General features: G+C 72.7%; 51 protein-coding genes (2 of these 51 only partly in view). 27 read left to right on the plus strand and 24 right to left on the minus strand.

Translation table 11 applies throughout. The annotated features are described in order from the left end of the window. The 5 genes from mmsA to AC07F3_RS04465 form a co-directional block, all read right to left on the minus strand. Positions 1–101, minus strand: partial view of a multiple monosaccharide ABC transporter ATP-binding protein gene (gene mmsA / locus AC07F3_RS04445; protein WP_479110338.1) — the beginning only. The gene continues 1459 nt to the left of window position 1, outside the view; 101 of the gene's 1560 nt are visible here — the first part of the coding sequence; the start codon lies at positions 99–101; its stop codon lies off the left edge, out of view. Next, positions 98–1207, minus strand: coding sequence for a multiple monosaccharide ABC transporter substrate-binding protein (chvE, locus tag AC07F3_RS04450; protein WP_479110340.1), 1110 nt, complete (start codon positions 1205–1207; stop codon positions 98–100). The genes mmsA and chvE overlap by 4 nt, the downstream gene beginning before the upstream one ends. A 5-nt stretch (positions 1208–1212) precedes the next feature. Beyond that, positions 1213–2196, minus strand: coding sequence for a hypothetical protein (locus AC07F3_RS04455; RefSeq protein WP_479110342.1), 984 nt, complete (start codon positions 2194–2196; stop codon positions 1213–1215). 111 nt (positions 2197–2307) lie between these two features. Next, positions 2308–3321: a zinc-dependent alcohol dehydrogenase gene (locus AC07F3_RS04460; protein ID WP_479110343.1), complete on the minus strand. Its 1014-nt coding sequence runs from the start codon at positions 3319–3321 to the stop codon at positions 2308–2310. Further along, positions 3318–4478 (minus strand): mandelate racemase/muconate lactonizing enzyme family protein, encoded by a 1161-nt coding sequence (locus tag AC07F3_RS04465; RefSeq protein WP_479110344.1) that lies wholly within the window; start codon positions 4476–4478, stop codon positions 3318–3320. The genes AC07F3_RS04460 and AC07F3_RS04465 overlap by 4 nt, the downstream gene beginning before the upstream one ends. A 448-nt stretch (positions 4479–4926) precedes the next feature. Between AC07F3_RS04465 and AC07F3_RS04470 the strand changes: the two genes are divergently transcribed. Then, positions 4927–8109 (plus strand): amidohydrolase family protein, encoded by a 3183-nt coding sequence (locus tag AC07F3_RS04470; RefSeq protein WP_479110346.1) that lies wholly within the window; start codon positions 4927–4929, stop codon positions 8107–8109. Positions 8110–8159: 50 nt separating this feature from the next. On the opposite strand, the gene AC07F3_RS04475 is transcribed toward AC07F3_RS04470, so the two are convergent. Next, positions 8160–8450, minus strand: coding sequence for a hypothetical protein (locus tag AC07F3_RS04475; RefSeq protein ID WP_479110348.1), 291 nt, complete (start codon positions 8448–8450; stop codon positions 8160–8162). A gap of 161 nt (positions 8451–8611) precedes the next feature. Between AC07F3_RS04475 and AC07F3_RS04480 the strand changes: the two genes are divergently transcribed. The 3 genes from AC07F3_RS04480 to AC07F3_RS04490 are packed head-to-tail and all read left to right on the plus strand — an operon-like array spanning position 8612 to position 10898. Then, on the plus strand, positions 8612–9292 hold the full coding sequence (locus AC07F3_RS04480) for an ABC transporter permease (protein WP_479110350.1): 681 nt from the start codon (positions 8612–8614) through the stop codon (positions 9290–9292). Continuing rightward, positions 9289–9963 (plus strand): ABC transporter permease, encoded by a 675-nt coding sequence (locus AC07F3_RS04485; protein ID WP_479110352.1) that lies wholly within the window; start codon positions 9289–9291, stop codon positions 9961–9963. The genes AC07F3_RS04480 and AC07F3_RS04485 overlap by 4 nt, the downstream gene beginning before the upstream one ends. Next, positions 9960–10898 carry an ABC transporter substrate-binding protein gene (locus tag AC07F3_RS04490; protein ID WP_479110354.1) on the plus strand — a complete coding sequence of 313 codons (939 nt, stop codon included), beginning with the start codon at positions 9960–9962 and terminating at the stop codon, positions 10896–10898. Before AC07F3_RS04485 ends, AC07F3_RS04490 begins: the two co-directional genes overlap by 4 nt. 11 nt (positions 10899–10909) lie before the next feature. Here the strand turns inward: AC07F3_RS04490 and AC07F3_RS04495 are convergent, their stop codons facing one another. The 8 genes from AC07F3_RS04495 to AC07F3_RS04530 all read right to left on the minus strand — a co-directional run bounded on the left by AC07F3_RS04495 (position 10910) and on the right by AC07F3_RS04530 (position 19293). Continuing rightward, positions 10910–11596, minus strand: a complete 687-nt coding sequence (locus AC07F3_RS04495) for an esterase/lipase family protein (RefSeq protein WP_479110356.1) — start codon at positions 11594–11596, stop codon at positions 10910–10912. 141 nt (positions 11597–11737) lie between these two features. Beyond that, positions 11738–12898, minus strand: coding sequence for a betaine/proline/choline family ABC transporter ATP-binding protein (locus tag AC07F3_RS04500; protein WP_479110358.1), 1161 nt, complete (start codon positions 12896–12898; stop codon positions 11738–11740). A gap of 70 nt (positions 12899–12968) precedes the next feature. Beyond that, complete coding sequence (locus AC07F3_RS04505; protein ID WP_479110360.1) at positions 12969–14462, minus strand: sensor histidine kinase; 1494 nt, start codon at positions 14460–14462, stop codon at positions 12969–12971. Between the two features lie 12 nt (positions 14463–14474). After that, positions 14475–15209 carry a response regulator transcription factor gene (locus tag AC07F3_RS04510; protein ID WP_479110362.1) on the minus strand — a complete coding sequence of 245 codons (735 nt, stop codon included), beginning with the start codon at positions 15207–15209 and terminating at the stop codon, positions 14475–14477. A gap of 40 nt (positions 15210–15249) precedes the next feature. Then, positions 15250–15843, minus strand: coding sequence for a DUF5666 domain-containing protein (locus AC07F3_RS04515; protein ID WP_479110364.1), 594 nt, complete (start codon positions 15841–15843; stop codon positions 15250–15252). 29 nt (positions 15844–15872) lie between these two features. Then, entirely contained in the window at positions 15873–17090 is a 1218-nt protein-coding gene (locus AC07F3_RS04520) for an ABC transporter permease (protein WP_479110366.1), read from the minus strand. Further along, entirely contained in the window at positions 17087–17938 is an 852-nt protein-coding gene (locus AC07F3_RS04525) for an ABC transporter ATP-binding protein (protein WP_479110368.1), read from the minus strand. Before AC07F3_RS04525 ends, AC07F3_RS04520 begins: the two co-directional genes overlap by 4 nt. Beyond that, positions 17935–19293, minus strand: a complete 1359-nt coding sequence (locus tag AC07F3_RS04530; RefSeq protein WP_479110370.1) for an efflux RND transporter periplasmic adaptor subunit — start codon at positions 19291–19293, stop codon at positions 17935–17937. Before AC07F3_RS04530 ends, AC07F3_RS04525 begins: the two co-directional genes overlap by 4 nt. A 279-nt stretch (positions 19294–19572) precedes the next feature. On the opposite strand from AC07F3_RS04530, the gene AC07F3_RS04535 reads away from it, so the two are divergent. Next, on the plus strand, positions 19573–20172 hold the full coding sequence (locus AC07F3_RS04535; RefSeq protein WP_479110372.1) for a hypothetical protein: 600 nt from the start codon (positions 19573–19575) through the stop codon (positions 20170–20172). A 66-nt stretch (positions 20173–20238) separates the two neighbouring features. On the opposite strand, the gene AC07F3_RS04540 is transcribed toward AC07F3_RS04535, so the two are convergent. After that, positions 20239–21666, minus strand: coding sequence for an alkaline phosphatase family protein (locus tag AC07F3_RS04540; protein WP_479110374.1), 1428 nt, complete (start codon positions 21664–21666; stop codon positions 20239–20241). 248 nt (positions 21667–21914) lie between these two features. On the opposite strand from AC07F3_RS04540, the gene AC07F3_RS04545 reads away from it, so the two are divergent. Continuing rightward, complete coding sequence (locus tag AC07F3_RS04545; RefSeq protein ID WP_479110376.1) at positions 21915–22751, plus strand: enoyl-CoA hydratase/isomerase family protein; 837 nt, start codon at positions 21915–21917, stop codon at positions 22749–22751. Positions 22752–22757: 6 nt separating this feature from the next. Here AC07F3_RS04545 and AC07F3_RS04550 read toward each other — a convergent pair whose 3' ends face one another. Beyond that, positions 22758–23675 (minus strand): SDR family oxidoreductase, encoded by a 918-nt coding sequence (locus AC07F3_RS04550; RefSeq protein ID WP_479110378.1) that lies wholly within the window; start codon positions 23673–23675, stop codon positions 22758–22760. 203 nt (positions 23676–23878) lie between these two features. On the opposite strand from AC07F3_RS04550, the gene AC07F3_RS04555 reads away from it, so the two are divergent. The 10 genes from AC07F3_RS04555 (at position 23879) to AC07F3_RS04600 (ending at position 34017) form a co-directional block, all read left to right on the plus strand. After that, complete coding sequence (locus AC07F3_RS04555; protein ID WP_479110379.1) at positions 23879–24847, plus strand: NADPH:quinone oxidoreductase family protein; 969 nt, start codon at positions 23879–23881, stop codon at positions 24845–24847. Beyond that, entirely contained in the window at positions 24844–26025 is a 1182-nt protein-coding gene (locus tag AC07F3_RS04560; protein ID WP_479110381.1) for an acyl-CoA dehydrogenase family protein, read from the plus strand. Before AC07F3_RS04555 ends, AC07F3_RS04560 begins: the two co-directional genes overlap by 4 nt. After that, entirely contained in the window at positions 26022–27131 is a 1110-nt protein-coding gene (locus AC07F3_RS04565; RefSeq protein WP_479110383.1) for an acyl-CoA dehydrogenase family protein, read from the plus strand. Before AC07F3_RS04560 ends, AC07F3_RS04565 begins: the two co-directional genes overlap by 4 nt. Before the next feature lie 195 nt (positions 27132–27326). Then, positions 27327–28919, plus strand: a complete 1593-nt coding sequence (locus AC07F3_RS04570; RefSeq protein WP_479110385.1) for an ABC transporter substrate-binding protein — start codon at positions 27327–27329, stop codon at positions 28917–28919. Next, positions 28916–29908, plus strand: a complete 993-nt coding sequence (locus tag AC07F3_RS04575) for an ABC transporter permease (RefSeq protein WP_479110626.1) — start codon at positions 28916–28918, stop codon at positions 29906–29908. Before AC07F3_RS04570 ends, AC07F3_RS04575 begins: the two co-directional genes overlap by 4 nt. After that, positions 29901–30749 carry an ABC transporter permease gene (locus AC07F3_RS04580; protein ID WP_479110387.1) on the plus strand — a complete coding sequence of 283 codons (849 nt, stop codon included), beginning with the start codon at positions 29901–29903 and terminating at the stop codon, positions 30747–30749. The genes AC07F3_RS04575 and AC07F3_RS04580 overlap by 8 nt, the downstream gene beginning before the upstream one ends. Then, positions 30746–31702, plus strand: a complete 957-nt coding sequence (locus AC07F3_RS04585; protein WP_479110388.1) for an ABC transporter ATP-binding protein — start codon at positions 30746–30748, stop codon at positions 31700–31702. Before AC07F3_RS04580 ends, AC07F3_RS04585 begins: the two co-directional genes overlap by 4 nt. After that, the gene (locus AC07F3_RS04590; RefSeq protein ID WP_479110390.1) at positions 31695–32354 is read left to right on the plus strand and encodes an ABC transporter ATP-binding protein; all 660 of its coding nucleotides are present in this window, start codon (positions 31695–31697) and stop codon (positions 32352–32354) included. Before AC07F3_RS04585 ends, AC07F3_RS04590 begins: the two co-directional genes overlap by 8 nt. 296 nt (positions 32355–32650) lie before the next feature. Beyond that, positions 32651–32845, plus strand: a complete 195-nt coding sequence (locus AC07F3_RS04595) for a hypothetical protein (RefSeq protein WP_114037699.1) — start codon at positions 32651–32653, stop codon at positions 32843–32845. Further along, positions 32842–34017 carry a winged helix DNA-binding domain-containing protein gene (locus AC07F3_RS04600; protein ID WP_479110392.1) on the plus strand — a complete coding sequence of 392 codons (1176 nt, stop codon included), beginning with the start codon at positions 32842–32844 and terminating at the stop codon, positions 34015–34017. Before AC07F3_RS04595 ends, AC07F3_RS04600 begins: the two co-directional genes overlap by 4 nt. A 19-nt stretch (positions 34018–34036) precedes the next feature. Here the strand turns inward: AC07F3_RS04600 and AC07F3_RS04605 are convergent, their stop codons facing one another. After that, on the minus strand, positions 34037–34420 hold the full coding sequence (locus tag AC07F3_RS04605; protein WP_479110394.1) for a DUF779 domain-containing protein: 384 nt from the start codon (positions 34418–34420) through the stop codon (positions 34037–34039). A gap of 233 nt (positions 34421–34653) precedes the next feature. On the opposite strand from AC07F3_RS04605, the gene AC07F3_RS04610 reads away from it, so the two are divergent. Next, entirely contained in the window at positions 34654–36156 is a 1503-nt protein-coding gene (locus AC07F3_RS04610; protein WP_479110396.1) for a carotenoid oxygenase family protein, read from the plus strand. Between the two features lie 7 nt (positions 36157–36163). On the opposite strand, the gene AC07F3_RS04615 is transcribed toward AC07F3_RS04610, so the two are convergent. Further along, complete coding sequence (locus AC07F3_RS04615) at positions 36164–37615, minus strand: amino acid permease (RefSeq protein WP_479110398.1); 1452 nt, start codon at positions 37613–37615, stop codon at positions 36164–36166. Positions 37616–37767: 152 nt separating this feature from the next. Beyond that, on the minus strand, positions 37768–38724 hold the full coding sequence (locus AC07F3_RS04620) for a hypothetical protein (protein WP_479110400.1): 957 nt from the start codon (positions 38722–38724) through the stop codon (positions 37768–37770). A gap of 469 nt (positions 38725–39193) precedes the next feature. Between AC07F3_RS04620 and AC07F3_RS04625 the strand changes: the two genes are divergently transcribed. From AC07F3_RS04625 to AC07F3_RS04635, 3 genes are all read left to right on the plus strand, one after another. Further along, a complete protein-coding gene (locus AC07F3_RS04625) occupies positions 39194–41395 on the plus strand; it encodes an RICIN domain-containing protein (RefSeq protein WP_479110402.1) in 2202 nt (733 codons plus the stop codon). A gap of 146 nt (positions 41396–41541) precedes the next feature. Next, entirely contained in the window at positions 41542–42987 is a 1446-nt protein-coding gene (locus AC07F3_RS04630) for a glyceraldehyde-3-phosphate dehydrogenase (RefSeq protein WP_479110404.1), read from the plus strand. Positions 42988–43135: 148 nt separating this feature from the next. Then, positions 43136–44371: a PP2C family protein-serine/threonine phosphatase gene (locus AC07F3_RS04635; RefSeq protein ID WP_479110406.1), complete on the plus strand. Its 1236-nt coding sequence runs from the start codon at positions 43136–43138 to the stop codon at positions 44369–44371. A 96-nt stretch (positions 44372–44467) separates the two neighbouring features. Here the strand turns inward: AC07F3_RS04635 and AC07F3_RS04640 are convergent, their stop codons facing one another. Together AC07F3_RS04640 and AC07F3_RS04645 are read right to left on the minus strand one after the other, a co-directional pair. Continuing rightward, positions 44468–44623, minus strand: coding sequence for a DUF6131 family protein (locus AC07F3_RS04640; RefSeq protein ID WP_189389669.1), 156 nt, complete (start codon positions 44621–44623; stop codon positions 44468–44470). A 106-nt stretch (positions 44624–44729) separates the two neighbouring features. Then, positions 44730–45125, minus strand: coding sequence for a hypothetical protein (locus AC07F3_RS04645; protein WP_479110408.1), 396 nt, complete (start codon positions 45123–45125; stop codon positions 44730–44732). Positions 45126–45388: 263 nt separating this feature from the next. On the opposite strand from AC07F3_RS04645, the gene AC07F3_RS04650 reads away from it, so the two are divergent. Beyond that, positions 45389–45625, plus strand: coding sequence for a hypothetical protein (locus AC07F3_RS04650; protein WP_479110410.1), 237 nt, complete (start codon positions 45389–45391; stop codon positions 45623–45625). A gap of 101 nt (positions 45626–45726) precedes the next feature. Then, complete coding sequence (locus tag AC07F3_RS04655; RefSeq protein ID WP_479110412.1) at positions 45727–46395, plus strand: HAD family hydrolase; 669 nt, start codon at positions 45727–45729, stop codon at positions 46393–46395. An 86-nt stretch (positions 46396–46481) separates the two neighbouring features. Here AC07F3_RS04655 and AC07F3_RS04660 read toward each other — a convergent pair whose 3' ends face one another. Together AC07F3_RS04660 and AC07F3_RS04665 are read right to left on the minus strand one after the other, a co-directional pair. Beyond that, complete coding sequence (locus tag AC07F3_RS04660; RefSeq protein ID WP_479110414.1) at positions 46482–46682, minus strand: hypothetical protein; 201 nt, start codon at positions 46680–46682, stop codon at positions 46482–46484. Positions 46683–46720: 38 nt separating this feature from the next. Further along, positions 46721–47674 (minus strand): LLM class F420-dependent oxidoreductase, encoded by a 954-nt coding sequence (locus AC07F3_RS04665; RefSeq protein ID WP_479110416.1) that lies wholly within the window; start codon positions 47672–47674, stop codon positions 46721–46723. Positions 47675–47947: 273 nt separating this feature from the next. Here AC07F3_RS04665 and AC07F3_RS04670 point away from each other — a divergent pair, with 273 nt between their 5' ends. The 4 genes from AC07F3_RS04670 to AC07F3_RS04685 are packed head-to-tail and all read left to right on the plus strand — an operon-like array spanning position 47948 to position 55126. Next, positions 47948–51043, plus strand: coding sequence for an FAD-binding and (Fe-S)-binding domain-containing protein (locus AC07F3_RS04670; RefSeq protein ID WP_479110418.1), 3096 nt, complete (start codon positions 47948–47950; stop codon positions 51041–51043). 58 nt (positions 51044–51101) lie between these two features. Then, the gene (locus tag AC07F3_RS04675) at positions 51102–52922 is read left to right on the plus strand and encodes a thiamine pyrophosphate-requiring protein (protein ID WP_479110420.1); all 1821 of its coding nucleotides are present in this window, start codon (positions 51102–51104) and stop codon (positions 52920–52922) included. Then, complete coding sequence (locus tag AC07F3_RS04680) at positions 52919–54058, plus strand: enolase C-terminal domain-like protein (protein WP_479110422.1); 1140 nt, start codon at positions 52919–52921, stop codon at positions 54056–54058. The genes AC07F3_RS04675 and AC07F3_RS04680 overlap by 4 nt, the downstream gene beginning before the upstream one ends. A 57-nt stretch (positions 54059–54115) precedes the next feature. Then, positions 54116–55126 (plus strand): SDR family oxidoreductase, encoded by a 1011-nt coding sequence (locus tag AC07F3_RS04685; RefSeq protein WP_479110424.1) that lies wholly within the window; start codon positions 54116–54118, stop codon positions 55124–55126. 177 nt (positions 55127–55303) lie between these two features. Here AC07F3_RS04685 and AC07F3_RS04690 read toward each other — a convergent pair whose 3' ends face one another. After that, entirely contained in the window at positions 55304–55882 is a 579-nt protein-coding gene (locus AC07F3_RS04690; RefSeq protein ID WP_479110426.1) for an ATP-binding protein, read from the minus strand. 310 nt (positions 55883–56192) lie between these two features. Here AC07F3_RS04690 and AC07F3_RS04695 point away from each other — a divergent pair, with 310 nt between their 5' ends. Further along, positions 56193–56911, plus strand: partial view of a VOC family protein gene (locus AC07F3_RS04695; protein ID WP_479110428.1) — the 5' portion only. The gene runs 4 nt beyond the window's last position; 719 of the gene's 723 nt are visible here — the first part of the coding sequence; it begins with the start codon at positions 56193–56195; the stop codon falls past the right edge of the window.

Here is a 56911-nt window from a genome sequence, read left to right on the forward strand (position 1 = left end):
ACCGTGAGGGACACGCCGGACAGGGCCCGCACGCCCGGGAAGGTCTTGACGATGGAGCGCATCTCAAGGACGGCGGGCGCCTCCTGGGCGGGCGCGCTCACTTCAGGTCACTCGCCTTGATATAGCCCGAGTCCACCAGGACGGACTGGTAGTTGGACTTGTCGACGCTGACCGGGTCGAGCAGGAAGGACGGCACGACCTTCTTCTCGTTGTCGTACGTCTTGACGTCGTTGACCTGCGGGGTCTTGCCGTTCAGTACGGCGTCGGCCATCTGCACGGCCTGTTTGGCGAGGGCCCGGGTGTCCTTGTACACGGTCTGCGTCTGGTTGCCCGCGATGATCGACTTGACCGACGCCACCTCGGCGTCCTGGCCCGTCACCACGGGGTAGGGCTTGGCGGGCGTCCCGTAGCCGCCGGAGCGCAGCGCGGACAGGATGCCGATGGAGATCCCGTCGTACGGCGAGAGCACGGCGTCGACGCGGGCCGACGAGTAGGCCTTGGTCAGCAGGTCGTCCATGCGTTTCTGGGCGGTCGCACCGTCCCAGCGCAGCGTGGTCACCTGGTTGAGGCTGGTCTGTCCGCTGAGGACCACGAGCTGCTTCTTGTCGAGATAGGGCTTGAGGGTCTTGAGGGCGCCCTGGAAGAAGTAGCGGGTGTTGTTGTCGTCGGGCGATCCGGCGAACAGCTCGATGTTGAACGGCCCCTTCTTGGAGCCGTCCTTGAGCCCCAGCTTGTCGACGATGTACGAGGCCTGGAGCACGCCGACCTTCTCGTTGTCGAAGGAGGCGTAGTAGTCGACGTTGGGCGAGCCGAGGATGAGCCGGTCGTAGGCGATGACTTTGATGTGCTGGTCGGCGGCCTGCTTGAGGACGTCGCTCAGGGCGCGGCCGTCGATGGCGGCGATCACCAGGACGTCCACGCCCTTGGTGATCATGTTCTCGATCTGCGCGACCTGCTGGTCGACGTTGTCCTCGCCGTACTGGAGCTCGGTCTTGTAGCCGAGGTCCTGGAACTGCTTGACCATGTTGTTGCCGTCGTTGATCCACCGCTCGGACGACTTGGTCGGCATGGCGATGCCGATGGTGGAGCCCTTGCCGCCCTTCTTGGTCTCCTTGCTGCCGCCCTCGCCGCTCTGGCCGCAGGCGGCGAGCGCGAGGACGAGGGAGCCGGCGACGAGGGCGAGTGCTGCTCTGCGGTTGCGGCGCATGGTCATCAGTCCTTGGGGGAGAAGCGGTTGAGGGGGCCGGGGAGACGCGAGCCGAGCGGGGACATGCCGCCGTCGGCGCCGTGCCGGGCGAGCAGGTCGAGCGCGAGCCGGCCGCGGCGCACGCGCTCGCGCGCGGTGTCGAGGGCGGCGTCCCGCAGGTGCGCGCCGTACGGGTAGATGCCGGGCGCCCGGGAGAGGCCGAACTTGAGGTACAGCGGGGCGGCGCGCCGGATCAGCTCGGCCGCCTCGTACATCCGCACATAGCCGCCGAGATCGTCCGGCGCCTCGATGTACAGGTCCAGCGGGATGCCCGACACCCGGCGGATCTCGGTGAAGTGCGTGGCCGTCAGGTCCGAGGGCACGTTCACGGAGTCCGCGCCGAGCCGCTCGTACACCGAGACGGAGGCCGGGTTGACCGGGCCGATCAGCGCCGAGACCTTGAGGGTGGTGTCCGAGGGCAGCAGGCCCCGCTCGCGCAGCCGGTGCAGGGTCCACAGCACTCCCTCGTCGGCGACGAGCAGGCAGGGCACCCCCAACTCCGTTGCCCGTAGGGCGTCTTCGACGCACCCGGCCAGCGCGTCGTGGCCCCGGGCGCGCAGTCCCGCGCCGCCCGAGGCGGTACGGGTGGAGCCGCCGGTGTCCCAGGTGCCGCGCGGCCCGGTGAACAGGCAGAGCTCGATGCCGCGCGCCGCGCAGGCCTCGGCCATCTCGGTGATCTCCGCGTCGGAGAGCATCCAGACGCCGCTGCCCTGGCTGACCCGGTGCACGGGCACGTCGAGCCGGGAGGACTCCTTGAGGACGACGGCGAGCGCCTCGGGGCCTTCCACGGAGGGGATCTCGGTGCGCCAGGTGCCGCCGTCGGGGAAGACGTGCGGGGAGGAGTCGGCGGGGTTGTCGGCGGGGGCGGCCAGGCCGAGCGCCGAGAGGGCCCGCTCGCCGGGGCGGCGGGGTCCCGCGGGGGCGCGGAAAAGGGGTGGTGTGTCGGTCACAGGCGGGATTCCTTGCGTGAGCGGGCCTTCGCGACGTTCGGTATGTCGAACGTGGTTCGGCTCATTGGGTACGAAGTCCTGGGGCTGGGGGCCATGGGGAGGGGGGCGTGCCTAGGGGCGCAGCAGGACCTTTCCGGTCTTGGGGTCGCCGCCGCCGACCAGCGCGAGCGCGTCGGCGTACCGCTCCAGCGGGAACTCGTGGGTGATCAGTGCGGCCGGGTCGATCAGGCCGGTGGCGTAGGCCCGGACGGCGAAGGACCACGCGGCCGAGGACGCCCCGAAGACGCTGCGCACGGTGAGCTGGCTCAGCGAGAGGTGCACGGGGTCGATGCCGGTGGCGCCCGGCGCGAACATGCCGGTGAGGACGGCCCGGCCACCGCGCCGGGCGAGCAGGACCGCGTCGGCCGCCGTCGAGGGCGCGCCCGCCGTCTCGATCACGAGGTCGTAGCGACCGCGCACGTCGTCGCGGAAGCTCGGGGTGCGGGCTTCGGTCGCCCCCATGTCGCGGGCCAGTTCGGCCCGTTCGAGCCGGGGGTCGATCACGGCCAGCTCGCCGGGGGAGTGGCGCGCCAGGAACTGGACGGCGAGCAGGCCCAGGGTGCCCGCGCCCACGACCGCGATGCGCTCGCCCGGCTCGGGCGCGCCGGCCCGTACCGCGGCGGCGACCACGGCCGCGGGTTCCAGGAGGGCGGCGGCCCGCAGGTCCGCGTCGTCGGGCAGCAGGTGCAGCAGTCGGGCCGGGACCACCACGTGGTCGGCGAAGCCGCCGGGGTGGGTGAACCCGGTCTCGGCGTAGGCGGCCGTGCACAGCGAGGTCTCGCCGCACCGGCAGCGCTCGCAGGTGCCGCAGGTGCGGAAGCCCTCGGCGACCGTCCTGCGCCCGACGAGCGCGGGGTCGGTGCCCGGCCCGGCGACCTCGACGGTGCCGGCCCACTCGTGGCCCGGGACCAGCGGGTAGCGGACGTAGCCGGGGGCGCGGTGGCCGTCGTACACCTCGCGGTCGCTCAGGCAGACCCCGGCGGCGGCGACCCGCACCACGACCTCCCCCGGCCCCGGCTCCGGGCGCACGCCGTTGACCAGGCGGTGGCCGCCCGGGGCGTCGACGACGATCGCGCGGCTGCTCATCCGCGCGCCCCGGACGGGTCGCGCTTCTCCCAGCCCTCGGCCCACAGGTCGAACCGGGCCTGCTGCTGCGGGAATTCGGCCGCCGCGTCCACGTCGAGCTCGACGCCGAGGCCGGGGGCCTGTGGCAGCTCGAAGTAGCCGTCGACCACCTGCGGGGCGCCCCTGACGACCTTCTTGATGTCCGCGTCCGCGAAGTCGTTGAAGTGCTCCAGGATCTTGAAGTTCGGTGTGCAGCCAGCCACTTGGAGGGAGGCCGCGGTGAGCACCGAACCGCCCACGTTGTGCGGTGCGACCAGGGTGTAGTGGGTCTCCGCGGTCGCGGCCAGCTTGCGGGTCTCCAGGATGCCGCCGATGTGGCCGACGTCCGGCTGGATGATGTCGGCGGCCTGCGACTCGAAGAGCTCGCGGAACTCGATCCGGTCGTGGACGCGCTCGCCGGTCGCGAGCGGGATGTCGACCTTGCCCGCGACCTTCGCCAGCGCCTTGAGGTTCTCCGGCGGCACCGGCTCCTCCAGCCACGCGGGGTCGAACCGCGCGAGCTCGTGGGCCAGGCGCACGGCGGTGGCCGGAGAGAAGCGGCCGTGCATCTCCAGCATCAGCTCGGTGTCCGGCCCGATCGCGTCCCGCACCGCCTCGATCAACGAGACCGCGTACAGCGACCGTTGATGGTCCAGCTCGTAGTGCCCGGTGCCGAACGGGTCGATCTTCAGCGCCCGGTAGCCGCGCTCGACGACCCCTTGGGCCGCCTTGTGGTAGGCCTCCGGGGTGCGTTCGGTGGTGTACCAGCCGTTCGCGTACGCCTTGACCCGGTCGGTCACCCTGCCGCCGAGCAGCTGCCACACCGGCACGCCGAGGGCCTTGCCCTTGATGTCCCAACAGGCCATCTCCACCACGGCGATGCCCGACATCACGATCTCGCCGGCCCGCCCGTAGTCGCCGTACTTCATCCGGCGCACCAGGTCCTCGACGGCGAACGGATCGGATCCCGCGATGTGGTTGGCCTCCGCCTCGCGGAGATAGCCGATCAGGGCGTCGGTGCGGCCGAGCATCCTGGTCTCGCCGACGCCGGTCAGGCCCTCGTCGGTGTGGACCTGGACGTAGGTGAGGTTGCGCCAGGGGGTCCCGACGACGTGCGTGCTGATTCCCGTGATTCGCAAGGCAGTTGCTCCCGGGGCTGCTGTCCATGACGTTCGATATTTCGTCATGCGTTCGAAATTCTGGCGTGACGGTAATGACGTGCGGCGGGGGGTGTCAATGGGTCGGACAGGAACCGCTCCCGGGTGGTGCGGAGGTGTTGACGCGGGGGCGGAGGAGGCGGAATGCTCCCCGTCGTCGACCTGCGGAAAGCCGTCCGAAATCTCGAACGCTCAGCGACCCCCTCACCGACCCGCTCGCCGTGGCCCCGCGCACCGACACCGTCAACGCCGCGGCACCCACCTTCACCGCCCCGTTCGCCCCGTACTCGGTCACGGTCCCGGAGGTGCGCACCGGCTGGGCGGCGGCCCAAGGGCGTTGTTCCGCACGGGGGTTCACGGGAGGTTGTACCCATGTGGCGGGAATGGCGGTGTTGCCCCTGCGGCGCACGGTGCGCGAGCGTGCTGTGCCATGGACCGTGACAACACCGCCACCCCCTTCTCCCTCTCCCGCCGCCAACTCCTCGCCGCCGCGGGCGCGGCCGGAGCCGTCACCGCCGTCGGCCCCGTGCCCGCCCTGGCCGCGCCGCGCACCGGACTCTCGCTCCACTTCACGCAGTCCACCAACGGCGCGGCGACCCTCTCGCCCGCCGGTGACCGGCTGATCGCCGAGGTGCAGGACGTCCTGTGGTCGCTGCCCCGCGCCGGCGGCAGGGCCGAGCCCCTCACCCCGGCCGGACTCGAACCCACCCGCCCCGTGTACGCGCCCGACGGCGGGCTCATCGCGTTCTGCGCCTACAAGAGCGGCAACTACCACATCTGGACCATGCGGCCCGACGGCTCACAGGTGCGCCAGCACACCGACGGCCCCTGGGACGACCGGGGCCCCGCGTGGTCGCCCGACGGCACCCGCATCGTCTTCGCCTCGGAGCGCGCCGGTGATCCCGTGGCGGGCAGCCCGTACCGCATCCACGTACTCGACCTGCGCACCGGCCGGTTGACCCGCCTCACCGGGCTCGCCGGACAGGAAGGCCCGCTCCAGAACGGTCCGTGGGAGGACTTCGACCCCACCTGGTCGCCCGACGGCAAGCGGATCCTGTTCGTCCGCGCCCAGGCCGTCACCACGCCGTTCGGGCTCGGCGTGGACGCCAGAACCGTCGCCGCCGTCCCCGCCGACGGGGCGGGCGCGGTCACCGTCGAGCACACCGAGACCGAGAACGCGCAAGTCATGACGCCGTGCCTGGCGCCCGACGGGCGTCGCCTGGCCTATCTGCGCACCACGGCCGCGCCCAATGCCTCCTGCGTCCTGGTCGTCGACGGCAAGCCCGTCCCGGTCACCGGGGACATCGCCCCGATGCCCCCGCGCTGGACGGCCGACGGCGAGCTGCTCCTCACCCTGGACGGCCGGTTCACCCTCGTGCGCCCCGACGACCCCGCCGAGCCGGAGACCATCGCGTTCGAGGGCGTGTTGCCCGTGGACCGGCCGCGCTACCAGGTCAAGTCCTACGACCTCGGCGAGGAACGGGTGCGCCCGGTGCGCGGCATCCACCTGCCCGCGCTGTCGCCGGACGGCAAGCGCATCGCCTTCGCGGCCCTCAACTCGCTCTGGCTCGCGGACACGTCGGGCTCCCGGCCGCCGCAGCGCCTGCGCCAGTCGTCCGCCACCCGCTATCTGCTGGGGCCGGTCTGGGCGCGTGACGGCGGCTCCCTCCTGTACGCCGACGACCGGGACGGGCTGCTCGGCGTCTACCGGCGCGATCTCGCCACCGGGGACGAGAGCGCCCTGACCACCGGCGGCCGGGTGCACCCGGCGCTCTCACCCGACGGGACGCGGCTCGCCGCGATCGACATGTCCGGCCGGCTCGTCGTACGCGACCTCGCGAGCGGCACCGAACGCGTGCTGGTCGCCGCGCTCGGCGCGGGCGGACTGCCCGGCCGCCCGACCTGGTCGCCCGACGGCCGGTATCTGGCCCTGTGCGACCGCAACCGCCTCAACCTGCGCTTCCGCGAGGGCTACAACGTCATCCGGGTCGTCGACACCAGCACCGGCGCCGACCGGCTGCACGCCGTCGCCCCGCACGCCTCCATCGCCGACCGCTACGACTCGGGCCCCGTCTGGTCGCCCGACGGCCGCTGGATGGCGGTCGTCGTCGAATCCGCCCTGTGTCTGCTGCCCGTCGCCCCCGACGGCACCCCGCAGGGCCCGCCGCGCACCCTCACCACCGAGCCCGCCGACCATCCCTCCTGGTCCGGCGACTCCAAGACGCTGCTCTACCTCTCCGGCGCCCGGCTGCGGCTCATCGGCGTCGACGGCGGCGCCGCGCGCACCGTACGGATCGCCCTCGACCAGCGCAGGCCCGCGCCCGCCGACACCGTGGTGCACGCCGGGCGGCTCTGGGACGGCACCGGCGAATCGGTGCGGGACGACGTCGACATCGTGGTGCGCGCCGGACGCGTCGCCGCCGTCGAACCCCACCGCAAGCGCGGCGCGCTGCGCAGCATCGACGCCTCGGACCGCACCGTCGTGCCCGGGCTCTGGGACACCCACACCCACCCCTGGCAGAGCACGTACGGCGGGCGCCAGACCGTCGGACAGCTCACGTACGGCATCACCACCGCCGTGTCGCTCGGCGGGTTCGCCTACGAACAGGCGCGCATCCGCGAGGCCGTCGCCACCGGGCAGCTCGCCGGGCCCCGGCTGCTGACCACCGGGGAGCTGCTCGACGGATCACGGGTCGCCTACAGCATGGGCCGCGCCCACCGCACCGAGGCGGGTCTCCAGCGGTCCCTTGAACGCGGCGCGGCCCTCGACTGGGACTTCGTGAAGACCTATGTCCGGGCGCCGAGCTGGATCATGCGGGAGGCCGCCCGGTTCGCGCACGAGCGCCTCGGCGTGCGCTCGGGAAGCCACCTCGTCTCCCCGGGTGTCGAGGTGGGCCAAGACCTGACGACCCATCTGCTCGCCACTCAGCGCGCCGAGTTCGGGCACGCCACCAGCGCGACGGGGCACGCCTACGAGGACGTCATCGAGATCTACACGGCCCGGGGGATCAACTTCGCGCTGATCGTGACGCCGTTCACCTCGGCGCCGCTGCTCGGCGCGGACCCCGCGCTCGCCGACGACCCCCGGGTCACCACCGTCATGCCGCCCTGGGACTCGGCGGCCGTGCGGAAGGCGTCGGGCGTCGCGCCGACCGCGGCCCAGCTGGCCACCCTGCGCACGGAGACCGACGTCTACCGCCGGGTCCTGGAAGGGGGCGGACTCGTGGCGCTCGGCACGGACCAGCCACTCGTGCCGGTGGGACTCTCGCTCCACCTGAGCCTGCGCGCCCTGCATCGCGGCGGCCTGTCCCCGGCCGCGGCGCTACGGACGGCGACCGTCCTGCCGGCCCGGCTGTTCGGGCTCGACAAGGACCTCGGCACGGTCGAGCGGGGCAAGCTCGCCGATCTCACCCTGGTCGACGGCGACCCGTTCACGGACTTCGACTCCCTGGTGCACACCACGGGGGTCCTCAGGGGAGGCGTGCCGTACACGACCGACGAACTGGTGGGGACGTTCGAGCCGCACGAGCGGCACGCCGCGGCGACGGCCGAGAACTGGCTGGAGGTGGGCCGCCTGATGCGCCGCGACGGCTGCTGCGACGCCGGTCTCTGAGACCACCGGGCCGGGCCACCCCCGTGGTCCGGCCTCCGGGCCGCCGAACGTCAGCCGAGGGCGGCGAGCCCCTTCTCCAGGTCCTCCCCGTTCATGACAGGGACGAAGGAGACCTTGGCGCCCATGTCCATGAAGAACGGCTCGGCGATCTTCGGGATCTGGGACGGGTCGGCCAGGTCGAAGAAGATGAGCGCCGTGCGGCACCCCTCCTCGGCGGTGAAGTAGGCGGCCTCGGGACGCAGGGCCTCCATCGCGGCCTGCATCGACTTCTGCATGGTTCCGTTGCGGATGACGTCGTTGGTCTTCTCGGTGTCGAGAACGGCCTTCAGGAGTACGCGCACGACACTCACCTCTCCCCGACCGGGCGGGTGCCCTCGACGCACCGGTCACTCCCGGCCGTACCTACCTCAAGCGTCCCCCTTTTGCCCCGCTGTGCCAACGCGTGCCCCGAACAGAGCACCAGGACGCGCGGCCGTCCGCGGCCGCGGGCTCCAATGAACGGGTGACCGCGCCTCCCGACGACTGCCTCGCGCGCAATGACTGGATCTGCGGCGCCTATCTGTCGAGCCGACGCCAGATCCTCTGGGACGCGGTGCTCCAGCACCTCCACCTCACCGCGGTCTCCGTCGCGCTGGGCCTGGTCGTCGCCGTGCCGCTGGCCGTCGCGGCCCGCCGCTGGCGCTGGGCCGCGGGACCGGTGCTCGGGGTGACGACGATCCTCTACACCATCCCCTCCCTCGCCATGTTCTCGCTGCTGCTGCCGGTCTACGGCCTCTCCGCCTCGATCGTCATCGCGGGCCTGGTCCTGTACTCCCTCACGCTGCTCGTACGGAACATCCTGGCCGGGCTGCGCGCCGTCCCCGAGGACACCCGGCAGGCGGCGCGCGGCATGGGGTACGGGCCGGTACGGCTGCTCCTGGCCGTGGAACTCCCGCTCGCCGTGCCCGCCGCCATGGCGGGTCTGCGCATCGCCACCGTCTCCGCGGTCTCCCTGGTGACGGTCGGCGCCATCGTCGGCTACGGCGGACTCGGCAACCTGATCTACTCCGGGATGAACACCTACTTCAAGGCACAGGTGCTCACCGCGTCCGTGCTGTGCGTCGTGATCGCCGTGGCCGCCGACCTGGTGCTGCTCGCCATCCAGCGCCTGCTGACGCCCTGGACGAGGGCGGAACCCGCGTGAACACACTCGCCGACGCCTGGTCGTGGCTCACCTCCGCCGCCCACTGGTCGGGCGAGAACGGCATCGGGCACCGGCTCGGCGAACACCTCTGGCTGACCGCGCTGTGCCTCGTCCTGAGCTGCCTCATCGCGCTGCCGGTGGCCCTCGTGCTCGGCCACCTGGGCAAGGGCGGCACGCTCGCCGTCAACATCTCGAACGTGGGCCGGGCCGTGCCCACCTTCGCCGTCCTCGTGCTGCTCCTGCTGACCCCGCTCGGCAAGCACGGCGAGTTGCCGACCGTCATCGCGCTCATCCTGTTCGCCGTGCCGCCGCTGCTCACCAACGCCTACGTGGGCATGCGCGAGGTCGACCGGGACGTGGTGCGCGCGGCCCGGGGCATGGGCATGACCGGACGCCAACTCCTGCTCCGTGTCGAACTCCCCCTGGCCCTCCCGCTGATCCTCACCGGCGTACGCATCGCCGCCGTCCAGCTCGTCGCCACCGCCACCCTCGCGGCCCTCGCGGGCGGCGGCGGGCTCGGCCGGATCATCACCGCCGGCTTCAACCTGGCCTCGACACCCCAGGTCGTCGCGGGCGCCATGCTCGTGGCGGTCTTCGCCCTCGTCGTGGAGGGAGTCTTCGAGGCGGTCCAGCGCCTGGCGCCGCAGTGGGCGAGGGGCGGTTTCGGATGAGGCCGCGCCTGCTCCTGGCCGCCCTCGCCCTGACGGCGGCCACCGCCTGCACCACGGGGCCGAGCCTGGAGCGGCAGGGCGCAGTCACCGCGCCGCCCGGCGACAGCAAGCACCTGACGATCGGCACCGCCGGATTCACCGAGAGCGACCTCCTCGCCCAGATGTACGCGCTGCTGCTCTCCAGGGCCGGCTACGGCACGAAGATCCTCTCGGTCACCAACCGGGAGATCTACGAACCCGCCCTGGAGAGCGGCCAGATCGACGTGGTGCCCGAATACGCCGCCACCTTCGCGGACTGGCTCAACTCCAAGACCCACGGCCCCGACGCCGAGCCCGTCGGCTCGCCGGACCTGGACCGCACGATGAAGGCCCTGCGCGCCCTGGCCGGCCCGCGCGGCCTCACGGTCCTCGACCCCGGCCGGGCGGTGGACCAGAACGCCTTCGCCGTCGCGCGGTCCTACGCGCGCGAGCACCGGCTCAGGACGCTGAGCGACCTCGGCGCGGCGAAGCTTCCGGTGCGGCTCGCGGCGGGCGACGAGTGCGTCCAACGCCCTTACTGCGAGCCCGGGTTGAAGAAGACGTACGGGATCAACGTCACGGCCGTCGACCCCAAGGGCGTCGGCACGACCCAGGCCAAGCAGGCCGTGCAGAGCGGTCAGGACCAGATGGTCCTGACCACCACGACGGACGCCACGCTCTCCGGCTTCGGCCTGGTGCTGCTGGCCGACGACAAGCATCTGCAGAACGCCGACTACATCGTGCCGGTGGTGAACCGTTCACGGGCGGGCAGCGCCGGAGTGACCGGCGCGCTCGGCCGGCTCAACACGGTGCTCACCACCGCCGACCTCGCGTCCCTGAACGAACAGGTCGACAGCTGGCGCCGGCTGCCCGAGGACGTGGCCCGCGACTACCTGAAGTCCAAGCACCTCATCTGAAACCAACTCGCCTACTGCTTCAGGAAGGTGAGAACACCCTGGGCGGTGGGGGCGTCGGTCAGGAGGTCGTTGTGGGCCAGGCATCCGGCGTCGGTGTTGACGGCACCGGACAGCGGCACGCTGCTGTTGGGCAGGATGAAGCCGTCGCAGTCCGACCAGAAGGTGGCGTACCGGGTGGCCCCCGGCGTCTCGTCGCCGCTCGCCAGATGGCTCTCGACGTACGAGTTCGGCGTCATGTCCCGGCACCCCTGGTCCCAGATCGCGCACGCCCAGGCCAGACTCGTCCCGTGGTTGGGCCCGCCCAGCGACACCCAGTGCCGCACGACCGCGGCGCCGCCGCCGAACTTCACGTACCAGCGGGTGGGCAGGCTGCCCTGGCTGTGCGCGACGATGTCCACCTGGGCGGCGCCGGTCTGCGCGCGCACCGAGTCGACGTACGCGGCGAAGCGGCCGGCCAGCACCTCGTTGGTCGACTGGCTGGAGTCGTACCCCCAGGCGAAGAGGTCGCCGTCGGGGTAACCGGCCTGCCGGAAGCGGTCCTTCATGGTGCCCCAGACGCCGGGGTCGGCGTTGCGCCCGTGCACGAAGACCACGGGGATCGGCGCGGAGGCCGGGGGCGGGGCCGCGTGGGCGGCGGGGGCGAGGGTGAGCGTGCCGGTGAGCAGGGCGAGCGCGGTGGCGGCGGTGGCGAGGCGCATGGCGGCTCCAGCGGGGGTGGGTGTGGGGTGCCCCGTGCGGGGGCTACCGGATGGTAGCCAGGCGCTCCGCGGAAGGTAAGAGGCGTGCGGGGCCCGGTTTCCCCGCGGGGGACGGAGGAGGGAACACCCGCACCACGCCCCCTACGCGTCGGCGACCGAGTCGAAGTCGACGTCGCCCCGCGCCACCCCCAGCGCGTCCGCGTCCACCGAGCGGCGCAGCGCCTCGTGCAGCTTCGCCGGGGTCAGGACGCCGACGAAGCGGGCGCCGTCCACCACCGCCACCCAGCCCGCGTCGTACTGGAGCATCTCGCTGAACGCCTGCTTGAGCGGCGCCCCGAGCGGCACCCACGCCTCCATGCGCCGGGCCAGGTCGCCGACCGATCCCGCCCCGGCCAGCGAGAGCTCCTCCACGGCGACCCAGCCGTGCAGCTCGCCCTCCTCGTTGAGCACCACGGCCCACCGCGCGTCCTCGCCGCGCAGCCGCGACGCGGCCGCCCCGGCGGGCTCGTCCAGCCGTACGAGCGGCGGCTGTTCCAGGTCGTCGGGCTCCACCCTCGTCACCGACAGACGCTTCAACCCCCGGTCCGCGCCCACGAATTGGGCCACGTACGCGGTCGCCGGAGCGCCGAGCACCGACGCCGGGGTGTCGAACTGCTCGATGCGCCCGGACCCGTACACGGCCATGCGGTCGCCCATCCGCACGGCCTCCTCGATGTCGTGGGTCACCAGGAGGACGGTCTTGCGCACGGTCGCCTGGAGGCCGAGGAACTCGTTCTGGAGGCGTTCGCGCACCACCGGGTCCACCGCGCCGAACGGCTCGTCCATCAGCAGGACCGGCGGGTCCGCCGCCAACGCCCGTGCCACGCCCACCCGTTGGCGCTGGCCGCCGGAGAGCTGGGCCGGGTAGCGCGGGCCGTACGTGGCCGGGTCCAGGCCGACGAGGTCGAGCAGTTCGGCGGCCCGCTCCCGGGCCTTGGCGCGCTTCCAGCCGACCAGGGCCGGGACGGTCGCCGTGTTGTCGAGGACGGTGCGGTGCGGGAAGAGGCCGACCTGCTGGATGACGTAGCCGATCCGGCGGCGCAGCTTGACCGGGTCGAGCGTGGCGATGTCCTCGCCCTCGACGAGGATGCGGCCCGCGGTGGGCTCGATGAGCCGGTTCACCATCATCATCGTGGTGGTCTTGCCGCAGCCGGACGGCCCCACCAGCGTGACCAGTTCGCCCTTGGCGACCTCGAAGGACAGGTCGTCGACGGCGCGGGTGCCGTCCGGGTAGACCTTGCTGACCTGCTCGAACCGGATCATGGACCCACGCTAGGAGCCCTGGCCGCCGCCCGCACTCGGGCCGGTCCGCCGGAGTGGGAGCCGGGCCCGCTCAGGGCGCGGCGGGCAGGAGCACCCGGAAGACGGCGCCTTCGCCGGGGGCGGTCTCCAGCTCGACCGTGCCGTGGTGCGCCTGGACCAGCGCCGAGGCGATGGCTAGGCCGAGGCCCGCGCCGCCCCCGGCCTGCCGGCTGCGCGAGGCGTCCACGCGGTAGAAGCGCTCGAAGACCCGGGCGGCCTGCTCGGGGGCGAGGCCGGGGCCCGAGTCGGCGACCTCGATGACGCCGCGGCCCCCGGCCGCGCCCACACCGATGCGCACCGGGGAACCGGACGGGGTGTGCGCCACGGCGTTGCCGACGAGGTTCGCCACCACCTGGCGCAGCCGCGCCTCGTCGCCGAGCACCGGGGCGGGGCCGGGCGCGCCCGTGCCGCCGGGCCCGGTCAGGGTCACCTCGCGCGCGGGATCCAGCGCCCGCGTGTCGTGCAGCGCGTCCACGGCGAGGGTGCGCAGGTCCATCGGGGCGAGCTGAAGCGGCCGCTGCTCGTCCATGCGGACCAGGGTGAGCAGGTCCTCGACCAGACCGCCCAGGCGCACCGCCTCGCTCTCGATCCGGGCCATCGTGCGCTTCACGTCGGCCTCGTCGGGCAGCGCGCCCATCCGGTACAGCTCGGCGAAGCCCCGGATGCCGGCCAGCGGGGTGCGCAGCTCGTGGCTGGCGTCCGCGACGAAGCGCCGCATCTGCTCCTCCGACTCGGCGCGCGCGGCGAACGCCGACTCCAGCTGCGCCAGCATCCCGTTGAGCGCGCTGGTCAGCCGGCCCGCCTCGGTACGCGGGGAGGCGTCCGGCATCCGGTGCGAGAGCGGGCGTCCGGCGGCGATCTCGGCCGCGGTGGCCTCGATGCGGCGCAGCGGGCGCAGCCCCGCCCGCACCGCGAACCACCCCGCGACCCCGAGCAGCAGCGCCACGACGACGCCGATGAGCTGGAAGGAGGTCGCCAGGTGGTCGACCGTGGAGGAGACCTCCTCCAGCGGCGCGGCCACCACCACCCCGGCGGGCCGCGCCGGGTCGCCGCTGTCCACCGGCACGATCAGCATCCGCCAGCTGCCGCCGCCGTGGTCGCTGGGCACCTCGAAGGGCTTGCCCATGCGGGCCCGCAGCGCCCGCGCGTCCATCACGGGCCACAGCGGCCGGGGGTCGCCCGCCGCGACGGGCTGGCGGAACTGCTCGGTGACCTTGCCGTCGGCGGTGGCGAACGCGATCACGTACTGGCTGGGCAGCCAGGCCCGGCCGCCGGAGCGGCCCGCGCGGGGCGCTGGGGTGCCCTCGACGCCGACCCGGTGCGCCACCGAGTCCCCGAACCGGTTCAGCTGCTGGTCGACCCGCTGTACCAACTGGCCGCGCACCGAGCTCAGGACGACGGTGTCGCTCACCGTGAGCCCGAGCGCCACCAGGGCCATGGCGAGCAGCACGAGCCGCGAGCGCAGGGACAGCGCGGCGAAGCGGCGCGGCAGCCACCCGAGCCGCCCCCGGAGGTGTCTCAGCATCGGGTGGGCACCTCAGGACTGCGGGCGGCGCAGCACATAGCCGATGCCGCGCACGGTGTGGATGAGCTTGGGCGCGCCGTCGGCCCCGGAGTCCACCTTGCGGCGCACGTACGAGATGTACGACTCGACGATGCTGAGGTCGCCGCCGAAGTCGTACGCCCACACATGGTCGAGGATCTGCGGCTTGGACACGACCCGGTCGGCGTTGGCCATCAGATAGGCGAGCAGTTTGAACTCGGTGGGGGACAGCGAGACGGGCCGACCGCCGCGCAGCACCTGGTGGCCCACCGGATCGAGTTCCAGATCGCCCGCCATCAGGCGGCCCTCGCCGCTCGGGCCGCCGGTGCGGCGCAGGATCGCGCGGATCCGGGCGATCAGCTCCTCCAGGCTGAACGGCTTGGTGACGTAGTCGTCGCCGCCCGCCGTCAGACCGCTGATCTTGTCGTCGACGCCGTCCTTGGCCGTGAGGAACAGCACCGGGAGGTGGTCCGGGCCCGGGCCCGCGCCGGGCTCCTCGCGGAGCCGGCGCACGACGGCGAAACCCGTCATGTCGGGCAGCATCACATCGAGCACCACCAGGTCCGGGCGCTCCTTGGCGACGGCGGCCAGCGCGTCGGCCCCGGTGGCCGCCGAGACGACCCGGAAGCCGACGAAGCGCAGCGAGGCCGAGAGCAGTTCCCTGATGTTGGGCTCGTCGTCGACGACGAGCAGGCTCGCCTCGGGCGCGACCGCGTCCTTCGGGGCCATCGGTTTCCTCCTCGTGGCGGCGTGGGCGGCGGGCGGACGATCAGCCCCGGCCACCGCCGAAGCCGCTCGCGCCGCCCTGGGTGACGGTGGTCGCGGCGACATCCCCGGAGGCATTCTGGCTGCCGCGCACCGTCACGGTCTGGCCCGGCTGCAGATCGGACACCTTGCCGCTCTTGGACTCGGTGACCTGGGTGCTGCCGGCCGTCGTCACCTTCACGACGTTGCCCTGGGTGTCGGTGACGTAGATGGTGCTGCCGTCGACGAGCTTCACCGTACCGATGGTCAGCCCGGCCGCCGCGCCCGGGCCGGTGCCGAAGCCCTGGCGCTGGCCGCCCTGCCCGGCCTGCCCCGTCCCGAAGCCCTGCCGCTGGCCGCTCTGCCCGCCGCCGCGGGCGGCCGCGGACGGGGTGCCGCTCTGGTTCTGGCCCTTCTCCACCAGGGCGCCGCCGGCGAAGGCCAGCCCCGCCACGAGACCGCCGGAGAGCAGCAGCGTGAGCCACGGCAGCCGGGGCCGGGGCGGAGCACTGAGCTCGGCCGAGATGTCCCGGGCGTCCGGGGGTTCGGCGAGGATGTGCTCCGGACTGCCGGTCCTGGTCGGGCCGGCGCTCTCCACTGTCTCGGCGTTGCCGAACATGTCCGCTTCTCCCTGTCCGTACATGGGGTTCATTCGTGCCGCAGGGCTTCGATGGGCCGCAGGCTCGCGGCGCGGTTGGCCGGGTAGCCGCCGAAGAACAGGCCGATGGCCACCGCGATGGCGAAGGCGCCGACGACCGACTCCGGGATGATCACCGGCTTGATGCCGACGATGGTGAAGTGCGAGCCGATCAGGCCCGCCGCGACACCGAGACCGCCGCCGATGAGCGACAGGAGCGTCGACTCGGCGAGGAACTGCCCGAGGATGACGCCCCGGGGGGCGCCGATCGCCTTGCGGATGCCGATCTCCCGGGTCCGTTCGGTCACCGTCACGAGCATGATGTTGGTGATGCCGATCCCGCCGACGAGCAGCGAGATCGCGGCCACCGCGCCGAGCAGTGCCGTGAACGTCTTGTTGGTGTCCGCCTGCGTGGTGAGCAGGGAGGCCTGGCTGCTGACCCGGAAGTCGAGCGCGTTCGGGTCCTTGATGCCGTGCCGTCCCATCAGGACGGTCGTGATCTCGTTCTGCGCGGGCGTGGTGGCGTCGGCCGAGGTGGCCTCGACGAGGATCTGGCCGATCGAACCGAAGCCGGTGAAGGCGTTCTGTACGGTCGGCAGCGGCGCGATCACCACGTCGTCCGGGTCCTGGAAGCCGGTGCCGCCCTTGGTGGCGAGCACTCCGACGACCGTGAACGGCGTGCCGCCGAGCGTCATCCTCCTGCCGACCGGGTCGGCGGTGCCGAACACGTCGGTCGCCGTGGTCGAGCCGATCACGGCCACCTTGCGCGAGCCCAGCACGTCGTCGGCGCTGAAGTAGTCGCCCTTGGCCACCTTGCTGTTGGACGCCTTGAAGTAGGCGGGATAGGTGCCCACGACCTGCCCGACCGTGTGCGAGGTGCCCTCGTACAGGGCGGTCTGGGAGGTGGTGGTCTCCGGCGCGACCGACTCGATGTGCGGCGCCGTCGCGGGGTCGGCGAGCGCCTTCGCGTCGTCCACGGTGAGCGGCTTGGTGACGGTGGCGCCCGCGGAGCGCGAGCCGCCGAAGCCGCCGCCCGACGACACCGTCAGCGCGTTGGTGCCGAGCTTCTCGATCGAGTCCTTCACGGCCTGCGAGGAGCCGTTGCCGACGGCGAGCAGCACGATGACCGCGGCCACGCCGATCAACACCCCGAGCATGGTCAGGGCGGAGCGCACCTTGTTCGCCGCGAGCCCGCCGAAGGCGAAGCGCAGCGTCTCGAACGCGTTCACCGGCCGCCTCCGACCAGCGATTCGTCCTCGCGCAGGGCGGGCGGCAAACCGTCCACGGGCGCCTGCCGCACGTCCTCGACGATCCTTCCGTCGACGAGCCGGATGACGCGCTTGGCGTGGTGGGCGACCTCGTCCTCGTGGGTGATCAGGACGACGGTGCGCCCCGCCGCGTTCAGGCGGTCCACGACCGCGAGCACCTCTTCGGTGCTGCGGCTGTCGAGGTTGCCGGTGGGCTCGTCGGCGAGCAGCATCGCGGGCGCGGTGACCAGGGCCCGGGCGACGGCCACACGCTGCTGCTGGCCGCCGGAGAGCTCGTTGGGGCGGTGGTCCATCCGGTCGGCGAGGCCGACCAGCATCAGGGCCGCCTCGGCCCGCCTGCGCCGCTCGGCGGGCTTGACCCCCGCGTACGCCAGCGGCAGCTCGACCTGGGCCAGCGCGGAGGTGCGCGGCACCAGGTTGAACGACTGGAAGACGAAGCCGATCTTGCGGTTCCGGACCAGCGAGAGCTGGCGCTCGTCGAGGCCGCCCACGTCGATGCCGTCGAGCAGATACCGCCCGGAGGTCGGCACGTCGAGGCAGCCCAGGATGTTCATCAGGGTCGACTTGCCGGAGCCGGAACTGCCCATCACGGCCACGAAGTCGCCCTGCTGGACGCTCAGTTCGACGCCCAGGGCCTGGCCGCTCGCCGGGTCGAGGGGCCCGCTGAGGGCGTGCACGGCCGCGTCGCCGTGCCCGTACGTCTTGATCAGCGCGCGCACCTCGATCACCGGAGCGGGGTCCCAGGGGCCCGCGTCGGAGGCCGTCTCGGGCAGCGCGGCGGCGCCGCGCGACCACAGGGGCGGCGTCATCCGCGGCCACCCCCGCCGCCACCGGCGCGGGAGCCGCCGCCCCCGGCACCGCCGCCGCGGGTCCGCCCGCCACCGCCGCCGAAGCCGCCGGGGAAGGCGCCGCTGGGGAAGCCGCCGTTGCCCGTCGCGGACACGCTCGGCAGCTGCACCTTCTCGCCCTCGCTGAGCCCGCTGAGGATCTGGTCGGTGCTGTCGCCCTCCAGGCCCACCGTGACCGGGGTGCGCTCGGTGGTGCCGTCGGCCTTGACCACGGTCACCGTGCGGCCCGCGCCGGTGCCGGTCACCGCGGCGGTCGGCACCGAAAGGGCGCCCGACGCCTCGCCCGTGACGACCTGGATGCTCGCGCTGAGCCCCGTGCGCAGCTCGGTGGTGGGACTGGTGATGGTGAGGGTGGCGGCGTACTGCACGGCGCTGCCCGAGCCGCTGTTGCCGCCGCCCGAGCCGGAGCCACTGCTGACGGGAAGCGAACTCACCGACAGGACCTTGGCGTTGAGGACCGTGCCCGACTCCGCGTTCAGCGTGACGGTGGCGGCCTGGCCGGGCCGCAGCTTGAGCGCGTCGGCCTCGGAGAAGTCCGCGGTGACCTGCATCCCGGACGGGTTGGTGAGCACCACGAAGCCCGAGAGGGCCGACGACGACGAACTGACGCTACTTCCACCGGAGGTGGAGCCGCCGCCCGAGCCGCCGTTGCCGCCGCTCGTGCCGTTGCCACCGGTGCCGGAGACGGTGTCGCCCGGCTTCGCCGACACCGCCGCGACGGTCCCGGCCACCGGGGCCGTCAAGGTGGTGCCGTCCACCGCGCGCTGCGCCGCGTCCACCGCGTTCTGGGCCTGCGTGAGCTGGGCCTCGGCCTGTGCGAGCTGCGCGGGGTCGACCGTCGGGGAGGCGGCCGGGGCGGACGCGACGCTGGCGGAGCCACGCGAGGAGGAGCCGCCGCCCGAACCTGACGCGGTGCTCGAACTCGGCTGACCCTCCTGCACCTTGGTGAGGTTGGCCCGGGCCGCCGTCAGCGACGCCTCGTCCTGGGCGAGGGTCTCCTTGGCCGCGGTGGCGTCCACCTTGCCGAGCACCTGGCCCTTGGTGACCTTGTCGCCCGGCTTGACGTCGACCTCGGTGAGCCTGCCGCCCGTGGTGAAGTTCACCCCCGCGTCGCTCGGCGAGGCCAGGGAACCGGAGCCGGACACGGTGGCGAGGACCGTGCCCTTGGCGACCGTGACCGTCTTCGCGTCGGCCCGCGCGGGAGTGTCGCTGGGGCTGGTCACCGCCGCGTAGGCGCCGCCGGCGCCAGCCAGGACGGCCACACCGAGCACCGAGTTGATCAGGACGGCTTTGCGCCGTCGTGGGAGCACCTTCATGACGGCGGATCCTGGTCGCCCGCACTTTGGAAGCCCTGGGAGCATTCTGGGAGTTGTCTGGGAGCGCGAACGCCGGTCGAACGGCGCATCACGGACGTACGGGGACGTATGGTCCCCTCGCTTGGGCCCCGGGAGTCCTGTGGCCGCCTTGTCGCCCAGGGAACTCCCAGCCCTTCCCCCGGAGGCGCCCACCCGGGTGCGGTTCAGTCATGGGTCGCCGACGGCGTACCGACGCCGGCGAGGCCGCCGTCAGACCACCGCACCGAGGAGAGACCGGACATGACCTGGACCAAGCGCCGGCCCGCCACCGCGCGGGCCGCCATCGCCGTGCGGGCCGGGCTCTGCGCCGGCGCCGTCGCGGCGTGCGGCCTGCTGCTCGCGGCCTGCTCGTCCTCGGCCGCCGGCACCAGCGCCCAGGCGTCGCCCTCCGCCTCAACGTCGGCCGGAGCCAAGGGGATGGACGCCTACCGGCAGTGCCTGGCGCAGCACGGGGTCACGATGGCGCCCCGGCCCAGCGGCAGCGCGAGGCCGAGGGGTTCGGGCCGGCCGACCGACGGCACGCACGGGCCCGGGGGATCCGGCGGTTTCGGGGGCGGCGCCTTTGCCGATCCGGCGCAGCGGCAGGCCGTGCAGGCCTGCGCGAGCGAGCGCCCGCAGTTCAACGGCCGTGGCGGTGGCGGCGGCACCGCGATGAAGGCCTTCACCAGCTGCCTCAAGGACCACGGGGTCGTGCTGCCCTCGGCGTCGCCGGGCGCGGGCGGCATGCGCGGTCTCGACACCGCGGACCCCAAGTCCGCGCAGGCCTTCCAGGTCTGCAAGGCCCTGCTCCCGCAGCGTCACCCGGGATCTCCGTCCCCGTCCGCGAGCCCTGCGGCCTGAGCGCGAGCCTTCCCCGCCCGGCTGGGAGCAGCCCGGGCGGGGAAGGCGTCTGGCGGTGGGCGCGGACTAGACGTGCGGGCGCTGTCCGGGTTCCTGCCGGGGGAAGGACTGGTCGGCGCCGGGCAGTTTCGGCTTCGGCAGCGTGGCCACCTCGCGCTGGGCCTCCTCCAGCTGCTTGGCCGTGTCGTCCGGCAGCCTCGGCGGCCGGGGTGAGGCGGCGCTGAACCGGAAGGCCGAGGTCAGGTCGCCGAAGGTACGACGACGCCACTGGCTGATGTTCGGCTCGGTGACCCCCGTGAAGTGTTCCAGGAAGCGCAGCGCGGAGGTGTGGTCGAAGGCCTCGCTCGCCACCCAGCCGCCCACGGTCCAGGGCGAGACGATGATGGCGGGCACCCGGAATCCGCCGCCGATGGGCAGCCCGCCGACGAACTCGTCCGCGGTGCCCGCCTTCGGGGTCGGCGGGGGCACGTGGTCGAACAGGCCGTCGTTCTCGTCGTAGTTGAGGATGAACGCGGTCTTCGCCCACACCTTCGGGTTGGACGCGATGGCCTCGATCTTGCGCGCCACGAAGTCCGCTCCCGCCGCGGGCAGATAGTCGGGGTGCTCGGACTGGTGGCTGGTCGGCATGATCCAGGAGACGGCCGGGAGCCGGTCGGCCCGGGCGTCGTCCTCGAAGGTGCCCTCGGGCTGCGGGCGCACTCCGCGCTCGTAGAGTGGTGAGCCGGGCTTGGCGTCGCGGAAGGCCTTGAACTGCTCCAGCAGGTTGCAGCCGTAGTCGTCGTCCTGCTGGTAGACCTTCCAGCTGACGCCCGCGGCCTGGAGCCGCTCGGCGTACGTCGTCCAGCGGTACGGCGTCGGCGCGGAGTTGCTGATCACCGGACCGCCCTTGGTGCCGCCCGGGTCGATGCTGCCCGTCATCCAGTACAGCCGGTTGGGCCAGGTGGGGCCGAAGACGGAGGAGAAGTAGTTGTCGCAGATCGTGAAGGTCTCCGCGAGCGCGAACTGGAACGGGATGTCCTCGCGGGTGTAATAGCCCATGACATAGGGCCCGTTGGCGCCGTCCGCCTTGCGGTGCGCGGGCAGCCACCGGTCCATCCTGCCGCCGTTCCAGGCCTGGTGCTGGACCGCCCAGGCGTGGCTCGTGGACGGGATGGCCTGCGCGCTGGTGCTGCGGGTGTCCAGGTGGAAGGGCAGCAGGTAGCCCCTCGGGTTCACCGTGTCGGGCTGGTAGAACACCGAGCGCCCGCCCGGCAGCTTCAGGGCGTCGGGGTCGTTGAACCCGCGTACGCCGGAGAGGGTGCCGAAGTAGTGGTCGAACGACCGGTTCTCCTGCATCAGCATGACGACGTGCTCGACGTCGCGCAGGGAGCCCCCGCGGGGTGGTCCCGCGGCGACGGCCTTTTGCACACTGGGCGGCAGCAGGCTGAGTGCCGCCGCGCCACCGAGGGCTCCGGCCGCCGATCCCAGCAGTCTGCGTCGTGTCAACTCGGCCATGAACGCCCCTTTCAGAGCTGTCGGTTGAGACCAGTGACGTGGACCTGCCAGTCAGTCTCGCGGTGTTCGGTGTGAGGCGGCGGGGGCAACCGGTGAACGCACGCCCAACGAAGAGCGAGGGCTTCACGAAGCCCGGGCCCGAGCGTCACCCGGCCCGCACGGCGACCCGCCCTGGGGTGCGCCGCACGCGGAAGTCCCCTAGTCTCGACAGACCTGACGGGTAGTCAGCATAGGGAAGTGGCGCGGTGATGATCGACACCCTGGACCGGCGGGTCGCCGAGGGCGAGGAGCGCATGCGGCTGGAGGTCACTGGTTCCGGCGTCGGCGTGCTCACCCTGTGCCGGGCCGACCAGCTGAACGGCTGGAGCTGGGAGGCCAGCCGCCAACTCGGCCTGATGGCGGACCGCATCCGCTTCGACGAGTCGGTCAAGGTGGTCCTGCTGCGGGCCGAGGGGCGGGCCTTCTGCGCCGGGATCGACGTCACCGCGCCCGGCGGCGCCATCACCGGACGCTCACCGGCCGAACGCACCCACCGCTACTACGAGGGCATCCGCTGGGCCCACGAGCGCTTCGCCGCCTTCGCCCGGCTGCCGCAGCCCGTGGTCGCCGCGGTGCAGGGCTACTGCCTCGGCTTCGGCTTCGAGCTGGCGCTGATGGCCGACATCCGCATCGCCGCCGACGATGCCGTCTTTGCGCTGCCGGAGACCGGCATCGGGGTGGCCGTCGACGCCGGGGGCGATCTGCGGATCGCGCGCGACGCGGGCGCGGGCTGGGCCAAACTGCTCGCCCTCACCGGCCGCCGCATCGACGCCGCCACGGCCGAACGCATCGGCCTGCTCCAACAGGTCGTGCCCCTGGGCGAGTTGGAGGAGGTCGCCGGCGAGGTGGCGGCCGACATCGCCGCCAACGCGCCTCTGGCCGTGCGCTCGGTCAAGCGGGCGATCGACGCGTTCGCCGACGCGGGTCTCGCCGAGGCGCTCGACCGCACGGCCCTTGCCGCGGCCCTCACCCTCACCTCCGAGGACGCCCGCGAGGGTTATGCCGCCAAGGCCGCGCGGCGTCCCGCGGCCTTCGAGGGGAAGTGAACCGGGCTACCGCCCGACCGGCCCCCGGCCCAGCTGCTCGCGCACCGTGCTCACGGGCGGTGTCACCAGGGTGCGCCGCTGCCAGTTCGCGCCGTCCACCACCAGGGTGTGGCCGCTGATGAAGCGGGCGTAGGGGGAGGCGAGGAAGGTGGCGGCCCAGCCGAGCTCGCGCGGCTCTCCCACCCGCAACGCGGGCTGACGCAGCGCCAGTTCGCCGTCGTCAGCGGCCCGGTCGAGACTCGCGCGGATCGGCTCCGGGAGGTCCGGGTGCGGCATCAGCCCGGGCACCAGCCCGTTGACCTGGATCCCGTACGGGCCCCACTCCACGGCCAGCGTCTCGACCAGGTTGCGCACGCCCGCCTTCGCCGCGGCCGAGTGGGCGTGCCCCGGGCCGCCGGTCCAGGCGTACGAGGCGCCGATGCTGATCACCGAGCCGGGGGTGCCGGCCGCCAAGTGGCGGCGGGCGAACTCGCGGGTCATGAACCACGTGCCGGTCAGGGTGATGTCCAGCACCGCCCGCCAGGCGTTCGGCGACAGGTCCTCGGCCGGAGAGGGGAAGTTCGCGGCCGCGTTGTTGACCAGCACGGCCGGGAGGCCGAGCGCGGATTCGGCCGCGTCGAAGACCTCCGCGATCCGCTCCGGGTCCCGGATGTCGCACACCGCCACCGCCACCCGCCCGCCGAGCCCGCCCAACTCCTTCGCGGCGGCGTCGAGCCGGTCCCCGGAGCGGCCCACGATCATGAGATCGGCACCCAGCCGCGCGAATTCGGCCGCCATCGCCCTGCCGAGCCCCGACCCGCCGCCGGTCACCAGGACCACGCTGCCCTCGTACGTGCCGGGCGGCAGCGCTCGGGTGCCGAGCGGGGGAGGGGCGGGCAGTCCGGGGTGCGCGGGACGCGGCGGCTGTGCGGCGGTGTCGTCCATGGCGCCTCTCTATCGGCTGCCGCCCGAAACCGCCATGGCCGTGCGGCACCGGGCTCGGGTCCGCACGTCCACGTGTCCCCAGGAGCGGCCCGGCCGGGGCGAGCCCTTTCCCCCGGGGCAAGCGACCGCTTAGTATGCATCGGAGCAGTGGAACGTACTCAGCGGTACGCAGCCGTATCGCGCCCGGCGTGTGGAGGCCCCGAATGCAGGCATGGCGAGTGCACGAGAACGGCGAGCCGGGCGAGGTGATGCGGCTCGAAGACGTGGACCGGCCGGTGCCGGGTGCGGGCCAGGTGCTGCTGCGGGTGCGGGCCGCGAACATCAACTTCCCCGACGCGCTGCTCTGCCGCGGCCAGTACCAGATCCGGCCGCCGCTGCCGTTCACGCCGGGCGTGGAGATCTGCGGCGAGACCGAGGACGGCCGCCGGGTGATCGCCAACCCGGCGCTGCCCCACGGGGGCCTCGCCGAGTACGTCGTCGCCGACGAGGCGGCCCTGCTGCCCGCGCCCGACGCCCTGGACGACGCGGAGGCCGCGGCCCTGCACATCGGGTACCAGACCGGCGTGTTCGGGCTGCACCGGCGGGCGCACCTCCAGGAGGGCGAGACGCTGCTCGTGCACGCCGCCGCCGGGGGAGTGGGCAGTGCGGCCGTGCAACTCGGCAAGGCCGCGGGAGCCCGCGTCATCGGAGTCGTCGGCGGACCCGAAAAGGCTGCGGTGGCACGGGAGTTGGGGTGCGACGTGGTCATCGACCGGCGCACCGACGACATCGTGGCGGCAGTGAAGGGGGCGACCGGCGGGCGCGGCGCCGACGTCATCTACGACCCGGTCGGAGGCGACGCGTACGCGAAGTCCGCCAAGTGCGTCGCCTTCGAGGGCCGGATCGTGATCGTCGGCTTCGCGAGCGGATCCGTACCGGCGCCCGCGCTCAACCACGCGCTGGTGAAGAACTACTCGATCCTCGGGCTGCACTGGGGGCTGTACGCCCAGAAGGACCCGGCGTCGATCGCGCGCTGCCACGAGCGGCTGACCCGGCTCGCCGCCGAGGGCGCGATCAAGCCGCTCATCAGTGAGCGGGTCCCGCTGAAGGACGCCGCGGCCGCCGTGCAGCGCGTCGCCGACGGCACGACCACCGGCCGCGTGGTCGTCCTGACGGACGGAGCCGCCCGATGACCGACGCCGCCGAACTCCGCGCACGGGTACGCGAGTTGCTCGCCGCGCACCCGCCCGCCACGACCGAGCCCCTCGACTTCCTCAAGGCCCGCTTCGACGCGGGGCTCGCCTGGGTGCACTACCCGGTCGGCCTCGGCGGTCTGGACGTGCCGCGCTCCCTGCAAGCCGTCGTCGACGCCGAACTCGCCGCCGCCAAGGCGCCCGACAACGACCCCCGCCGCATCGGCATCGGCCTCGGCATGGCCGCTCCGACCGTCCTCAAGTACGGCACCGAGGAGCAGAAGCGGCGCTTCCTGCGGCCCCTGTGGGTGGGCGAGGAGGTCTGGTGCCAGCTGTTCAGCGAGCCCGGCGCGGGCTCCGACCTCGCGGCGCTCGGCACCCGGGCCGTACGCGACGGGGACGACTGGGTGGTCGACGGGCAGAAGGTGTGGACCTCCAGCGCCCACCTCGCCCGCTGGGCCATCCTCATCGCCCGCACCGACCCCGGCCTGCCCAAGCACCAGGGCATCAGCTACTTCATCTGCGACATGACCGACCCGGGCGTCGAGGTGCGGCCGCTGCGCCAGATCACCGGCGAGGCCGAGTTCAACGAGGTGTTCCTCACCGGCGTGCGCATCCCCGACGCCCACCGGCTCGGGGGGATCGGCGAGGGCTGGAAGGTCGCCCAGACCACCCTCATGAACGAGCGGGTCTCCATCGGCGGCATGCGCATCCCGCGCGAGGGCGGCATGATCGGCCCCGTCGCCCGGACCTGGCGCGAGCGGCCGGAACTTCGCACCCACGACCTGCACCAGCGCCTGCTCACCCTGTGGGTGGAGGCCGAGGTGGCCCGGCTCACCGGTGAGCGGCTGCGCCAGCAGCTCGTGGCGGGTCAGCCCGGCCCCGAGGGCTCGGGCATGAAGCTCGCCTTCGCCCGCCTCAACCAGGAGATCAGCGGCCTGGAGGTCGAACTCCTGGGTCAGGACGGCCTGTTGTACTCGGACTGGACCATGCGCCGGCCCGAACTCGTCGACTTCACCGGCCGCGACGCCGGATACCGCTACCTGCGCTCGAAGGGCAACTCCATCGAGGGCGGCACGAGCGAAGTGCTCCTGAACATCGTCGCCGAACGCGTCCTCGGCCTGCCCGCCGAGCCGCGCAACGACAAGGACGTCGCCTGGAAGGACCTGTCCCGATGACAGCACAGACCGACGAAGCAGCCGCCCCGGACCTGCTGTACTCGGAGGCCGAGGACGACCTCAGGGCCGCCGTGCGCTCCCTGCTCGCCGACCGCACCGACACCCCCGCCGCGCTCGCCCGCGCCGAGTCGGACGCGCCCTACGACCCGGAGCTGTGGCGCTCGCCCGGCGCCGGGATGGGGCTCGCGGGGCTGCTCGTGCCCGAGAAGCTCGGCGGGCAGGGCGCCTCGCACCGCGAGGCCGCCGTGGTCCTGGAGGAGATCGGCCGCGCGGTGGCTCCCGTGCCGTACCTCACGAGTTCGGTGGTCGCCACCGAGGTGCTCCTCGCGCTGGACACCGAGACCGAGGAAGTGGCCTTCCTGGTACGGGAGTTGGCGTCCGGTGCGCGCACGGCGGCCCTCGTCGTGCCGTTCTCGGCCGGACCGCACACGGTGCGGCTGCCGGGAGCCCTCGCCGGGACCGTCACCGCGGTCGCCGACGCGGCCACCGCCGACGTGCTCCTGGTGCCGACCGAGGAAGGCCTGTACGCCGTCGACGCGAGCGATGCGGCCGTCACCGCGCTCACCCCGCTCGACCTGACCCGGCCGCTGGCCTCCGTGGGTCTCGACGGCGCGGTCGGGACGCTGCTGGCCGACGCCGAGGCGACGTCCGCCGCCGTGCGCCGGGGGCTGCTCGCCGGGGCCGGACTGCTGGCCTCCGAGCAGCTCGGGGTCGCCGAGTGGTGCCTGACCGAGACGGTGGCGTACACCCGCGAACGCAAGCAGTTCAACCGGCCGGTCGGCTCCTTCCAGGCGCTCAAGCACCGGATGGCGCAGCTCTGGCTGGAGGTCGTCTCGGCGCGGGCCGCCGCACGCAACGCCGCCGACGCGCTCGCCACGGGCAGCCCCGAGGCGCCCCTCGCGGTGGCCGTCGCCCAGGCGTACTGCGCCCAGGTCGCCGTGCACGCGGCGGAGGAGTGTGTGCAACTGCACGGCGGCATCGGCATGACGTGGGAGCACCCGGCCCACCTCTACCTCAAGCGGGCCAAGTCGGCGCAGATCGCGCTCGGTTCGGCCGGTGAGCACCGCGCGGCCCTCGCGGAACTGATCGACCTGCGCGCGCCCTGACCGGCAGCCGGGGGTCGCCCGCGCGAGGCCATCGGCCGCCCCCGGCAAGTCGCCGCTCCCCCCTCACTGTGTCCGGCCCCGGTCCGTGTTCTGCGCGCGGGCCGGGGCCGCTGCTTTTGACCACTCCTTTGCCCACGGGTTTAATTGCGATTTGTTCGCAATAGCAGTTGATCTTCAGTAAGGGGTGTGGGCCGCATGTCCGCCCGTTCCATACGCGCCACGGCCGCCGCCGTGCTGGCCGGGGCGCTCGCCGTCGGCACGGCCGCCTGCTCGAACCCGGGCGGCGCCACGGGGGGCGGCAAGCGGGACTCCGCGGTCGTCGGCATCGCGTACGAACCCGAGACGCTCAGCCCGCTGCTCGGCTACGGCAAGGACGGCAACTCCAAGCTCTTCGACGGGCTGCTCACCCTCGACGCGGACATGAAGCCGCGGCCCGCTCTCGCCACCGCGCTGCCCGAGGTGAGCGCGGACCGGCTGACCTACACCTACCGGCTGCGCCAGGGCGTGAAGTTCAGCGACGGCAAGCCGTTCTCGGCCAAGGACGTCGTCTTCACCTACACGAAGATCCTCGACCCGAAGACCAACAACCCGTCCAAGGGCGAGCTTGACGCGGTCAAGTCCGTCGAGGCCAAGGGCGACGACACGGTGGTCTTCACCCTCAAGTACCCCTACGCGCCCTTCGCGCAGCGCACCGTCCTGCCCATCGTCCCCGAACACGTCGCGGCCCAGCAGGACGTCAACTCGGGCGCCTTCTCCAGCGCCCCGGTCGGCACCGGCCCGTACACCCTCACCAAGTGGTCCAAGGGCGAGAAGATCACCTTCGCGGCGAACCCGTTGTACTGGGGCGGCGCGCCCGCCGTGCGCAAGTTCACGATGGCGATCGTCAAGGACGACGACGTGCGCGCGACCCGGCTGCGCGCCGGCGACCTCGACGGCGCGATCCTGCCGCCCAACCTCGCCAAGACCTTCAAGGGCGACCACGGCAAGAAGACGTACGCGGCCAAGACGTACGACTACCGCAACGTCACCCTGCCCACCGGCAACAAGGTCGCCGGGGACACGGCGGTGCGCCGGGCCCTCGACCTGGCCGTCGACCGCCAGGCCATGGTCGACCGCATCCTGGAGGGCGCGGGCAAGCCCGCCTACGGCCCGGTGCCCACCGGCAGCGAGTGGTTCGCCGCGGGCACCGAACGCGCCCACGACCTGGCCGGGGCGCGGAAGATCCTGGACGACGCGGGCTGGAAGCCGGGGCCCGACGGCATCCGCGAGAAGGACGGTGTGAAGGCCGCCTTCCCGCTGTGGTACCTCTCCGGCGACAAGCTCCGCCAGGACCACGCCCTCGCCTTCGCCTCCGACGCCAAGAAGGCGGGCATCGCCGTCACCACCCAGTCCGGCACCTGGGAGGTCATCGAACCCCGCATGAAGCAGGACGCGGTCCTGGCCGGCGGCGGCTCCCCGGGCGACCCGGACTTCGACCAGTACAACCTGCTCAAGTCCTCGCTCGCGGGCGACGGCTTCAACAACATGGCGTCGTACGCCAACAGCGTCGTCGACACGGCCCTCGACGACGCCCGCAAGAGCGGCGACCGCGCCGTCCGCAAGAGCGCGTACGACACCGTCCAGCGCGAGCTCGTGAAGGACCCCGGCTACACCTTCCTCACCCACGTCGACCACCTCTACGTCGTCAACGACCGGTGGGACGGCCTGTCCACGCAGGTCGAGCCGCACGACCACGGTCTCGCGTCGGGCCCGTGGTGGAACGTCGAGAAGTGGGCACCGAAGAAATGAGCCGCCCCCTCGCCTGGGCGGCGATGGGCCGCATGACGGGACGGCGGCTGCTGGCGGCCGTCCCCGTCCTGCTCGCCGTCACCTTCGGCGTCTTCGCGGTCGCGGCAGCGTCCCCCTTCGACCCCGTCAAGGCGTACGCGGGCACCGCGGGACTCACCGCCTCGCAGGCCGACCTGGACCAACTGCGCGCCAACCTCGGCGTGGACCAGCCGCTCGTCCGACGCTGGTGGGACTGGCTGACCTCGGCCCTCACCGGCGACCTCGGCGACTCCAGCGCGCTGCGCCAGCCCGTCGCCGACGTCATCGCCGAGCGCATCGGCTGGTCCGCCCTTCTGGCCACCGCCGCCTTCGCCGTCGCGATCCTGCTCGGCACCGCGCTCGGTGTGCTCGCCGCGCGCCGCCGCGGCGGCCTGCTCGACCGCTGCGTCAGCTCGGCCGCCTACACCCTCGAAGCGGCCCCCGCCTTCTGGCTCGGACTGCTCGCCATCTGGTTCTTCGCCCTGAAACTGGGCGCGCTGCCGGCCGGCGGCCTCACCGACACCGCGAGCGACACCCTCACCGCCGGGCAGGTCGTCAGCCACCTGGTGCTGCCCGCCGGAGTGCTCGGCCTGTCCCAACTGCCCTGGTTCTTCCTGTACGTACGCCAGGGAGTCGGCGACGCGCTGGCGGAGGACCCGGTGCGCGGGGCACGGGCGCGCGGACTCGCCGAGCGCACCGTCCTGACCGGCCACGCCCTGCGCTCCGGCATGCTCCCCATGCTGACCCTGATCGGGTCCCGCGTCCCCGAACTGATCACCGGCGCGCTCCTCGTCGAGACGGTCTTCAGCTGGCCGGGCATCGCCGCCGCCACCGTGCAGGCCGCGACCTCCGTGGACTTCCCGCTGCTCGCCGCCCTCACGGTGCTCGCGACCGCCGCCGTACTCCTCGGCAACCTCCTCTCCGACCTCCTGTACGGACTCGCCGACCCGAGGGTGGGATTCGATGGCTGACCCGCGTCCCGGCCGCTCCACCCGCACCGTGCGGATACGCGTCTCGGCCGTCATCCTGGCCGTCGTCGTGCTCGCCGTCGTCCTCGTGCCGCCCCTCGCCCAGCTCGACGAACAGGCCGTCGATCTCGCCCGAAGGCTCCAACCCCCTTCCTGGGAGCACCCGTTCGGGACCGACGACGTGGGGCGCGACCTGCTGCTCCGCTGCGTGTACGGACTGCGCGTCTCGCTCCTCGTGGGCGCCGTCGCCGCGCTCGCCGCCACCCTCATCGGCACCGCGGTCGGTGCGGCGGCCGGAGCCTTCGGCGGCTGGACCGACCGGGTCCTGATGCGGCTCGTCGACACCTTCTCGTCCGTACCGCACCTGCTGCTCGGCATCTTCGTCGTCGCGATGTTCCGTCCCGGGGTGTGGCCGGTGGTGGTGTCGGTCGCCCTGACCCACTGGCTGTCGACGGCCCGCATCGTGCGCGCCGACATCCTGTCCCTGCGCTCGCGGCCCTACATCGACGCGGCCATCTCGGGCGGCGCCTCCCGATGGCGGGTGACGGTCCGTCATCTGCTCCCGGGGGTGGTGCCCCAGGCCGGTCTCGCGGCGGTTCTCATGGTGCCGCACGCCATGTGGCACGAGTCCGCGCTGTCCTTCCTCGGTCTCGGCCTGCCCGCCCACCAGGCGAGCCTCGGCACCCTCGTCCAGAGCGCACGCGGCTCGCTGCTCGCCGGGGACTGGTGGCCCACCCTCTTCCCGGGCCTCCTCCTGATCGTCCCCACCCTCGCCATCGCGGGCCTGGCCGGAGCCTGGCGGGAACGGCTGAGCCCGCGCCGCCGATCGGAGCTGATGCTGTGAGCGCGCACGCGCTGTCGGTGCAAAACCTCACCGTGCGGTTCCGGATGCGCGGCGGCGGGCACGTCGCCGCCGTCACCGAGGCCTCCTTCGACGTGGCGGCGGGGGAGTGCCTCGCACTCGTCGGCGAGAGCGGCTGCGGAAAGTCCGTCCTCGCCTCCGCGCTGCTCGGCCTGCTGCCCGCCAACGCCGAGTCACAAGGCGCCGCCCTGCTGGACGACGGAACCGACCTGCTCAGTACCGACGAGCGGCTGCTGGCCCGCACGGTGCGCGGGCGGCGCGTCGGCCTCGTCCCGCAGAGCCCGGCCGCCCACCTCACCCCGGTACGCACCGTGCGCAGCCAACTCGAAGAGACCGTAAGGGAGTTGAGGCGTGTCCCGCGCGACGAGCTGCGCGCCGCGGCGCAGGCTGCCGCCGGGCGGGCGGCCTTCCCCGCCGACCACCTGGACCGCTACCCGCACGAACTGTCCGGCGGACTCGCCCAGCGCGCCGCGACCGCCCTCGCCCTCGTCGGTGACGCGCCCCTGCTGCTCGCCGACGAACCGACGACCGGACTCGACCGGGCACTGGTCGAGCGCACGGCCGACGAACTGCGCCGCACCGTCGACGAGGGCCGCGCCCTGCTGATGATCACGCACGACCTCGCGGCGGCGGCCCGGATCGCGGACCGAGTCGCCGTCATGTACGCGGGCCGCATCGTCGAACTCGCCGACGCCACCAGGTTCTTCGGCGAGCCGGGTCCCCTGCACCCGTACGCTCGTGGTCTGCTCGATGCCCTGCCGGAACGATCCTTCCTGCCCATCCCCGGGATGCCGCCGGAGCTCGGAGACCTTCCGGCGGGGTGCGCGTTCGCACCCCGCTGCGACCGGGCCGACGCGCTCTGCGGCACCCAGCCGCGGTTCGACGGCCGGGCCGCCTGCCACCACGCCCACGCGGAGGACCCCAGCCGTGCTTGAGCTCAGCAACATCACCGCCGGCTACGAGCGGGGCAAGCCCGTCGTGCGGGACGTGAGCCTGGCCGTGGCCCGCGGCGAGGCGGTCGGCCTGCTCGGTCCCAGCGGCTGCGGCAAGTCCACCCTGGCCCGGGTCGCGGCCCTGCTGCACCGGCCCGACGCGGGCACGGTCGTCCTGGACGGCACCACGGTCGTCGACTACCGCCACCGCGCCCCGCGTGCCCTGCGCACCACCGTCGGCGTCGTCTTCCAGTCGCCCCGGCTCTCCGCCGACCCGAGGCTGCGGCTGCGCGACGTGATCGCGGAGCCGCTGAAGGCGACCGGCCGGCGCATCGAGATCCGCGAGCGGGTCGACGAACTCGCCCACGCGGTCGGCCTCGGCGGCGACCTCCTGGCCCGGGGTGCCCACGAGGTCAGCGACGGCCAGCTCCAACGCGCCTGCCTGGCCCGTGCGCTGGTGCTCCGCCCGCGCCTGTTGATCTGCGACGAGATGACCGCCATGTTGGACGCCTCGACGACCGCCGCCCTCGTCGCGGCCGTGGAGAACTACCGCCGCGAGACCAAGGCGTCCCTGCTGGCCGTCGGCCACGACCAAGTCCTCCTCGACCGCTGGTGCGACCGCACGATCAACTGGTCGGCCCCGCCGGCGGCCTGATCCCGGCACGCCGAACGCGGCCCGGCCCGAACACGACACCCCGCGGCGCGCTCTGTGCGCCGCCGGGACCGACCGGCTCGACACCTGCGCCCCCGCGGACCCGATGCCTGCCTTCGCGCACCCCGCCCCGCGGGGCGAGCCACGCTCCGATGGAGGCCCGGCGACCGCGGTGCGCCTTCGGGGTCACACGCAGTCAACACCCGTACGGCGGACATGTCTTGAGCCGGTCCGCGGTGCCTCCTGAGCCACACTGACGCCCGAATGCCGCAATTCCGGCGCGGCGGAGGAGGCTCGTCATGGCTGTTTCGATCTCGGTGGTGCTGTTGCTGCTGGTCCTCGCGGTGATCTTCCTACGGAGCGGGGGACTCAAGCCCTCGCACGCGATCGTCTGCGCCCTGCTCGGTTTCTTCCTGGCGGGTACGAGCATGGCCACGACCATCCAGGACGGACTCAACGCGACGGCGGGTGTGGTCGGTAGCCTCAAGCCATGACCAAGGCTTGCCGGAAGATCACCGCCGAGGAGCGGCGCGCCCGCCTCGGCGCCCGCCACCTGCTCGCCCCCGCGGCCCGGGCCGCCACCCCGGAGGCGGTCGCCGAGGCGGTGCTCGGCCTGCACGCCACCGACCCCGCCTCCGTCTACCTCAGCGTGGCCGCCCGGCTGCGAACCCCGTCCGTGGCGGACCTGGAGCGCGCGCTGTACGAGGACCGGACGCTGGTGCGGATGCTCTGCATGCGGCGCACCATGTTCGTGGTGCCGCGCGAGCTCGCCCCCGTCGTGGACGCGTCGACCGCCCGCGCGGTGGCCGCCCGCGAACGCAGGAACCTCGTCAAGGTCATCCAGGAGCAGCTCGGCTTCGACGAGCACTGGTTCGCCGCGACCGAGGCCGCGGTGCTGGCCGCCCTAAACCGGCGCGGTGAGGCTACGGCGGCCCAACTGGCCGACGACGTACCGGACTTGAAGTCCCAGATCGTGCAGTCCGAGGGCAAGCCGTACGAGGCCCGGCCCCGCATCACCAGCCGCTTCCTCGGGGTGATGGCCGCCGAGAGCCGCATCCGGCGCGGTCGTCCGCTGGGCACCTGGGCGTCGAGCCAGTACCGCTGGGTCGCGGCCGAGCCGCATCCCGAGCTGCCCGTCGACGAGGCCAAGGCCGAGCTCGCCGCCCGGTACCTGGCCGCCTTCGGCCCGGCCACCACCGAGGACGTGAAGTGGTGGACCGGCTGGACCCTCACCGACACCCGCAAGGCGCTGGCCCGCACCGAAGCGGTCGAGGTCGAACTCGACGAGGGCCCGGCCCACGCCCTGCCCGCCCAGTTGGAAGCGCCCGCCGCGCCCGAACCCTGGGCCGCGCTGCTGCCCGCCCTCGACCCGACCCCGATGGGCTGGCGCCACCGCGACTGGTACCTCGACGCCGACCACAGCGACCAACTCTTCGACACCAACGGCAACATCGGCCCCAGCGTGTGGTGGAGCGGCCGCATCGTGGGCGGCTGGGCGCAGCGTCCCGACGGCGAGATCGTCACCGAACTCCTGACGACCGCGGGCCTGGGCCGTGAGGCCCGCGCCGCGATCGACGCCGAAGCCGGGCGCGTGGCCGCGTTCTTCGACGGCGTCCGCATCAAGCCGAGCTTCCGCACTCCTCTGGAGCGCCGCCTCGCCACCTGACAGGTGCCCAACGCCGGGTTCAGATGAGCCGGGACCGGATGAGGAACCGCACCCCTTCCGGCGCCTCCAGCGAGAACCCGCTGCCGCGTCCCTCCACCACGTCGACGATCAGCCGGGTGTGCCGCCACAGCGCGTACTGGCTCGCCGACATCCAGAACGGCACGGGCTCCTCGACGCCCGCCACGTCGAGGGAGGCGAGCAGGACGTCCGAGCCGCCGGTGCGGAACTCGCCGTCCGGATAGCACATGGGCGCGCTGCCGTCACAGCAGCCGCCCGACTGGTGGAACATCAAAGGACCGTGCGCGGCCCGCAGCGTGCGGAGCAACTCGGCTGCGGCGGGCGTGAGTTCGACCGGCGGCGCGTCGGTTGCCGGGTCCGGTCCCGAACGATCGGCGGGTGTCATCGCTCCCTCGCTCCTCCGGTCGCACGACGGCCCCCTGCGGGCCGCGGCCGCGCGGATCCGGCGGCCACACCCCACCATGCGGGTGGTTGCGAGCGGGTTGCAACCACCCGGCGACCGGGGGCCTGGCACCACCCCCTTACGGGCCCCAGGCCTCCTGACCGGGCCCGCCCCCCTGCCCCAGGATCGTGAGCGACAGATCCGTACGGCCAGAACAGAAGGCAGGGGGCTCGGAGATGACCGGTCACACTCGGCGGAACGTGCTGCGGGGCACGGCGGCGGTCGCACTGGCGGGAGGGGCCGGGGCGCTGCTCGGCGGGCGGGTCGCCGCAATCGCCCCGGCCGCCTCCGCGACCGCGGCCGGCAGGCCCTTCAGCGAGGGGGCCTTCGCGCCGGCGGCGCGGGAGTTGACGGCGTTCGGCCTGCCCGTCACCGGCCGCGTCCCGCGCGAACTGAACGGCCGCTACCTGCGCAACGGCCCCAACGCCTGCGGCATCGAGGACCCGTTGGCGCACCACTGGATGATCGGCCCCGGCATGGTGCACGGCGTCCGGCTCCGGGACGGCCGCGCCGAGTGGTACCGCAACCGCTGGGTCCGCTCGGCCGCCGTCGCCCAGCGGCTCGGCGAGCCGTACCGGGGCAGGGCGCCCGAGGACGACTTCGCCTGCAACACCCATGTCATCCCGTACAAGGGCCGCATCCTCGCCCTCCAGGAGGGCGGGCCGCTGCCGTACGAGCTCGACGGCGAGCTCAACACCGTGCGTCCCCACGACTTCCGCGCCACGCACAGCGGCTCCTTCGCCGCGCACACCAAGTACGACGCCCACGCGGACGAGCTGCACGCCATCGCGTACTACCCGACCTGGGACCACGTCCGCCACATCGTCGTGGACCGCACCGGGAGGGTGACCCGGACGACGAGGATCCCGATGCCCGCGGGCTCGATGGTGCACGACTTCGGGCTCACCGAACGGCACGTCGTGGTCATCGACATCCCCATCTCCTTCGACGCCGAGGCGGCCCGCGGCGGCGCGATCGTCCCCTATGTGTGGGACGAGCACCACACGGCGCGGGTGGGGGTGATGCCGCGCGAGGGCGGCCCGGTCCGCTGGTTCGAGGTGGACCCCGTCTACTACTCGCACACGCTCAACGCCTACGACGAGGGTGCGACGGTGGTCATGGACCTCACCACCTACCCGGCGCCGTTCTTCGTGGCGGGGCGCGGCTCGGGCGGCCCCGCCGCGACCGGCACACCCGCCCTCGACCGCTGGACGATCGACCTGGAGCACGGCCGCGTCCACCAGCGCCGGATCGACGACCGGCCCCAGGAGTTCCCCCGCGTCAACGAGGCGATGGTGTCCAGGCGCCACCGCTACGGCTACTCGGCGGCCGCCGCCGAGTTCTTCGCCGCGTACGAGTCCGTCGACGGCGTCCCGCCGGACCGGGCCTTCAGCAGCGCCCTGATCAAGCAGGACCTGCTGCGCGGCACCTCCCAGGTGCACCGGCTGCCGAAGGCGGCGGCCGCGGGCGAGGCCGTGTTCGTGCCGCGGGCGGCGGGCGACCGCCACGCGGCCGAGGACGACGGGTACGCGCTCGCCTACGTCCACAACCCGGAGCGCGGCGCGAGCGACCTGGTGATCCTGGACGCCCGGGACTTCACCGCCGCGCCGGTCGCCCGCGTCCATCTGCCGGGCCGGGTACCCCTTGGTTTCCACGGCAGTTGGGTACCCGACGCCTGAGCCTGGTTCAGATGAGGTCCATCGCCGCCACCTCGTCGGGGCTGCCGTAGCTGACCGGGCCCTGGAAGCGCCGACGGGCGGTGGCGAACCACCAGACGGTGGCGATGAGCAGGACCACGCCGAGCGCGATCGGGGCGTAGTTGAAGTTGTCGGTGGTGATGGGGGAGACCTGGGGCAGCATGAACAGGACGCTGCTCAGCACGATCCAGATCACGGCGACGGCCGCGACCGGCCTGCCGTAGCGCCCCAGGTTCCACGGGCCGGGCTCGAAGTCGTCGAGGCGCAGCCGCAGGAAGATGGGCACGCCGTACGCCAGGTAGAGGCCGACGACGTTGACGCTCACGATGGCGGTGAAGGCGGTGTGCGACCACCAGCCCGGGACGATCAGCACCAGCGCGCACCCCGCGGCCAGCCAGACCGCCTTCACGGGGGTGCGGGTGCGCAGCGACACCGAGTGCCACCAGTGCGATCCCGGCATTGCCCCGTCGCGCGAGAAGGCGAAGATCTGGCGGGTGTTGCTCGTCATGTTGGCCAGACCGCAGAACAGCATGGCGCCGATCACGATCAGCAGGAGCAGCTTGGCGGTGCCCATGCCCAGCGCGTCGACGAGGATCTGCACCGGAGGCGCCGCCGCGCCGATCTCGCCCGCGTAGTCGCGGATCGCGTACACCAGGGCGAGCATGAGGACGAGGCCCGCGAGCGCCGAGTAGACGATCGCGCGCATGATGCCCTTGGGCGTGTTGACGGTGGCCTTCACCGTCTCCTCGGACATGTGGAAGCTGCCGTCGAAGCCGGTGAACGTCCAGCTGGTGACCAGCAGTCCGAGCATTGCGGCGTACAGCCCGTTGCCGAAGCCGGTGCTGTTGACGAAGTGGGTCGCGTACGAGAGCGACTGGTGCGAGGAGGGCTTCACGGTCAGGGCGACGACGATCACCACCATGCCGATCAGGAGCCACCACACGGAGATCCGGTTCACCACGGCGACCAGCTGGACGGTGTAGGTGTTGGCGAGCGCCTGGACCAGGAGGATCGCGGTGGCGATGCCGACCGTCTGCTGCGGGGTGGCCTCGTAGGAGGGCCACTGCATCGCGACGAAGGCCTGGATGAAGGTGGCGGCGGCGTAGTTGGTCGCGGCCGTGCCGCCGACCTGGCCGACGAAGTTCAGCCATCCCGTGTACCAGGACCAGGCGCCGCGGTGGCGCTTGGCGAGCTTGCCCGCGGAGAAGTACAGCGCACCGCTGGTCGGGTAGGCGGAGGCGATTTCACCCATCGCGGCGCCCACGAACAGCACCATGACGGAGACGCCGATCCAGCCGAAGACGAGAATGCGCGGACCGCCCGCGCCCATTCCGAAGCCGAATGCGGAGAAGATTCCGGAAATGATGTTGATGATGGTGAAGGATATGGCGAAATTGTCGAAGGCGTGGAATCTCCGGGTGAGTTTCCGTGGATATCCCATCGCATGCAGCGTGGCGTCGTCGTCGAATGCCGCGGAGGTTTCCCGGGGTCGGCTCGGTGAACGGGTGTGGGACGTGCGCTCGGACACAGTGGCAACCTTTCCTTGGGGGTGAAAAGACGCGTAGGTCGTGCGGGCGGGTGGAGAGATCGTGGTCAGGCGGGTGCGGGGGTCGGCAGTCCGCAGGAGCGCCTGGCCCTGGTCAGCTGTTCGCCGGGGTCGCCGAACGCGCTCCACGGCATGCGGGAGGCATAGGGGCCCATGGCCGTGAGGACCTCGCGTGCCTCGAATTCCCGCCCGGCCATGTACAAAGCGTGTGCCAGATACGCGAGGTCGAGGACCGGGGTGAACCGGTAACTCGCCGTCTGCGGAAACCAGTTGTGGTAAATGCCGAGCGTGGTCGTCGCCCATTGCGGCTGCTGCCAGGTCTGGTCGGCGAGGAGCGCGTTCGGGTCGTAGTCCTCAACGAGCGCGACGAGCGGCAGCAGCCGCAGCGCGGAGGTGGCGGGCGCCCGGTGGCTGAGGAAGGAGGCCACGTCCCAGCGGGCGCTGGCCGAACCGCCGTGCCGCGTGAAGAAGCAGGCCAGAAAGCGGTGGTGGGCCTCGCGGTGCCAGGGGTCGAGGCGCAGGACATGGGCGAACATCTGCCACGGGCCCGGCGGCGCGGTCAGCAATCCTCTGGGCGCCGGATCGCGGGGGCCGTCGATGCGGGCCAGGGCGAGCTGGGCGACCCACGGGGTCGGGTCCTGGGGCAGCAGCCGTGCCGCGCGCACGCAGGCGGCCTGGGCTATCCGCAGCAGGGCGCCCGCGCGCGGGTCGCCCGCGTCGGCCGTGCGCAGGGCGCGGATCATCGCCACGCGCGCGCCCAACAGGGCCGCTTCCGGGCCGGGTTCCTCGGCCATCCAGCGCTCCGCCAGGTCCGAGTCCGCGGCTTCCGAGGCCAGGACCAGGGAGCGGTGGGCCCGCACCTCGAAGTCGCCGCGCGCCTCTTTGAGGACGTTGTGGGCCCCCAGGTAGCGCCCCGCCCGCACGTCCGTGCAGGCGCGGGCCAGCTCGCGATCGTCGGCCGCCGGATGCCACACGTAGTGTCCCTCGAACGAGCCGGCAGCCACGATCCTCTCCCCGTCCCCGCAGACGACACCCTGCGCCCTACGAATTCCAGCCATGCGGAATTCCGCCGGAGGACGAGCTCTTCCGCAGGTTCACCGACAGCGACCCACACCTTACTCAACCTTTAGACCTGTCGAAACTCGCCGCCCGGAATATCTGGTTCCGTGCCTTTTAGGGATGCGGTTCCCATCCGCGAATCGCTGGCCTTCCTCGCTGGTTTTCGGTGGCGCATTCCCGCCGGTGTGGCAGGTGCGTATGTATTCGGCATATTCGGGGCCGAAGGTCCACGCGGCGGCGGGGCGCCCTGCGTGGGCCGTGTGCGGGGGCCGTGACAAAAGTCCAAGGCCGGTCGACGGATGTCCGTGGACGGTGCGCCGCGGGGTGCACAGACTGCCCAGCACGCGGTCGGCCACGCCGCCGGCGAGCGCGTCACCGCTCCCGCACGCGGGGGCCGTCACCGAAGGAGCGCCCGTGTCCTCCCCCACCCTCAGAGCAGTCGCCGCCGTCGGCGCCGCGGTGCTGGCACTGGCCGCCGCCGTCGCGCCGCCCGCCGCGGCCGCGTCACCCGGCGCGACGTACACCGTCAGCGTCGGATCCCCGGTGCCGTACGCGCACCCGACGGACACCCCCGCCTCGCCCTACGTCGACAAGGACGGCACGTTCTACTTCCAGCAGTCCGCCGCCCTGTACGGGGCGAAGGACCCCCGGTACTGGGACTTCTTCACCGGCACCGACATGGACAGCGCCACGCGGTCGGGGGCGATCAGCGACGCGGTGAACCCCGCCAATCCCAACGACAGGAACAACGACACGACCTGGCGCTGCAACAACAGCCCGACCGGCCTGGAGGCCACCTACGCGGTGGGCAACGCCGGTTACTCGCAGAAGAACTACTGCGACCTGTCCGGGGTGTGGGTCGACCCGGACACCGGTGACTGGTACGGCCTCGTGCACAACGAGTTCACCCCGGCGCCGTTCTCCGACGGCATCCACTTCGACGCGATCGACTACGCGGTGTCCAAGGACCAGGGCCGCACCTGGACCATCAAGGACCACGCGATCACCTCGCCGTACAGCACGAAGCGCGGCGACACCGCGCAGTTCCCCCATCAGACGTACTCCTACGGCGACGGCGACCAGCGGCTGTTCGCCGACACCGCCTCGGGCTACTTCTACGTGTACTACGGCTCGCGGATCGTCGCGAAGGGCGGCAACTGGGAGGACAGCCTCGCGCACGTGGCGCGGGCGCCGATCTCCTCGAAGATGGCCCGGGGCTCCTGGCAGAAGTGGTACGACGGCCACTGGTCGCAGCCGGGGGTGGGCGGCCTGGAGAGCAACATGGTGCCGGTCGACGCCTCCAGCTCCACCGGCTACACGCCGGTCGCGGGTGACTACGACCCGGCCAACGCGGGCACCGTGAGCCAGCAGATCGCGGCCGGTCAACTGCCCACGAAATCACCGCTGTTCGTCATGAACATCACCTACAACGCCTACCTCGGGCTGTACATCGGAGAGCCCGAGGCGGTCAACGGGACGGCGCCGCAGCGCTTCTACGCCACCGACGACCTCGCGAGCCAGAAGTGGCGCCTCATCGGCGACACCGGCGGCTACACCAACAACTCCTGGTACCGCTGGTTCCTCGACGGCGCCAACCGCACCAACTCCACCATCGTGGGCAAGACCTTCCGCTCGTACTGCTCCATCGACTGCCAGGGCGGCGCCTCCGGAGAGTACGTGGACGTCACGGTGGGCTCCTCCGCTCCGGCCGCGCCCCCCGTCGACGTCACCAAGTCCTACCGGATCGCCAGCGCGGAGGGCCGCGTGCTGGCGCAGGTCGCCGGAGGATCGTCGACGACCTCGGGCGCGGCGACCGGATCCGCCCTGGAGTCCTGGGTGTTCACCGGCAACGGCGACGGCTCGTACCGCATCGCCAACGCCTCCACGGGCCGGCTCCTGGGCGTGCCCGCCACCTCCAAGGCGGGCCGCGCCTGGGGCGCGAAGCCGACGCTGAGCGCCATGGGTGCGGGCGGGGCCACGGTCGGCCAGCAGTGGTTCGTGGTGCCGGTGGCCGCCACCGGGTCGTTCCGCCTGGTCAACCGCTACAGCGGTCTGGTGATCGGCCTGTCCGCGCGGTCCGGCCGGCTCGCCGAGACCACCCCGACCCGCACCTGGACCGACACCACCGGCAGCGCGGTCGGCGGATCCCGCAGTGCCGCCGAGCAGACCCTGACCCTCACCCCCACCGGCTCCGCGAGCGGCGGTTCCCTGGACGGCACCCACACGCTGGTGGCCTCGGGCAAGTCCCTCGACGACCCCGGCCACTCGACGGCCCAGGGCACCCGGCTCATCACCTGGAGCCCCAACGGGGGCGGCAACCAGAACTGGGTCTTCACCCGGCAGCCCGACGGCGACTACCAGATCGTGAACGGCGAGTCGAAGCTGTGCGTCGACGTGAGCGACGGCTCCACCGCGGCCGGGGCCGAGGTGATCCAGTGGGCGTGCACCGGCGGCGCCAACCAGCGCTGGACGGTCACCGCCCTGCCCGGGGGCGGCTGCACGATCGCGTCCCGGTCCAGCGGGCTGCTGCTCACGACGGCCTCCACGGCCGACGGCGCGCTCGTCACCCAGCAGCCCGACACCGGCTCCGCGCTCCAGCACTGGGCCATCGGCTGAACACGGCCGGGGCCGGTCGTCGTCCCGGCGGAAATGCGGCGACCGGCCCCGGCGTGCCCCGCCGGGCACGGGAAGGGAGCCACTTGAACGATCAAAATCGGGGTGGGGTTAGCATATGAGCGCCGCCTAGCTCGAAAGATGAACCTGTGACTGTCAATGACGACTCGTTCACCAACTGGAAGAACCGCGAGGAGATCGCGGAGTCGATGATCCCCCTCATCGGGAAGCTGCACCGCGAGCGGGACGTCACGGTCCTACTGCACAGCCGCTCCTTGGTGAACAAGTCGGTGGTCAGCCTTCTGAAGACCCACCGATTCGCCCGCCAAATAGCCGGCGAGGAGCTCTCGGTCACCGAGACGCTGCCCTTCCTGCAGGCTCTGACCACCCTCGATCTCGGCCCCTCCCAGATCGACATCGGCATGCTCGCCGCGACGTACAAGGCGGACGACCGCGGCCTGTCGGTCGAGGAGTTCACCGCGGGCGCCGTCGTCGGCGCCACCGGGGCGAACAAGATCGAGCGCCGTGAGGGCCGCGACGTCGTCCTGTACGGCTTCGGCCGCATCGGCCGGCTCGTCGCCCGCCTGCTCATCGAGAAGGCCGGCTCCGGCAACGGCCTGCGTCTTCGCGCCATCGTCGTGCGCGGCGGCGGCGAGGCCGACCTCGTCAAGCGCGCCTCGCTGCTGCGGCGCGACTCCATCCACGGCCAGTTCCAGGGCACCATCACGGTGGACGAGGCGACGAGCACCATCGTCGCCAACGGCAACACCATCAAGGTGATCTACGCGAACGACCCGTCCGAGGTCGACTACACGGCGTACGGCATCAAGGACGCCATCCTCATCGACAACACGGGCAAGTGGCGCGACCGCGAGGGGCTCTCGAAGCACCTGCGCCCCGGCATCGACAAGGTCGTCCTGACCGCCCCGGGCAAGGGCGACGTCCCGAACATCGTCCACGGCGTCAACCACGACACCATCAAGCCGGACGAGCAGATCCTGTCCTGCGCCTCGTGCACCACCAACGCGATCGTCCCGCCGCTGAAGGCCATGGACGACGAGTACGGGGTGCTGCGCGGCCACGTGGAGACCGTCCACTCGTTCACCAACGACCAGAACCTGCTGGACAACTACCACAAGGCCGACCGTCGCGGCCGTTCCGCGCCGCTGAACATGGTCATCACCGAGACCGGTGCCGCCTCCGCCGTCGCCAAGGCGCTGCCGGACCTCAAGGCCCCGATCACCGGCAGCTCGATCCGTGTTCCGGTCCCGGACGTCTCGATCGCCATCCTCAGCCTGCGCCTGGGCCGCGAGACCACCCGTGAGGAAGTCCTCGACCACCTCCGCGACGTCTCGCTGCACTCGCCGCTCAAGCGCCAGATCGACTTCACCACCGCGCCCGACGCCGTCTCGATGGACTTCGTCGGCTCGCGCCACTCCTCGATCGTCGACGCCGGCGCGACCAAGGTCGACGGCGACAACGCGATCCTCTACCTCTGGTACGACAACGAGTTCGGCTACTCCTGCCAGGTCATCCGCGTCGTCCAGCACGTGTCCGGGGTCGAGTACCCCACCTTCCCGGTGCCGGTGCTCTGACGTACCGACCCGCTGACCTGGAGGGCGACCGGATGTGAGGGCATCCGGTCGCCCTCCGGCCGTACCGGGGCCCGGCGGGCCCCTGTCCCCGATGCCGCCTATCGTGAAAAGCGCAAGACCGAAGCGGCGTCGCGCGGGCAGGTGCATCGTGAACGGGTCCGGCATCGATTACGAGGCGGTGTTCCGGGCCCTGCCGGGACCGGTGGCCCTGCTCACCACCGAGCTCGTGTACGCCGAGGTCAACGATGCCTTCCTGGAGGCGTCGGGCCGGACCCGGGAGCAGGTCGTCGGCCGGTACCTCTTCGACGTCTTCCCCGACAACCCCGACAATCCGGCCGCGAGCGGGATGCGCAACCTGGGCGCGTCGCTGCGCCGGGTGGCTCGGACCGGTGAGCGCGACACCATGGCGCTCCAGCGCTACGACGTGGAGGACCCCCACCGGCCCGGCGAGTGGGAGGAGCGGTACTGGAGCCCCGTCAACACCCCCGTCCTGGGCGAGGACGGCGAGGTGGTGCTGATCCTGCACCGGGTGGAGGAGGTCACCGAGCTCATGCGCGCCCGCGGCACGAGGGGCGCGGCGGACGGGGACCGCGCCAGGGTCCTGGAGGCCGAGCTGTACACACGGGCCCGGGAGCTCCAGGAGGTCAACGAGCGGCTGCGGCGGGCGCACGCCCGCGAACACGAGGTTGCCCTGTCCCTGCAGGCCGCGATGCTGCCCGCGCCGGGTCCGCTGGAGGGGCGCAGTGCCGCGGTGCGCTACCGGCCCGCGGTCGGCGCGCTCCATGTGTGCGGGGACTGGTACGACCTGGCGGAGCTGCCCGGCGACCGGCTCGCGGTCGCGGTGGGCGATGTCGTCGGGCACGGGCTCGCGGCCGCCGGGGTGATGGGCCAGCTGCGCAGCGCCCTGAGCGCGGCCTCCCGGGTGGCCGAGGGCCCGGCCCGGGCCCTCGACGTGCTCGGTCTGTACGCCCGCTCGGTGGCGGGCGCCGAGTCCACGACCGCGTTCCTGGCCGTCGTCGACTGGAACCGGCACGCCCTCACCTACAGCAGCGCGGGCCATCCCCCCGCGGCGCTCCTGCACCCGGACGGCACGGTGGAGTTCCTCGACGGGGCGACCGACCCTCCGCTCGGCGCCCGCCCCGAGCCGGTGGCCCGCCCCCAGGCGAGCGCGGCCTTCGCCCCCGGCGCGCGTCTCGTCCTGTTCACCGACGGACTGATCGAGCGCCGCGACGAGGACATCGACACGGGTCTGCGCAGGCTCGCCGACTCCCTCGCCCGCCACCACGGAGCCGACCCGGAATCCCTGGCGGACGCGATCCTCGCGGACCTGCTTCCCTCCGGCGGCGTCACCGACGACACGGCGTTGATCGTCATCGGCCTGTGAGGCGCTGCCCCCGGCGCGGGAGGCCGGTGCAGGGCATGCGTCCGCCCGGGACCGCACCCCGTCGGTCCCGGGCTGACGGATCGTCAGGCGGCCCCGTTACCAGTAGTGCCGCCGTCCGCCCACGGCGTGCCCGACCGAGCCCAGGAGCCACAGGATGGCGCCGATGACCAGCAGGATGATGCCGATGGTCCACAGGATGGAAATGCCGGCCACGTAGCCGACGACGAGCAGGATGATTCCGAGGACGATCATGATGTCCTCCGATCTCGCGAAGGGGTCCAGCTCCTGGTTCAAGAGTAGATCCGAGTTCCTCCCGGCGTACCGGTCGAGTCCGGCCGACCTGAGCGGCCCTGCCCCGCTAGGCGCTGGTCGTCAACCGGAGCTGGACGTCGACCTCCTGGTCACCGGCCACGCGGCCCGCCGTCTCGACGGCGAAGGCCGCCCCCAGGGCCCGGCGCAGCCGGTCCACCGCCACCGGTCCGCCCTGCAGCTCGGCCGTGACGGGCCCGGCCAGCAGCACCCCGGGTACCTGGTCCGGGGCGTGGTCGGCGACGAAGCTCCCGGTCCAGGCGTCGGGCCGCGGGCCGCCGCGGCGACCGGGCACGGCGTCGGCGCGGTCGGAGGCGAAGCACGAGGCCAGCACCCCGAAGACCGCGTCCGCGTCGGCCGCGGAGCACTCGCCGAGCATGACCTGCACCAGATCCGGGGAGTCGGCGCCGCTGCCCGGGGTGGCGGAGGGGGAGGAGTCGTTCACGGTGTTCTCCGTACGTCGGTGGGAAGGGCCCTGCCCCGAAGGCCACGCGCCCGCCTGGTCGGCTCGGCGGTACGGCGGCACTGCCGACGAAGCCGCCCGGGCGCGCGGCCGATGGCTTCCCCCAGGTACCCGCCATCGGAGCGGGCACGCAACCAGGGAGCGCCTGATGGAGGACAGGAACGTCCGGCCTCGGCCCGGAAGGTTTCGGGCGCCGAGGGGAGGCAACCCGGCCCGGCAGGCACGTCATCCCGCAAGGAGTCGTCGTGGTCTTCGTAGCCGTTCTGCTGCCCCATCTGATGCTGGTGGCCGTGCTCGCCCTCGGCCGGTACGAGGAGTTGGTGCTGGGCGGCGGCGATCTTGCCGCGGAGCCGGGCGAGCGCCATCTGGCGGCCGTACCGGATCTGCCGCCCGAGGAGCCCGCCGCGGGGCTGGCCCCGGCGGAGGAGGCGGCGCGGACCGCGCGCGAGAGGCCCGCGGTCCGGCGCCGGCACGCCGCGTGACCCGCCCGCGCGGAGCCGCGAGATGTCGTGGGCACCGAATGGCGGCATGATCGGCAGAGGGCGGCAGGCCCCTTGCACGGCGGAACGAGAGGCATGGACCCATGGCACGTGCGGCACTGTTCGACGTCGACGGCACGCTCGTCGACACCAACCACCTGCATGTGGTCACGTGGTGGGAGGCCCTGCGCCAGGCGGGGCACGACGTGGCGATGCACGACATCCACCGCGCCATCGGGCTCGGCTCCAAGGATCTGCTGGAGCACCTGCTCGGCGAGGACCGCGACCCCGACGAGGACGACGACCTCAGCGCCGCGCACACCGCCCTGTACGGGGCCTACTTCGAGCGACTGCCCGCGCTTGACGGCGCCCGGAAGCTGCTGCACGTGCTGGCCGCCCGCAACTGGCGCATCGTGCTGGCCACTTCGGCCGGGGGACCGGAGCTGAAGGCACTGCGTCGCGCCATCGACGCCGACGACGTCATCGCGGGCGTGGCCAGCGCGGACGACGTACCCGAGGGCAAGCCCGCCCCGGATCCGGTCCGGCGGGCGCTGGAACTGGCCGAGGCAGAGGCCGGGGAGGCGGTGTTCGTCGGCGACACGGTGTGGGACATGAAGGCGGCGCGGGCGGCGGACGTACGCGCCGTCGGGCTGCTCTCCGGCGGAATCGCCCGCGCCGACCTCGAAGAGGCCGGCGCCCTGGTGGTCTACGGCGACACCGCCGACCTGCTCTCCCGCCTGGACACCAGCATCTTCGCCCAGATGAACCGCTGACAGGCGGGACCCCGGACCGGGGACGGCGCGACATGGGAGCGGTCGGCTCCGGGTGGCCGGGGACGCCGCCCCGGCGTTCGCCCCGATCAGTCGTCGGCCGCCTCTTCCTGTGCTTCCTCGTTCGGTGTCAGAGCGTCTCCCGCCTCGCCGTCGTGGGCGTCCTCGCGGTCGGGCCCCTTGATGCCGCGTGTCTCCGCCTCCTCGAACTCCTTGAGCACTTCGTCGAGGGCGGTGTCGGCGTGCGCCTCGGACGGGCTGCCGGGGTCCTGCTGGTGCGGGTGGGTCATGTCTCTCCTTCGGTCGGTGTGGTGGGAGGCGGTCGTGCTCAGCCGAGGCGCGGCAGCACCTTGGTGCGGTAGAAGTCGAAGAACCCCTGCTGGTCCTTGCCGATCTGGTTGATGTACACGGTGTCGAAGCCCGCGTCCACGTACCCCTTGACCGCCGCCACATGCGCCTCCGGATCGGGCCCGCAGGTCACGTTCGCACGGACGCGGTCGGGCGTGACGAGTTCGCAGGCCTGCTCGAAGTGGTGCGGCGTGGGCAGGATCTGCGCCAGCTCACCGGGCAGCTGCTCGTTGGCCCAGAGCCGGTGCGCGGTGCGCACCGCGTCCTCCTCGTCGGCGGCCCAGCAGACCTTGAGCCCGGCGAACACCGGCTTGGTCCCCCCTCCGCTGCGCCGGAACCGCTCGATGGAGGTGGCGTCGGGCGCCATGGTGATGAAGCCGTCCCCGACCCGGCCCGCGACCTCGGCGGCCAGCGGCCCGAAGGCGGACACGTCGATGGGCACGGGTTCGTCGGGAACGGTGTAGAGGCGGGCGTTCTCCACGGTGTAGTGCTTCCCGTGGTGGCTGACCTGCTCGCCGGTGAAGAGCTGGCGCATCACCCGGACGGCTTCCTCCAGCATCTCCAGGCGTACGGCGGCCTCCGGCCACGGGTCGCCCAGGATGTGTTCGTTGAGCGCCTCCCCGCTGCCGATGCCGAGCCGGAAGCGGCCGCCGAGCTGCACCGCGCTGGTGGCCGCGGCCTGGGCGACCACGGCGGGGTGCATCCGCAGCGTGGGGCAGGTCACCGCGGTCTCCACGGGGAGCGAGACCGCCTGCGACAGCGCTCCGATCACCGACCAGACGAACGGGGACTGGCCCTGCTGGTCGTTCCACGGGTGGTAGTGGTCGGAGATCCACAGCGAGGTGAATCCGGCCTGCTCCGCCATCCTGGCCTGTTCCACCAGCTCGGCGGGGGTGTGCTCCTCGCTGGACAGGAAGTAGCCGTATTCCGTCATGGGGACTCCTCACAGGCGGTGAAACCGTGCTCCCACCCGGGTGGCCGAAGAAGGGGCCGGGAAACCGCCCCGTGGCCACGAGTTCGACGGCGCACACCGGCGCCCTCACCCGTCACCCTAGGCGCGCCCGTCCCCTCCCGCCTGCGGGAGCGGACGGCTGACGGCCGACTGGCGGGAGCGCACGGGGCCGGGTAGCCCTGGACGAGTGTGGGCACTCGGCTCAGGGGTACTGGCGCAGCGCGGACGGGGAGCGACATCCGACGAGGAGGAGCGATGGATCTGCCCGACAACCCCGCTTCGCCCGGGCGCGAGGCAGGCACCGGTACGGCGGGCCTGGACACCGCGGCGCTGGAGCGCGCCCTGCGCGAGCGGGTCGACGGGGAGGTCCGGTTCGACGCCGGGAGCCGTGGGGCCTACAGCACCGACGGATCCAACTACCGGCAGGTCCCGATCGGGGTGGTCGTGCCACGCTCGGTCGAGGCCGGCGCCGAGGCGGTCGCGGTGTGCGCCGAGTTCGGCGCGCCGGTCCTCTCGCGCGGCGGAGGGACCAGCCTGGCGGGCCAGTGCACCAACACGGCGGTCGTCATCGACTGGACCAAGCACTGCGACGCCCTCGTCTCGGTCGACCCCGTGCGGCGCACCTGCGTGGTCGAGCCGGGCCTCGTCCTGGACGAGCTCAACCGCCAACTGGAGCCGCACAGACTGAAGTTCGGGCCGAAGCCCTCGACCCACAGCCACTGCGCGCTCGGCGGCATGATCGGGAACAACTCCTGCGGCGCCTCCGCCCAGGCCTACGGCAAGACCGTCGACAACGTACGGCGGCTTGAGGTGCTGACCTACGACGGGACGCGGATGTGGGTCGGCGCCACCCCCGACGAGGAGTTCGCGGCCATCGTCGCCGAGGGCGGGCGACGGGGCGAGCTCTACCAGGGGATGCGCGACCTCATCGACCGCCATCTCGCCGAGGTCAGGCGCGGCTTCCCGAAGATCCCCCGCAGGGTGTCCGGCTACAACCTCGACTCGCTGCTCCCGGAGAACGGCTTCGACGTGGCGCGCGCCCTGGTGGGCAGCGAAGGCACGCTGGTGACCGTGCTGCACGCGGAGCTCGACCTCGTGCCGGTGCCGCCCCGCGAGTCCATGCTGGTGCTCGGCTACCCCGACATCTGTGCCGCCGCCGACGACGTGCCCCGCCTCCTCGAACACAGCACACCGGCCCAACTGGAGGCGCTGGACGGGCGGATGGCGCAGCTCATGCGGGAGGAGCACGCCTACCTCGAATCCCTCGACCGCTTCCCGGAGGGCGAGAGCTGGCTGCTCGTGCAGTTCACCGGGGACACCCAGGACGACGTCGACGAGCAGGCCCACGCCCTGCTGCGGTCGCTGGGCCGGGAGGAGAAGGACGCCTCGGTGGCGTTCTCCGACGACCCGGCGCGCGAACAGCAGCTCCTCAAGGCCCGCGAGGCCGGGCTCGGGGTGACCGCGCGTCCGCCCGACGAGCGCGAGACGTGGGAGGGCTGGGAGGACTCGGCCGTGCCGCCGGAGCGCCTGGGCGACTACCTGCGCTCCCTCAAGGAGCTGTTCGAGGAATTCGGCTACGACCATCCCTCGCTGTACGGGCACTTCGGCCAGGGGTGCGTCCACACCCGCATCCCCTTCGGCCTGAAGACGGCCGAGGGGGTGGCCTCCTTCCGCCGGTTCCTGTTCAGGGCGGCGGACCTGGTCGCGACCTTCGGCGGGTCGCTGTCGGGCGAGCACGGCGACGGGCAGGCCCGCGGCGAGCTCCTGGTCCGCATGTTCGGCGAGCCGCTCGTGGGGGCGTTCGGTGAGCTGAAGGCGCTGTTCGACCCGGACGACCGGATGAACCCGGGAAAGATCGTCAGCCCCTACCGCGCGGACGAGAACCTGCGGCTCGGCTCGCGGTGGCGGCCGCGGGAGCTCGACACCCACTTCGGCTACCCCGACGACGAGGGCTCCTTCACCCGGGCGGTGCTGCGCTGCGTCGGCATCGGGAACTGCCGCACCCACTCCGGCGGCGTCATGTGCCCCTCCTACCGGGCCACGGGGGAGGAGGAGCACTCCACCCGGGGCCGGGCCCGGCTGCTGTTCGAGATGCTGGACGGCCACGCCGACTCGCCCGTGACCGGCGGCTGGCGCTCGACCGAGGTGAACGACGCCCTCGACCTCTGCCTGGCCTGCAAGGGCTGCAAGTCCGACTGCCCGACCGGCGTCGACATGGCCACCTACAAGGCCGAGTTCCTCTCCCACCACTACACGGGCCGACTGCGCCCGGCCGCGCACTACTCGCTGGGGAGGCTGCCGCTGTGGGCGCGCCTGTCCCGGCTGGCCCCCAGGATGGCCAACGCCCTCCTGCGCGCCCCCGGCATCGCCCGGCTCGGCAAACAGGCCGCGGGAGTGGCGCCCCAGCGCGAGGCACCCGCCTTCGCCGAGCAGTCGTTCGTGCAGTGGTGGGCGGCGCGCGGCATGCCCGAGCCCGATCCGGCCGACGCGCACACCGTCGTCCTGTGGCCCGACACGTTCTCCACGTACTTCCACCCCGGCGTCGCCAAGTCGGCGGTACGGGTCCTGGAGAGCGCCGGGTTCCATGTCGCGGTGCCCACGCAGGCCGTGTGCTGCGGCCTGACCTGGATCTCCACCGGCCAACTGGCCACCGCCCGGCGGGTGTTGCACCGCACCCTGGACGTGCTGCGGCCATGGCTTGAGGCGGGCACCCCGATCGTGGGTCTCGAGCCGTCGTGCACCGCCGTCTTCCGCGCGGACGCGCCGGAACTGATGCCGGACGACCAGGACGTACAGCGCCTGGCCCAGCAGACCCGGACCCTCGCCGAGTTCCTGCTCGAACACGCGCCGCCCGAGTGGCAGCCGCCCCGGCTCTCCCGGCAGGCCGTCGTCCAGCCGCACTGCCACCAGCACGCGGTGCTCAAGGACGACGCCGACCGTGAACTGATGCGCCGCACGGGCCTGGACGCCGACGTCCTGGACGAGGGCTGCTGCGGCCTGGCCGGCAACTTCGGCTTCGAGCAGGGCCATTACGACCTGTCCATGAAGATCGGCGAGCAGGGCGTGCTGCCCGCGGTCCGCGACGCCTCGCCGGGCTCCCTCGTCATCGCCGACGGGTTCAGCTGCCGCACCCAGATCGAGCAGGGCGACACCGGCCGCCGGGCGGTTCACCTCGCCGAGGCGCTGGCGCTCGGGCTCGACGGGCCACTGCCGGCCACCCACCCGGAGAAGCTCGCCGCCCGTCCGGAGCCGTCGCCCAAGGACGCGCGGCTGGCCACCGGCGCGGCCTGCCTGGCCCTGGGCGGCGGAGCGGCCGCCCTCTACGCCGTGACCCGCCGGCGCCGCAGGTGACCGAAAGGCTCCGCCCCCACCCCCGACCCAGCGAAACGCACCAGCGAAAGGCTGTCCCGTGTCCCTCAAAGTCTCCGACTACGTTCTCCAGCGGCTGCGCGAGTGGGAGGTCGAGAACGTCTTCGCCTACCCGGGCGACGGCATCAACGGCCTGCTCGCCGCGTGGGGGCGCGCCGAGAACAAGCCCCGGTTCATCCAGGCCCGGCACGAGGAGATGGCCGCCTTCGAAGCCGTCGGCTACGCCAAGTTCTCCGGCCGGGTCGGCGTGTGCGCGGCCACCTCGGGCCCGGGCGCCATCCACCTCCTCAACGGCCTGTACGACGCGAAGCTGGACCACGTGCCGATCGTCGCGATCGTGGGCCAGACCAACCGCAGCGCCATGGGCGGCTCCTACCAGCAGGAGGTCGACCTGCTGAGCCTCTACAAGGACGTGGCCGGCGACTTCTGCGAGATGGTCACCGTGCCCGAGCAGCTGCCCAACGTCCTCGACCGCGCGATGCGCATCGCGCGTGCGCAGCGCACGGTGACCGCGATCATCATCCCGGCCGACGTGCAGGAGCTGGACTACTCGCCGCCGCAGCACGCCTTCAAGATGGTGCCCTCCAGCCTCGGCATGGCCGCCTACGCGCCGGTCCCGGCCGACGACGACATCGCCCGGGCCGCGGAGGTGCTCAACGCGGGGGAGAAGGTGGCCATCCTCATCGGACAGGGTGCCCGGGGCGCCCAGCCCGAGGTGCGCGAGGCCGCCGACGTGCTCGGCGCCGGCGTGGCCAAGGCCCTGCTCGGCAAGGACGCGCTGCCCGACGACCTGCCGTACGTGACCGGCTCGATCGGCCTGCTCGGAACGCGGCCCAGCTACGAGCTGATGCAGGGCTGCGACACCCTGCTCGTCATCGGATCGAGCTTCCCCTACACCCAGTTCATGCCCGGTCTCGACCAGGCCCGCGCGGTGCAGATCGACATCGACCCGCACATGGTCGGGCTGCGCTACCCGTTCGAGGTCAACCTCGTCGGCGACGCGAGCGAGACCCTCAAGCGGCTCCTGCCGCAGCTGCGGCGCAAGGGTCACGGCAAGTGGCGCAAGAAGATCGAGAAGGACACGGCACGCTGGTGGGAGGTGATGGAGCGGCGCGCCGCGGTGGAGGCCGATCCGATCAACCCCGAGTACGTGGTGCACGCCCTTGACGCGCTCCTGCCCGACAACGTGATCCTGGCCGCCGACTCCGGCTCCGCCGCCAACTGGTACGCCCGCCACCTGCGCATGCGCGGTTCGATGCGCGGCTCGCTGTCGGGCACCCTGGCCACCATGGGCCCCGGCGTCCCCTACGTGATCGGCGCCAAGTTCGCCCACCCCGACCGCCCGGCCGTCGCGATCGTGGGCGACGGGGCGATGCAGATGAACGGGCTCGCCGAGCTGATCACCGCGGCCAAGTACTACCAGGACTGGAGCGACCCCCGGCTCGTCATCGCGGTGCTCAACAACCAGGACCTCAACCAGGTCACCTGGGAGATGCGCGCCATGTCCGGCGCCCCCCAGTTCCTGCCCTCGCAGGCCCTGCCCGACGTGCCCTACGCCGACTTCGCCCGCTCGATCGGCCTCGGCGGCGTACGCGTGGAGAAGCCGGGCGACGTCGAAGGGGCCTGGCGGCAGGCGCTGGCGGCCGACCGGCCGTTCGTCATCGACTTCCGCACCGACCCCGCGGTGCCGCCGATCCCGCCCCACGCCTCGCTGGACCAGATCGAGGCCGCGGCCGCGTCGGTCCTCAAGGGGGACAGCGACCGCGCCGGGATGATCAAGCAGGGCCTCAAGGCCAAGGTGCAGGAGATGCTTCCGGGCACCCGCCACCGCCACCCGGACGGCGGGGACGAGACGCGATGACCTCCGTGCCCTCCGGCGGTGTCCCCTCGGCCGGTGATCCCCTTGTCGAGGAGGTCGAAGCGGCCGCGTACACGCTGCCCACCGACGCCCCGGAGGCCGACGGCACGCTGGAGTGGGACAAGACGACCCTCGTCGTGGTCCATGTCCGCTCCGGCGCCGCCGTGGGGCTCGGCTACACCTACGGAGCCCCCGAGACGGCCGCCTACGTCCGCGGGCACCTGGCGTCCGTGGTGGAGGGCCGCTCGGTGTGGGACGTGCCGGGCGCCAACGAGGCGATGACCCGGGCGGTGCGCAACGACGGCCGTCCGGGCCTGGTCGCGGGCGCGATCTCCGCCGTCGACATCGCCCTGTGGGACCTCAAGGCCAGAACCCTCGGCGTGCCGCTGACCCGCCTGCTCGGTCGGGCCCACCCGCGGGTGCCGGTGTACGGGAGCGGCGGTTTCACCACGTACGACGCCCGGCGCCAGGACGAGCAACTGCGGCACTGGGTCGAGGACCAGGGCATCCCCCGGGTCAAGATCAAGATCGGTGAGTCGTGGGGGAGGGGCGAGCGGCGCGACCGGGAACGCGTCGCCGAGGCCCGCGCCTCCATCGGTGACACCACCGCCCTCTACGTCGACGCCAACGGCGCCTACACCGTGAAACAGGCCGTGCGGATGGGGAGTTGCCTCGATAGCCACGGCGTCACCTGGTTCGAGGAACCCGTCTCGTCGGACGACCTCGAAGGCCTCGCCCGGATCCGGGCGGCCGTCAGCGTGGACGTGGCCGCCGGCGAATACGGCTACACGCTGGCCTACTTCGGGCACATGCTGCGGGCCGGCGCGGTGGACTGCCTCCAGGCGGACGCGACCCGCTGCGGGGGGCTCACCGTGTGGCTGCGCGCCGCGGCCCTCGCCGAGGCGTTCGGGCTGCAGATCTCCGGACACTGCGCCCCGCACGCGCACGCGGCCGCCGCGGCGGCCGCGCCCAACCTGCGCCATCTGGAGTGGTTCCACGACCACGTCCGGCTGGAGTCGCTTCTGTTCGACGGCACCCTGGACCCCAAGGGCGGACACATCACCCCGGGCGCCGACGGCTCCCCGGGCCACGGACTGACGCTGAGGACCGCCCATGCCGAGCCCTACCGCACCGGCTGACCCGGCAACCACACCGCCGCCGTCGGCGGCCCCCCGTCGCACGCGAAAGGCGAGGCCATGCCCGAGACCGTAGTCATCACCGGAGCGAGCGCCGGCATCGGCCGTGCCACCGCCCGCCTCTTCGCCCGGCGCGGAGCCAATGTCGCGCTCCTGGCCCGGGGTGAGGCGGGCCTGGACGCGGCCGCGGCGGAGGTCGACGAGCTCGGCGGGCACGCCCTGGCGATCCCCGTCGACGTGGCCGACCACGACCAGGTCGACAAGGCCGCGGACACCGCCGAGGCCGCCTTCGGCCCCATCGACGTGTGGGTCAACGTCGCGTTCACCTCGGTGTTCGCTCCCTTCACCGAGATCAGCGCGGAGGAGTTCCGGCGCGTCACGGAGGTGACCTACCTCGGCTTCGTGCACGGCACGCGCACCGCGCTGGCCCGGATGGTCCCCCGTGACCGGGGCACCATCGTGCAGGTGGGCTCGGCGCTCGGAGAGCGATCCATCCCGCTCCAGTCGGCGTACTGCGGAGCCAAGCACGCCGTGAACGGGTTCACCTCGTCGGTGCGTACCGAGCTCCTCCACACCAAGAGCCGGGTGCGCGTCACCGTGGTGCAGATGCCGGCCGTGAACACGCCCCAGTTCTCCTGGGTGCGCTCGCGCCTGCCCGGGCATCCGCAGCCGGTTCCGCCGATCTACCAGCCCGAAGTCGCCGCCCGGGCCGTCCTGTTCGCGGCCGACCACCCGGGCCGCAAGCAGTACTACGTCGGCGCGTCCACCGTCGCGACCCTCTGGGCCAACCGGTTCGTGCCCGCGCTCCTGGACCGCTACCTCGCCCGCACCGGCTACGCGTCCCAGCAGCGCGAGGACCTGCCGCCGGAGGCGGCCCGTGGCAATCTGTGGCGTCCCCTCGACCAGGAGCCGGGCGACGACCACGGCGCACACGGCATCTTCGACGAGGACGCCCACGCCCGCTCCTACCAGGTGGCGCTGGCCCGCCGTCCCCTGCTCACCACGGGCGCCGGGCTTGGCGTCCTCGGTGTGGCGGGATGGGCCCTGCGCCGCTGTCGCGGCCGGGCGTGAACCCGTGACCGCGACCAGCGGGGCGCACCTGCCGATACGAGGTTTTCTCCTGCTGTCCCGTGGTAGTCCGGTAGTGCGTTCCTTGCGTACGAAGGAATGAAGGCGCCGGACGGGTTGGGACCATCAGCCGCCGGCGCCGCCCTTGTCCGGGTGCGGCGGCGGCCGGACCCCGTCGCCTCAGGCGTCGCTGAGGCAGGGCGCGCCGGCCCGCTCCGCGTGCGGCCGGGTCTCGAAGCGCGGCACCGTCGCCGTCGTGGCGAGGGTGGGCCTCGGGGGCAGCGGACGCAGGGGGCGAAGCGCCTGCGGCTGCGCGGCGAGGGTGAACCAGACGACCTTGCCGTCGGAGATGGTGTGGGTGCCCCAGCTGTCGCTGAGGTGCGCGATCAGGGCGAGGCCGCGGCCCCGTTCGGCGAACGGGCGGGGGCCCTGGAGGCGGGGCAGACGGGGGTCGTTGTCCGCCACGGAGGCGGTGAGCTGTCCACGGGCCCAGCGCAGCTCAAGGACGCACCTGTGGTCGCCCTTGGTGTGGCGGTGGACATTGGTGAGGAGTTCGCACACGCCGAGGCTGACGGGCTGGATGATTCCCTCCAGGCGCCAGTGCCGCAGATGTGCGGCGACGATGCGGCGGACCTGCGGTACGCGGGCCGGTGTCGCCTGCAGACTCAGCGTGTACTCCCGGGGACTGTCGATGGTGACCACTGCGACTCCCTTGTCCGGCGGAAGCGGCTCGACGGCCCCTTCCACGTCCGCAGCCACGCGAGGGCTACCAAAAGTAGCCGAATGGGCACAGCGCGGATTCCTCCAGCATGACCCGTACGGCGGCATCCGCAACACGAGGCGCGGGGGCCCCGGCAGTACGGCCCGAGCGCCCGGCGCCGCGTCGCTGACAGGCGGGGACCGGGCGGCGGCGGGATAGTGGGACCGTCTATGGCCGGTGCGTCGGAGGGTGGGCGGTGCGTCGGAACTCCTGGAAGCGAGGGCCTTCGTGACGCGCACACCGACAGACTCCACGGCTCGACTCGGCTCCGGCGCCCCGGTGTTCGGGGCGCCGTGCTGGGTGAGCCTGATGGCTCGCGACCTGACCGACGCGACGGATTTCTACGGTCGGGTGATGGGCTGGACGTTCGTGCCCGCCGGTCTTGGGGACGAGTTCCGGATCGCGCTGGCGGACGGGCTTCCGGTGGCCGGCATCGGGGCGCTCGCCCAGGCTTTCCAGGTCGCGGTGGCGTGGACGCCGTACTTCGCGGTGGAGGACGCGGATGTCACGGCGGCCCGGATCCGCGAGCGCGGCGCGACGGTCGCGGTGGGACCGGTCGCGCTCCAGACCGGGCGGGGCGCGCTGGCCGCCGACCGGGACGGCGCCGTCTTCGGGATCTGGCAGGGCCCCCTGGTCTCCAACTGGGAATCCTGGCGCGACACCGCACCGGCCTGGACCCGGCTGCACACCCGCGACGCCTTCGACGCGGCGATCTTCTACGGCGAGGTCCTCGACTGGGCCTGCGACCGCCCCGGCTGCTGCGACGTGCAGTACGAGCACGACGAGGTCGTGCTGCGCCATGGCGGGCACATCGTGGCCCGTCTCACCTCCGGCGCCGTCGAGGCCGCCCCCGATCCCAGCCTGCGGCCTCACTGGCACACCCACTTCGCCGTCAAGGACCCGCACCACCACGCCGACCAGGCCCGCGCGCACGGCGCGACCGTGCTCGCCGACGGCACCTCGCCCACCGGCCCCTGGGTCCGCCTCAGCGACCCCGACGGCGCCACCTTCACCCTCAGCAGCACCGG

This window comes from Streptomyces sp. NPDC045846, from assembly GCF_056431605.1.

Coding starts and splice junctions, on each gene's coding strand:
- AC07F3_RS04575 (WP_479110626.1), top strand. CDS start 28,916: ATGAGCCGCCCCCTCGCCTGGGCGGCGATGGGCCGCATGACGGGACGG.
- AC07F3_RS04580 (WP_479110387.1), top strand. CDS start 29,901: ATGGCTGACCCGCGTCCCGGCCGCTCCACCCGCACCGTGCGGATACGC.
- AC07F3_RS04660 (WP_479110414.1), bottom strand. CDS start 46,682: ATGACCCACCCGCACCAGCAGGACCCCGGCAGCCCGTCCGAGGCGCAC.
- AC07F3_RS04550 (WP_479110378.1), bottom strand. CDS start 23,675: ATGGACGACACCGCCGCACAGCCGCCGCGTCCCGCGCACCCCGGACTG.
- AC07F3_RS04685 (WP_479110424.1), top strand. CDS start 54,116: ATGCCCGAGACCGTAGTCATCACCGGAGCGAGCGCCGGCATCGGCCGT.
- AC07F3_RS04555 (WP_479110379.1), top strand. CDS start 23,879: ATGCAGGCATGGCGAGTGCACGAGAACGGCGAGCCGGGCGAGGTGATG.
- AC07F3_RS04510 (WP_479110362.1), bottom strand. CDS start 15,209: ATGGCCCCGAAGGACGCGGTCGCGCCCGAGGCGAGCCTGCTCGTCGTC.
- AC07F3_RS04460 (WP_479110343.1), bottom strand. CDS start 3,321: ATGAGCAGCCGCGCGATCGTCGTCGACGCCCCGGGCGGCCACCGCCTG.
- AC07F3_RS04600 (WP_479110392.1), top strand. CDS start 32,842: ATGACCAAGGCTTGCCGGAAGATCACCGCCGAGGAGCGGCGCGCCCGC.
- AC07F3_RS04610 (WP_479110396.1), top strand. CDS start 34,654: ATGACCGGTCACACTCGGCGGAACGTGCTGCGGGGCACGGCGGCGGTC.
- AC07F3_RS04565 (WP_479110383.1), top strand. CDS start 26,022: ATGACAGCACAGACCGACGAAGCAGCCGCCCCGGACCTGCTGTACTCG.
- AC07F3_RS04605 (WP_479110394.1), bottom strand. CDS start 34,420: ATGACACCCGCCGATCGTTCGGGACCGGACCCGGCAACCGACGCGCCG.
- AC07F3_RS04665 (WP_479110416.1), bottom strand. CDS start 47,674: ATGACGGAATACGGCTACTTCCTGTCCAGCGAGGAGCACACCCCCGCC.
- chvE (WP_479110340.1), bottom strand. CDS start 1,207: ATGCGCCGCAACCGCAGAGCAGCACTCGCCCTCGTCGCCGGCTCCCTC.
- AC07F3_RS04680 (WP_479110422.1), top strand. CDS start 52,919: ATGACCTCCGTGCCCTCCGGCGGTGTCCCCTCGGCCGGTGATCCCCTT.
- AC07F3_RS04640 (WP_189389669.1), bottom strand. CDS start 44,623: ATGATCGTCCTCGGAATCATCCTGCTCGTCGTCGGCTACGTGGCCGGC.
- AC07F3_RS04505 (WP_479110360.1), bottom strand. CDS start 14,462: ATGCTGAGACACCTCCGGGGGCGGCTCGGGTGGCTGCCGCGCCGCTTC.
- AC07F3_RS04490 (WP_479110354.1), top strand. CDS start 9,960: ATGAGGCCGCGCCTGCTCCTGGCCGCCCTCGCCCTGACGGCGGCCACC.
- AC07F3_RS04615 (WP_479110398.1), bottom strand. CDS start 37,615: ATGGGATATCCACGGAAACTCACCCGGAGATTCCACGCCTTCGACAAT.
- AC07F3_RS04530 (WP_479110370.1), bottom strand. CDS start 19,293: ATGAAGGTGCTCCCACGACGGCGCAAAGCCGTCCTGATCAACTCGGTG.
- AC07F3_RS04670 (WP_479110418.1), top strand. CDS start 47,948: ATGGATCTGCCCGACAACCCCGCTTCGCCCGGGCGCGAGGCAGGCACC.
- AC07F3_RS04525 (WP_479110368.1), bottom strand. CDS start 17,938: ATGACGCCGCCCCTGTGGTCGCGCGGCGCCGCCGCGCTGCCCGAGACG.
- AC07F3_RS04545 (WP_479110376.1), top strand. CDS start 21,915: ATGATCGACACCCTGGACCGGCGGGTCGCCGAGGGCGAGGAGCGCATG.
- AC07F3_RS04495 (WP_479110356.1), bottom strand. CDS start 11,596: ATGCGCCTCGCCACCGCCGCCACCGCGCTCGCCCTGCTCACCGGCACG.
- AC07F3_RS04595 (WP_114037699.1), top strand. CDS start 32,651: ATGGCTGTTTCGATCTCGGTGGTGCTGTTGCTGCTGGTCCTCGCGGTG.
- AC07F3_RS04655 (WP_479110412.1), top strand. CDS start 45,727: ATGGCACGTGCGGCACTGTTCGACGTCGACGGCACGCTCGTCGACACC.
- AC07F3_RS04560 (WP_479110381.1), top strand. CDS start 24,844: ATGACCGACGCCGCCGAACTCCGCGCACGGGTACGCGAGTTGCTCGCC.
- AC07F3_RS04540 (WP_479110374.1), bottom strand. CDS start 21,666: ATGGCCGAGTTGACACGACGCAGACTGCTGGGATCGGCGGCCGGAGCC.
- AC07F3_RS04515 (WP_479110364.1), bottom strand. CDS start 15,843: ATGTTCGGCAACGCCGAGACAGTGGAGAGCGCCGGCCCGACCAGGACC.
- AC07F3_RS04470 (WP_479110346.1), top strand. CDS start 4,927: ATGGACCGTGACAACACCGCCACCCCCTTCTCCCTCTCCCGCCGCCAA.
- AC07F3_RS04500 (WP_479110358.1), bottom strand. CDS start 12,898: ATGATCCGGTTCGAGCAGGTCAGCAAGGTCTACCCGGACGGCACCCGC.
- AC07F3_RS04570 (WP_479110385.1), top strand. CDS start 27,327: ATGTCCGCCCGTTCCATACGCGCCACGGCCGCCGCCGTGCTGGCCGGG.
- AC07F3_RS04535 (WP_479110372.1), top strand. CDS start 19,573: ATGACCTGGACCAAGCGCCGGCCCGCCACCGCGCGGGCCGCCATCGCC.